This window comes from Streptomyces sp. NPDC101132, from assembly GCF_044759225.1.
GTDB lineage: Bacteria > Actinomycetota > Actinomycetes > Streptomycetales > Streptomycetaceae > Streptomyces.
Window position 1 is genome coordinate 393705 of record NZ_JBIVYX010000006.1, and the last position, 55808, is coordinate 449512.

General features: G+C 73.4%; 53 protein-coding genes, 1 tRNA gene and 1 pseudogene (2 of these 55 cut by a window edge). 25 read left to right on the forward strand and 30 right to left on the reverse strand.

Features of this window, described 5'->3' with window-relative positions:
* On the reverse strand, nucleotides 1-976 hold the 5' portion of the coding sequence (locus ACIQUR_RS17055; RefSeq protein ID WP_403664719.1) for a protein kinase. It extends 617 nt beyond the left edge of the window; only the first 976 of its 1593 coding nucleotides appear in the window; the start codon lies at nucleotides 974-976; its stop codon lies off the left edge, out of view.
* 216 nt (nucleotides 977-1192) lie between these two features.
* Here ACIQUR_RS17055 and ACIQUR_RS17060 point away from each other — a divergent pair, with 216 nt between their 5' ends.
* Complete coding sequence (locus ACIQUR_RS17060; RefSeq protein ID WP_403664721.1) at nucleotides 1193-2863, forward strand: protein kinase; 1671 nt, start codon at nucleotides 1193-1195, stop codon at nucleotides 2861-2863.
* A gap of 64 nt (nucleotides 2864-2927) precedes the next feature.
* Here the strand turns inward: ACIQUR_RS17060 and ACIQUR_RS17065 are convergent, their stop codons facing one another.
* Nucleotides 2928-3338, reverse strand: coding sequence for a hypothetical protein (locus tag ACIQUR_RS17065; RefSeq protein WP_403664723.1), 411 nt, complete (start codon nucleotides 3336-3338; stop codon nucleotides 2928-2930).
* 164 nt (nucleotides 3339-3502) lie between these two features.
* Between ACIQUR_RS17065 and ACIQUR_RS17070 the strand changes: the two genes are divergently transcribed.
* The 8 genes from ACIQUR_RS17070 to ACIQUR_RS17105 all read left to right on the forward strand — a co-directional run bounded on the left by ACIQUR_RS17070 (nucleotide 3503) and on the right by ACIQUR_RS17105 (nucleotide 12882).
* A complete protein-coding gene (locus tag ACIQUR_RS17070; protein WP_403664725.1) occupies nucleotides 3503-4153 on the forward strand; it encodes a PadR family transcriptional regulator in 651 nt (216 codons plus the stop codon).
* 25 nt (nucleotides 4154-4178) lie between these two features.
* A complete protein-coding gene (locus ACIQUR_RS17075) occupies nucleotides 4179-4916 on the forward strand; it encodes an ABC transporter ATP-binding protein (RefSeq protein WP_403664727.1) in 738 nt (245 codons plus the stop codon).
* A complete protein-coding gene (locus ACIQUR_RS17080) occupies nucleotides 4913-7753 on the forward strand; it encodes an FtsX-like permease family protein (RefSeq protein WP_403664729.1) in 2841 nt (946 codons plus the stop codon). Before ACIQUR_RS17075 ends, ACIQUR_RS17080 begins: the two co-directional genes overlap by 4 nt.
* Before the next feature lie 186 nt (nucleotides 7754-7939).
* Nucleotides 7940-8476, forward strand: coding sequence for a bacterial proteasome activator family protein (locus ACIQUR_RS17085; RefSeq protein ID WP_399943876.1), 537 nt, complete (start codon nucleotides 7940-7942; stop codon nucleotides 8474-8476).
* Between the two features lie 165 nt (nucleotides 8477-8641).
* The gene (locus ACIQUR_RS17090; protein WP_403664732.1) at nucleotides 8642-9496 is read left to right on the forward strand and encodes an NTP transferase domain-containing protein; all 855 of its coding nucleotides are present in this window, start codon (nucleotides 8642-8644) and stop codon (nucleotides 9494-9496) included.
* Nucleotides 9493-10812 (forward strand): molybdopterin molybdotransferase MoeA, encoded by a 1320-nt coding sequence (locus ACIQUR_RS17095; protein WP_403664734.1) that lies wholly within the window; start codon nucleotides 9493-9495, stop codon nucleotides 10810-10812. The genes ACIQUR_RS17090 and ACIQUR_RS17095 overlap by 4 nt, the downstream gene beginning before the upstream one ends.
* Nucleotides 10809-11894: a potassium channel family protein gene (locus ACIQUR_RS17100; RefSeq protein ID WP_403664736.1), complete on the forward strand. Its 1086-nt coding sequence runs from the start codon at nucleotides 10809-10811 to the stop codon at nucleotides 11892-11894. Before ACIQUR_RS17095 ends, ACIQUR_RS17100 begins: the two co-directional genes overlap by 4 nt.
* Nucleotides 11895-11904: 10 nt before the next feature.
* Entirely contained in the window at nucleotides 11905-12882 is a 978-nt protein-coding gene (locus ACIQUR_RS17105; protein WP_403664738.1) for an NAD(P)H-quinone oxidoreductase, read from the forward strand.
* A gap of 69 nt (nucleotides 12883-12951) precedes the next feature.
* On the opposite strand, the gene ACIQUR_RS17110 is transcribed toward ACIQUR_RS17105, so the two are convergent.
* Genes ACIQUR_RS17110 through pdhA form a run of 3 tightly spaced genes read right to left on the reverse strand, consistent with a single transcriptional unit; the run spans nucleotide 12952 to nucleotide 16438 of the window.
* The gene (locus ACIQUR_RS17110; protein ID WP_403664740.1) at nucleotides 12952-14298 is read right to left on the reverse strand and encodes a dihydrolipoamide acetyltransferase family protein; all 1347 of its coding nucleotides are present in this window, start codon (nucleotides 14296-14298) and stop codon (nucleotides 12952-12954) included.
* Nucleotides 14298-15311, reverse strand: a complete 1014-nt coding sequence (locus ACIQUR_RS17115) for an alpha-ketoacid dehydrogenase subunit beta (RefSeq protein ID WP_403664742.1) — start codon at nucleotides 15309-15311, stop codon at nucleotides 14298-14300. The genes ACIQUR_RS17110 and ACIQUR_RS17115 overlap by 1 nt, the downstream gene beginning before the upstream one ends.
* Nucleotides 15311-16438: a pyruvate dehydrogenase (acetyl-transferring) E1 component subunit alpha gene (pdhA, locus tag ACIQUR_RS17120; protein WP_399943893.1), complete on the reverse strand. Its 1128-nt coding sequence runs from the start codon at nucleotides 16436-16438 to the stop codon at nucleotides 15311-15313. Before pdhA ends, ACIQUR_RS17115 begins: the two co-directional genes overlap by 1 nt.
* A 204-nt stretch (nucleotides 16439-16642) precedes the next feature.
* On the opposite strand from pdhA, the gene ACIQUR_RS17125 reads away from it, so the two are divergent.
* Nucleotides 16643-17191: an Lrp/AsnC family transcriptional regulator gene (locus ACIQUR_RS17125; protein WP_403664744.1), complete on the forward strand. Its 549-nt coding sequence runs from the start codon at nucleotides 16643-16645 to the stop codon at nucleotides 17189-17191.
* Nucleotides 17192-17217: 26 nt separating this feature from the next.
* Here ACIQUR_RS17125 and ACIQUR_RS17130 read toward each other — a convergent pair whose 3' ends face one another.
* The 5 genes from ACIQUR_RS17130 to ACIQUR_RS17150 all read right to left on the reverse strand — a co-directional run bounded on the left by ACIQUR_RS17130 (nucleotide 17218) and on the right by ACIQUR_RS17150 (nucleotide 22387).
* A complete protein-coding gene (locus ACIQUR_RS17130) occupies nucleotides 17218-17880 on the reverse strand; it encodes a GPP34 family phosphoprotein (protein ID WP_403664746.1) in 663 nt (220 codons plus the stop codon).
* Between the two features lie 142 nt (nucleotides 17881-18022).
* Nucleotides 18023-18766: a LuxR C-terminal-related transcriptional regulator gene (locus ACIQUR_RS17135; RefSeq protein ID WP_403664748.1), complete on the reverse strand. Its 744-nt coding sequence runs from the start codon at nucleotides 18764-18766 to the stop codon at nucleotides 18023-18025.
* The gene (locus ACIQUR_RS17140) at nucleotides 18763-19947 is read right to left on the reverse strand and encodes an ATP-binding protein (protein ID WP_403664750.1); all 1185 of its coding nucleotides are present in this window, start codon (nucleotides 19945-19947) and stop codon (nucleotides 18763-18765) included. Before ACIQUR_RS17140 ends, ACIQUR_RS17135 begins: the two co-directional genes overlap by 4 nt.
* A gap of 239 nt (nucleotides 19948-20186) precedes the next feature.
* Nucleotides 20187-20786, reverse strand: a complete 600-nt coding sequence (locus ACIQUR_RS17145; protein ID WP_403664752.1) for a TetR/AcrR family transcriptional regulator — start codon at nucleotides 20784-20786, stop codon at nucleotides 20187-20189.
* On the reverse strand, nucleotides 20783-22387 hold the full coding sequence (locus ACIQUR_RS17150) for a 3-hydroxyacyl-CoA dehydrogenase (protein WP_403664754.1): 1605 nt from the start codon (nucleotides 22385-22387) through the stop codon (nucleotides 20783-20785). Before ACIQUR_RS17150 ends, ACIQUR_RS17145 begins: the two co-directional genes overlap by 4 nt.
* A 157-nt stretch (nucleotides 22388-22544) precedes the next feature.
* On the opposite strand from ACIQUR_RS17150, the gene paaN reads away from it, so the two are divergent.
* Nucleotides 22545-24227 carry a phenylacetic acid degradation protein PaaN gene (gene paaN / locus ACIQUR_RS17155; RefSeq protein ID WP_403664756.1) on the forward strand — a complete coding sequence of 561 codons (1683 nt, stop codon included), beginning with the start codon at nucleotides 22545-22547 and terminating at the stop codon, nucleotides 24225-24227.
* A 4-nt stretch (nucleotides 24228-24231) separates the two neighbouring features.
* Here paaN and ACIQUR_RS17160 read toward each other — a convergent pair whose 3' ends face one another.
* From ACIQUR_RS17160 to ACIQUR_RS17170, 3 genes are all read right to left on the reverse strand, one after another.
* Complete coding sequence (locus ACIQUR_RS17160; protein ID WP_403664758.1) at nucleotides 24232-24984, reverse strand: TrmH family RNA methyltransferase; 753 nt, start codon at nucleotides 24982-24984, stop codon at nucleotides 24232-24234.
* A gap of 837 nt (nucleotides 24985-25821) precedes the next feature.
* Nucleotides 25822-27135, reverse strand: coding sequence for an HTTM domain-containing protein (locus ACIQUR_RS17165; protein ID WP_403664760.1), 1314 nt, complete (start codon nucleotides 27133-27135; stop codon nucleotides 25822-25824).
* On the reverse strand, nucleotides 27132-28097 hold the full coding sequence (locus ACIQUR_RS17170; protein ID WP_403664762.1) for a DUF5819 family protein: 966 nt from the start codon (nucleotides 28095-28097) through the stop codon (nucleotides 27132-27134). Before ACIQUR_RS17170 ends, ACIQUR_RS17165 begins: the two co-directional genes overlap by 4 nt.
* Before the next feature lie 164 nt (nucleotides 28098-28261).
* Between ACIQUR_RS17170 and paaA the strand changes: the two genes are divergently transcribed.
* From paaA to ACIQUR_RS17200, 6 genes are all read left to right on the forward strand, one after another.
* Nucleotides 28262-29272, forward strand: a complete 1011-nt coding sequence (gene paaA / locus ACIQUR_RS17175; protein WP_403664764.1) for a 1,2-phenylacetyl-CoA epoxidase subunit PaaA — start codon at nucleotides 28262-28264, stop codon at nucleotides 29270-29272.
* Entirely contained in the window at nucleotides 29269-29553 is a 285-nt protein-coding gene (gene paaB / locus ACIQUR_RS17180; protein WP_365045891.1) for a 1,2-phenylacetyl-CoA epoxidase subunit PaaB, read from the forward strand. The genes paaA and paaB overlap by 4 nt, the downstream gene beginning before the upstream one ends.
* Nucleotides 29550-30287 carry a 1,2-phenylacetyl-CoA epoxidase subunit PaaC gene (gene paaC, locus ACIQUR_RS17185; protein WP_403664767.1) on the forward strand — a complete coding sequence of 246 codons (738 nt, stop codon included), beginning with the start codon at nucleotides 29550-29552 and terminating at the stop codon, nucleotides 30285-30287. The genes paaB and paaC overlap by 4 nt, the downstream gene beginning before the upstream one ends.
* On the forward strand, nucleotides 30284-30778 hold the full coding sequence (paaD, locus tag ACIQUR_RS17190) for a 1,2-phenylacetyl-CoA epoxidase subunit PaaD (RefSeq protein ID WP_403664769.1): 495 nt from the start codon (nucleotides 30284-30286) through the stop codon (nucleotides 30776-30778). The genes paaC and paaD overlap by 4 nt, the downstream gene beginning before the upstream one ends.
* Entirely contained in the window at nucleotides 30779-31864 is a 1086-nt protein-coding gene (locus ACIQUR_RS17195; protein WP_403664772.1) for a 2Fe-2S iron-sulfur cluster-binding protein, read from the forward strand.
* Between the two features lie 107 nt (nucleotides 31865-31971).
* Nucleotides 31972-33102, forward strand: a complete 1131-nt coding sequence (locus ACIQUR_RS17200) for an acyl-CoA dehydrogenase family protein (RefSeq protein WP_403664774.1) — start codon at nucleotides 31972-31974, stop codon at nucleotides 33100-33102.
* A 64-nt stretch (nucleotides 33103-33166) separates the two neighbouring features.
* On the opposite strand, the gene ACIQUR_RS17205 is transcribed toward ACIQUR_RS17200, so the two are convergent.
* The 6 genes from ACIQUR_RS17205 to ACIQUR_RS17230 form a co-directional block, all read right to left on the reverse strand.
* Nucleotides 33167-33508 carry a rhodanese-like domain-containing protein gene (locus tag ACIQUR_RS17205; protein ID WP_403664776.1) on the reverse strand — a complete coding sequence of 114 codons (342 nt, stop codon included), beginning with the start codon at nucleotides 33506-33508 and terminating at the stop codon, nucleotides 33167-33169.
* A gap of 33 nt (nucleotides 33509-33541) precedes the next feature.
* Nucleotides 33542-34339, reverse strand: coding sequence for a hypothetical protein (locus ACIQUR_RS17210; protein WP_403664778.1), 798 nt, complete (start codon nucleotides 34337-34339; stop codon nucleotides 33542-33544).
* 111 nt (nucleotides 34340-34450) lie between these two features.
* Nucleotides 34451-35842: a DUF2252 domain-containing protein gene (locus ACIQUR_RS17215; RefSeq protein ID WP_403664780.1), complete on the reverse strand. Its 1392-nt coding sequence runs from the start codon at nucleotides 35840-35842 to the stop codon at nucleotides 34451-34453.
* Nucleotides 35843-36060: 218 nt separating this feature from the next.
* Nucleotides 36061-36723 carry a response regulator gene (locus tag ACIQUR_RS17220; protein ID WP_403664782.1) on the reverse strand — a complete coding sequence of 221 codons (663 nt, stop codon included), beginning with the start codon at nucleotides 36721-36723 and terminating at the stop codon, nucleotides 36061-36063.
* Between the two features lie 9 nt (nucleotides 36724-36732).
* On the reverse strand, nucleotides 36733-38427 hold the full coding sequence (locus ACIQUR_RS17225) for a sensor histidine kinase (protein ID WP_403664784.1): 1695 nt from the start codon (nucleotides 38425-38427) through the stop codon (nucleotides 36733-36735).
* A 137-nt stretch (nucleotides 38428-38564) separates the two neighbouring features.
* Nucleotides 38565-38647: transfer RNA gene (locus ACIQUR_RS17230), tRNA-Leu, on the reverse strand.
* Between the two features lie 293 nt (nucleotides 38648-38940).
* Between ACIQUR_RS17230 and ACIQUR_RS17235 the strand changes: the two genes are divergently transcribed.
* From ACIQUR_RS17235 to pknB, 6 genes are all read left to right on the forward strand, one after another.
* Complete coding sequence (locus ACIQUR_RS17235; protein WP_403664786.1) at nucleotides 38941-39774, forward strand: FhaA domain-containing protein; 834 nt, start codon at nucleotides 38941-38943, stop codon at nucleotides 39772-39774.
* Nucleotides 39775-39784: 10 nt separating this feature from the next.
* Nucleotides 39785-40285: an FHA domain-containing protein gene (locus ACIQUR_RS17240; RefSeq protein ID WP_399943954.1), complete on the forward strand. Its 501-nt coding sequence runs from the start codon at nucleotides 39785-39787 to the stop codon at nucleotides 40283-40285.
* Between the two features lie 135 nt (nucleotides 40286-40420).
* The gene (locus tag ACIQUR_RS17245; RefSeq protein ID WP_403664789.1) at nucleotides 40421-41887 is read left to right on the forward strand and encodes a PP2C family protein-serine/threonine phosphatase; all 1467 of its coding nucleotides are present in this window, start codon (nucleotides 40421-40423) and stop codon (nucleotides 41885-41887) included.
* A gap of 31 nt (nucleotides 41888-41918) precedes the next feature.
* A complete protein-coding gene (locus ACIQUR_RS17250; protein WP_403664791.1) occupies nucleotides 41919-43343 on the forward strand; it encodes an FtsW/RodA/SpoVE family cell cycle protein in 1425 nt (474 codons plus the stop codon).
* Nucleotides 43340-44803 (forward strand): penicillin-binding transpeptidase domain-containing protein, encoded by a 1464-nt coding sequence (locus ACIQUR_RS17255; RefSeq protein WP_403664793.1) that lies wholly within the window; start codon nucleotides 43340-43342, stop codon nucleotides 44801-44803. Before ACIQUR_RS17250 ends, ACIQUR_RS17255 begins: the two co-directional genes overlap by 4 nt.
* Nucleotides 44804-45011: 208 nt before the next feature.
* On the forward strand, nucleotides 45012-47033 hold the full coding sequence (gene pknB / locus ACIQUR_RS17260) for a Stk1 family PASTA domain-containing Ser/Thr kinase (protein ID WP_403664795.1): 2022 nt from the start codon (nucleotides 45012-45014) through the stop codon (nucleotides 47031-47033).
* A gap of 102 nt (nucleotides 47034-47135) precedes the next feature.
* Here the strand turns inward: pknB and ACIQUR_RS17265 are convergent, their stop codons facing one another.
* The 6 genes and pseudogenes from ACIQUR_RS17265 to ACIQUR_RS17290 form a co-directional block, all read right to left on the reverse strand.
* Nucleotides 47136-47825 (reverse strand): class E sortase, encoded by a 690-nt coding sequence (locus tag ACIQUR_RS17265; RefSeq protein ID WP_403664797.1) that lies wholly within the window; start codon nucleotides 47823-47825, stop codon nucleotides 47136-47138.
* 10 nt (nucleotides 47826-47835) lie between these two features.
* Nucleotides 47836-48504, reverse strand: a pseudogene (locus tag ACIQUR_RS17270) (class E sortase); the annotation flags it as partial.
* A 98-nt stretch (nucleotides 48505-48602) separates the two neighbouring features.
* Nucleotides 48603-49241, reverse strand: a complete 639-nt coding sequence (locus ACIQUR_RS17275; protein WP_403664799.1) for an aminodeoxychorismate/anthranilate synthase component II — start codon at nucleotides 49239-49241, stop codon at nucleotides 48603-48605.
* Nucleotides 49238-49411 carry a hypothetical protein gene (locus tag ACIQUR_RS17280; protein WP_403664801.1) on the reverse strand — a complete coding sequence of 58 codons (174 nt, stop codon included), beginning with the start codon at nucleotides 49409-49411 and terminating at the stop codon, nucleotides 49238-49240. The genes ACIQUR_RS17275 and ACIQUR_RS17280 overlap by 4 nt, the downstream gene beginning before the upstream one ends.
* 32 nt (nucleotides 49412-49443) lie before the next feature.
* Nucleotides 49444-50151, reverse strand: a complete 708-nt coding sequence (locus tag ACIQUR_RS17285; RefSeq protein WP_403664803.1) for a class E sortase — start codon at nucleotides 50149-50151, stop codon at nucleotides 49444-49446.
* Nucleotides 50120-50872, reverse strand: coding sequence for a DUF881 domain-containing protein (locus ACIQUR_RS17290; RefSeq protein WP_403664805.1), 753 nt, complete (start codon nucleotides 50870-50872; stop codon nucleotides 50120-50122). The genes ACIQUR_RS17285 and ACIQUR_RS17290 overlap by 32 nt, the downstream gene beginning before the upstream one ends.
* A gap of 90 nt (nucleotides 50873-50962) precedes the next feature.
* On the opposite strand from ACIQUR_RS17290, the gene crgA reads away from it, so the two are divergent.
* Nucleotides 50963-51217, forward strand: a complete 255-nt coding sequence (gene crgA / locus ACIQUR_RS17295; protein ID WP_403664807.1) for a cell division protein CrgA — start codon at nucleotides 50963-50965, stop codon at nucleotides 51215-51217.
* 188 nt (nucleotides 51218-51405) lie between these two features.
* Here crgA and ACIQUR_RS17300 read toward each other — a convergent pair whose 3' ends face one another.
* Nucleotides 51406-52278, reverse strand: a complete 873-nt coding sequence (locus tag ACIQUR_RS17300; RefSeq protein WP_403664809.1) for a rhomboid family intramembrane serine protease — start codon at nucleotides 52276-52278, stop codon at nucleotides 51406-51408.
* A 32-nt stretch (nucleotides 52279-52310) separates the two neighbouring features.
* Nucleotides 52311-52838 (reverse strand): peptidylprolyl isomerase, encoded by a 528-nt coding sequence (locus ACIQUR_RS17305; protein WP_403664811.1) that lies wholly within the window; start codon nucleotides 52836-52838, stop codon nucleotides 52311-52313.
* Nucleotides 52839-53020: 182 nt separating this feature from the next.
* On the opposite strand from ACIQUR_RS17305, the gene ACIQUR_RS17310 reads away from it, so the two are divergent.
* On the forward strand, nucleotides 53021-53722 hold the full coding sequence (locus ACIQUR_RS17310; RefSeq protein ID WP_403664889.1) for a DUF5324 family protein: 702 nt from the start codon (nucleotides 53021-53023) through the stop codon (nucleotides 53720-53722).
* A 106-nt stretch (nucleotides 53723-53828) separates the two neighbouring features.
* Here ACIQUR_RS17310 and ACIQUR_RS17315 read toward each other — a convergent pair whose 3' ends face one another.
* The 3 genes from ACIQUR_RS17315 to ACIQUR_RS17325 form a co-directional block, all read right to left on the reverse strand.
* Nucleotides 53829-54341, reverse strand: a complete 513-nt coding sequence (locus ACIQUR_RS17315) for a LysM peptidoglycan-binding domain-containing protein (RefSeq protein ID WP_403664891.1) — start codon at nucleotides 54339-54341, stop codon at nucleotides 53829-53831.
* Between the two features lie 127 nt (nucleotides 54342-54468).
* On the reverse strand, nucleotides 54469-55365 hold the full coding sequence (locus ACIQUR_RS17320; RefSeq protein ID WP_403664813.1) for an EamA family transporter: 897 nt from the start codon (nucleotides 55363-55365) through the stop codon (nucleotides 54469-54471).
* 207 nt (nucleotides 55366-55572) lie between these two features.
* Nucleotides 55573-55808, reverse strand: partial view of a flavin reductase family protein gene (locus tag ACIQUR_RS17325; RefSeq protein ID WP_403664815.1) — the final stretch only. Its footprint extends 298 nt past the window's final position; only the last 236 of its 534 coding nucleotides appear in the window; the start codon falls outside the window, past its right edge; the stop codon is at nucleotides 55573-55575.

The following is a 55808-nucleotide window of genomic DNA, read 5'->3' on the forward strand; positions in this document are numbered from 1 at the left end:
TGCCGTGCGGCAGCGCCATGGTGACCGGGCCCGTGTTCCACGTACCCGTGCCCGGGCCCTGCTCCTGGAGCATCTGGAGCGCGTACTGGACCAGCCCGCGCATCTCCTCGGCGCTCTGGAAGCGGTCATCCGGGTCCTTGGCCAGCGCGCGCATCGCCAGGCCGTCCAGCTCCGGCGGCACGCCGGGGTGCTGCTGGGAGGGCGGCACCGGGGCGTCCTGCACGTGCTGGTAGACCACGGAGAGCGGCGTCTCACCGGTGAACGGGGGCCGCAGGGCCAGCAGTTCGTAGAGCAGGCAGCCGGTGGCGTACAGGTCGCTGCGGTGGTCCACCGCCTTGCCCAGGGCCTGCTCGGGCGAGAGGTACTGCGGGGTGCCCATGACCATGCCGGTCTGGGTCATCGTCGTCGAGGCGCCGTGCAGGGCGCGGGCGATGCCGAAGTCCATCACCTTCACCGCGCCGGTGTTGGTGATGATGACGTTCGCCGGCTTGATGTCGCGGTGCACGATGCCGTGCTGGTGCGAGTAGGCCAGGGCCTCCAGCACGCCGGAGACGATGATCAGGGCCTGGTCCGGGCCCGGCGCCTCGGCGCTGATGAGGAGGTCCCGGATCGTCCGGCCCTCCACCAGCTCCATCACGATGTAGGGGACGACGTTCCCGTTGACCCGGTCCTCGCCCGAGTCGTACACGGCCACGACGGCATGGTGGTTGAGGCCGGCGACCGACTGGGCCTCGCGCGTGAAGCGGGCCTTGGAGACCGGGTCCTCGGCGAGGTCCGCGCGCAGCAGCTTCACGGCGACCGTGCGGCCGAGCCGTACGTCCTCGGCGGCGAAGACCTCCGCCATGCCGCCGCGGCCCAGACGGTGGGTCAGCCGGTACCGGCCGTCACCGACCATGGCGCCCGACCCGATCTGGTCGCCGAACTGGTCGGGAACATCAGCCATCCCGGCGCCGTTGCCCTCGGGTTCGGGTGCCATCAGTCCTCGCCGTCATGATCCGGCCGCGTGTCAGCGGTGCGTCTTTTCCAGGGTGCTCCGATGAACGCTACAGCCTCCCCGCCCCTGAGCCGTCCGGGATTGCACCCCGTCCGCGTGTGGTCACGGAACGGGCACCCGGCTTGACTGGTCACCGCCCTCCGGCAGACTGTGGCCCGTCATACGGATCGCCAGGGACCGCCGAGGGGAAGCACAGTCATGAGCCAGGACGGCACACAGGGGCGTTACGCAGGCGGCTCCCTGGCCCGCGGCCGTTACCAGCTGAGGGACTTGCTGGGTGAGGGCGGCATGGCGTCCGTCTACCTCGCCTACGACGCGGCGCTCGACCGCCAGGTCGCGATCAAGACCATGCACACCGAGCTGGGTCGCGAACAGTCCTTCCGCGAGCGCTTCCGCCGCGAGGCCCAGGCTGTAGCGAAACTGTCGCACACCAACATCGTCTCGGTATTCGATACGGGCGAGGACTCCGTCTCCATCGGCGGCGAGGACGGCGCGCTGATGCCGTACATCGTCATGGAGTACGTGGAGGGCCAGCCGCTCGGCTCGGTGCTCCAGGCCGACGTCGCCCAGTACGGTGCGATGCCCGCGGACAAGGCGCTGAAGGTCACCGGCGACGTGCTCGCCGCCCTGGAGGCCAGCCACGAGCTGGGTCTGGTGCACCGCGACATCAAGCCCGGCAACGTGATGATCACCAAGCGCGGCGTGGTCAAGGTGATGGACTTCGGCATCGCCCGCGCGATGCAGTCCGGGGTCACCTCCATGACCCAGACCGGCATGGTCGTCGGCACCCCGCAGTACCTCTCGCCCGAGCAGGCCCTGGGGCGCGGCGTCGACGCCCGCTCCGACCTGTACTCGGTCGGCATCATGCTGTTCCAGCTGCTGACCGGCCGGCTGCCGTTCGACGCGGACTCGCCGCTGGCGATCGCGTACGCCCACGTGCAGGAGGAGCCGGTCGCGCCGTCCTCGGTGAACCGCTCGGTCACGCCGGCGATGGACGCGCTGGTGGCGCGGGCCCTGAAGAAGAACCCGAACGAGCGCTTCCCCACGGCCGCCGCCATGCGGGACGAGTGCCTGCGGGTGCTGTCGGCGGGCCGGACCGGCGCGCCGGTGATCGTCCAGGGCGGCCCGGTGAACAGCGGGGCCGGCGTCGGCTCCGCGGTCTTCCCGCCGGTGGACTCGGGCCTCCAGGCCCCGCCGCCGCAGTCGGTGCAGCAGCCGTACCAGCCGGGTGCGTACGCGCAGCCGGCGCCGCACGTCCAGACGCCGCCGCCGCACCTCGCGCAGCAGGGGGGCGGCTACGCGTACCCGCCCCAGCAGCAGGTGCACCAGCAGCCGGTGCACCACACGCCGGTGCCGCAGCAGTCCGCGACCCCGCCGCCGTACACGATCTCCCCGTCCGCCGCGCCCGCCCGCCAGGGCGGCGGCAAGAAGGGCTCCCCGGTGGCGATCGGCGCCGCCGTGGTGGCGCTGCTGGCGGTCGGCGGCCTGGTCACGGCCCTGATCGTGAACGGCGACGACGGCGGGGAGGGCGGGACGCCCGGCAAGAACGGCACCTCGGCGAGCGCCCCCGCGGTGGCCGGCCACAAGGGCCCGGACCGCACGCGCACCATCGAGGAGACGGAGTGCTCGGAGGCGGACGAGGCGTACAACGACCCGTCGAAGGTCCGCGCGCCCGACTTCCGCTACAAGGACATCCTGTCGGTGAAGAAGTGCCTCCAGGCGGCCGGCTGGAACCTGGACGAGAAGTCCAAGGACGAGAACGTCTACGGCGAGGGCGCGGTCGTGGACCAGTTCCCCTCCCCCGGTGACGACATCGACCCGAAGGACGCCACCTTCAGCCTCCGCGTCTCCACCGGCAACCCGGAGTAGACCCTCCCGGGAGCGCCCCGCGGGGACGCTCCCGCCTGTGCGGAAGCCTGCGGCGCGGCTGGTTTCAGTCGCGTCGCAGGCGCATGCCCATGAAGCCCAGGCCCAGGCCCATCAGGGTCAGGCCGGCGCCCAGCGGGAGGATGTGCTCGGCGAGGTCGGCGGCGCGGTCGCTGCCGTCGGCGCCGAGGGCGGAGACCATCCCCGCCTCGCTCGGCTCGGGGCGCGGCGGCTGCGGCTTCGGCGCCTCCGGGACCGGGCGCGCGGCGGGCAGCAGGGCCTCCGGGAGCGGCTCGTCCATCACCCGGCCCGGCCGGGCCCGGCCGGCTCCGGCGACGCTGCCGGCCAGTTCCCCGTCCGCGGGGGCGGCCACGGCCGGGGGGGCGGTGGCCGCGTACGCGAGGGGCTGGGGCGTCAGGGCACCGAGGGCGAGTGCGGCGCCGGCCGTCCACCTGAGCGCGCGACGGCGTTGAGTCACGGCGAGCCCCTCCCGTACCGAGCGACCGACTGTCCACTCAGGGTCACACGACCGGGCACTACCGGCATCTCAGGACATACCGCCCGTGGAACCTGAGGATCCTCCGTGAGATGTACATCTCACGTCGGTTGTGGGGGCCTGCATACTCGGTATACATACTGAGTATGTCGATTCGCCACGGCCTCCTCGCCCTGCTGGAGCAGGGTCCCCGGTACGGCTCCCAGCTCCGCACCGAGTTCGAGTCCCGCACCGGTTCCACCTGGCCGCTGAACGTCGGGCAGGTCTACACGACCCTCGCCCGCCTGGAGCGCGACGGGCTCGTCGCCCCCGGCGGCGAGGACGAGGCCGGGCACACCCTCTACGCCATCACCGACGCCGGGCGCACCGAGCTCCACGAGTGGTACGAGCGCCCCGTCGACCGCACCAGCCCGCCCCGCGACGAGCTGTCCATCAAGCTCGCCATGGCCATCGGCACCCCGGGCGTGGACATCCGCGCCGTCATCCAGGCCCAGCGCAGCGCCACGATCAAAGCGATGCAGGACTACACCCGCCTCAAGGCGCAGGCGCTGGCCGCCATCGAGTCCGGCCGTGCCCAGGAGCGCGACGACGTGGCCTGGCTGCTGGTGCTGGAACAGCTGATCTTCCAGACCGAGGCCGAGGCCCGGTGGCTGGACCACTCCGAGTCCCGGCTCGTACGGCTCTCCGTGACGGCCGACCGGAGGGCCACCGCCGTACCGGCCGCCCACAAGAACCAGACCGCGGCTCCGGCCGACACCCAGGCCGCGCCCACCACCGCACCGCGCCGCCGGCTCTGAACCGTCCCAGGGGGGAACCCTCTTCATGCCCGACCACCACCAGCCCGTGCTGCGCCTGATGCAGCTCACCCGCGTCCACGGCAGCGGCGCCACCGAGGTGCACGCCCTGCGCGGGGTCGACCTGGCCGTGTACCCCGGCGAACTCGTCGCCGTCATGGGCCCGTCCGGATCCGGCAAGTCCACGCTGCTCACCCTCGCGGGCGGCCTCGACACCCCGACCGGCGGCCGGGTGCTCGTCGAGGGCACCGACATCACCACCGCGAGCCGCCGGGAACTCGCCGCCCTGCGCCGCCGCAGCATCGGCTACGTCTTCCAGGACTACAACCTCATCCCCGCCCTCACCGCGGCCGAGAACGTCGCCCTCCCCCTCGAACTCGACGGCACCTCCGCCCGCAGGGCCCGGGCCGCCGCCCTCGCCGCCCTGGAGGAGATGAACCTCTCCCAGCTGGCCGACCGCTTCCCCGACGAGATGTCCGGCGGCCAGCAGCAGCGGGTGGCCATCGCCCGCGCCCTGGTCGGCGACCGCCGCCTCGTGCTGGCCGACGAGCCCACCGGCGCCCTCGACTCCGAGACCGGCGAGTCCGTGCTCGCCCTGCTCCGCTCCCGCTGCGACGCGGGCGCCGCCGGCATCCTCGTCACCCACGAACCCCGCTTCGCGGCCTGGGCGGACCGGGTGGTCTTCCTGCGCGACGGCTCCGTCGTGGACGAGACGCTGCGCTCCCGGCCGGACTCGCTGTTCACCGGGCAGGCGGGCGCCCTGTGAGGACCTGGTACCACTCCTGGGTCGCGGCGATACGGATCGCCCGCCGGGACGCCTGGCGCTCCAAGGGCCGCAGCTTCCTCGTCCTCGCGATGATCGCCCTGCCCATCCTGGGCGTGAGCGCCGCCGAGATCACCCTGCGCAGCGCCGACGTCTCCACGGAACAGCAGCTGGACCGCTCCCTCGGCCGCGCCGACGCCGTGCTGAGCGGCACCGGCATGGGCAACACGCCCATCCACCAGAAGCCGGACGGCAACGGTCTCGCGCCGGCCGACGGCGACGGCGACAAGCCCGTCCCGAGCGGCCCCACCGACGTCAAGGCGGCCATCCCGCCCGGCGCCGAGGTGCTCAAGGACACCTCCGGCACCGGCCGGTTCCGCACCCGCCACGGCCTCCTGAACGCCACCGTCCACGAGCTGGACGCCCGGCACCCGATGGCCGCGGGCCGGCAGACCGTCGTCCGCGGCCGCTTCCCCGCCCGGGCCGGCGAGGTCGCCGCCACCACGCGGTTCCTGGAGGACTCCGGGCTGTACGTGGGCTCCCGCCTCGTCCCGCGCGGCATGGAGGGGACCGAGTACCGCATCGTCGGCGCCTACGAACTCCCCTCAGAGCTCAAGGCGTACGAGGTGCTCGCCCCGCCCGGCACGCTGATCCCCCCGCTGGAGGCGGCCCTCAAGGCCCACGGCATGCCCGGCACCGACGCCACCAACACGTACTACGTGCGCGTCGGCGGCGAGGGTTTCACGTGGAACATGGTCAAGGCGGCCAACGCCAAGGGCGTGATCGTCGTCTCCCGGGCCGTCGCCCTCGACCCGCCCGCCGACGCCGACGTACCCCTCTACCAGCACGAGAACTCCGACTCGTACACCTCCGGCGGCAACGGCGTGGACAAGGCCGCACTGGCCGCGGGCGCCACCGTCGTGGTCCTGGCCATGCTGGAGATCTGCCTGCTGGCAGGACCCGCCTTCGCGGTGGGCGCCCGCCGCTCCCGCCGCCAGCTCGGCCTGGTCGGCGCCAACGGCGGCGACCGGCGCCACATCCGCGCCATCGTCCTCTCCGGCGGCCTGGTCATCGGCTTCGCCGCCGCCGTGACCGGCATCGTGCTGAGCATCGCCCTGACCCTCGCCCTCCGGCCGGTGCTGGAGAGCGCCCTGGGCGAGCGCTGGAGCGGTTTCCGGCTCCTGCCGCACGAACTCCTGGGCATCGCCCTGCTGGCCGTCGTGACCGGCCTGCTGGCCGCCGTGGTCCCCGCGGTCACCGCCTCCCGGCAGACCGTGCTGGCCTCGCTCACCGGCCGTCGCGGGGTCCGCCGCGCCAGCCGGGTGCTCCCGGTGGTCGGGCTGGTCGCCATCGCCATCGGCGCCCCCGTCGCCCTGTTCGGCTCCGTCCAGGACAGCAACGGCTACCTCTACGTGGCCGGCGGCAGCGCCCTCGCCGAGCTCGGCGTGGTCGCGCTGACCCCCGTACTGGTCGGCCTGTTCGGCCGCGCCGGACGCTGGCTGCCCCTCGCGCCCCGGCTCGCGCTGCGCGACGCGGTGCGCAACCGGGGCCGTACGGCGCCCGCGGTGGCCGCGGTGCTGGCCGCGGTCGCCGGTACCGTCGCCGTGGCCACGTACGCCCAGAGCAACGACGCGCAGGCCCGGCAGGAGTACGTCGCCCAGATGCCCGACCGCTCCGGCACGGTGACCATCAGCGAGGCGGGCGGCCACCGCCAGGTGCCCGCCGTGCGCGCGGCGCTGGAGAAGGAACTGCCGGTGGCGGTACGGGCGGACATCGACCGGGTCGTCGTCGGCCGGAAGGACTGCGAGCTGTGGTCGGACGCCCCGGGATGCGGTGAGGTGGAGCTGACCACGCCCGAGGAGAACGCGTGCCCGCTGCACGCGGTGCCCGACCCCACGACCTCCTTCTCGAAGGCCGAACGCCGCCGCCTCGCCAAGGACTGGCGCTGCCTCTCACCGGAGTCCTACGCCCCCCAGGAGTTCGTGGTCGCCGACGAGCGGCTGCTGACCACCCTCGCGATCCGGGACCCGGACGCCACCCGGGCCCTGCGGGAGGGCCGCGCGGTCGCCTTCGACCGGCGGCACGTCAAGGACGGCCGGATCACCCTGAAGCTGGTCGCCGACACGGCCAGGGCCAGGCAGACCCCGGAGGGCCAGGAGGTCCCGGGCGTCCGCAAGTCCTTCGCCGTCCACCTGTCGGCGGCCAACGCCTACGGACTGCGCGTGGTCATCCCGCCCGCGGCCGCGAAGGCCGCGGGGCTCCAGACCGCCGCGTACGGCTCGTACTTCACGCTGGACCGGCTGCCGACCAGTGAGGAGCGCCAGCGCTACGACGCCGCCGCCGACCGGATCGGCGCCTCGGCCGAGTTCCGCATCGAGGACGGCTACCAGAGCGAGAACGACATCGAGCTGATCGCGCTGGCCGTCTTCGCCGGACTCGTCACCATCGGCGCGGCGGGCATCGCCACGGGCCTCGCCCAGGCCGACGCCGAGGCCGACCTGAAGACGCTCGCCGCGGTCGGCGCGGCCCCGCGGATCCGCCGCTCCCTGAGCGGCTTCCAGTGCGGCCTGGTCGCCCTCATGGGCGTGGGCCTCGGGTCGGCGGCCGGTGTGCTGCCGGGCGTCGGACTGCGGCTGGCGGAGCGGCGCGAGTTCCTGGCGCGGTACGAACAGTCCCTCTCGGACGGCTGGAGCACCTCCCAGGGCGTGCCGCACGTGCCCGTCGTCATCCCGTGGGACACCCTCGGCGCCCTGGTGGTGCTGATCCCGCTAGGCGCGGCGCTGCTCGCCGCGCTGGTCACGCGCTCGTCCGGGGCGCTGGCCCGCCGCGCGGCCGGATAGCCCGGCGGACGGCCCGCCGGACGACGGGGCGGGCGGTCCGGTGGTACGGCCGGCCACGGGGGGCCGGCCGTACGGCGCGCAGGGCCGCGGGCGGCCGCCCGCGGATCTCGTGCCCCCGCACAGGGTGGATCACTCCTGTGCGGGGGCACACCGTGTGGAGACGAACGTGTGCGAGAGAATGGCGGCATGGAGATGCCGAGGAGCGAACGGTCGCAGGACAGCCCCCCGCAGGTTCTGATCGTGGGCCAGGACGGGATGGCGGTCGGCGGCGCCGATGACGAGTCGCGCGAGGTGCCGGTGACGGAAATGGTCGAACAGCCCGCCAAGGTCATGCGCATCGGCAGCATGATCAAGCAGCTTCTGGAAGAAGTCCGCGCTGCTCCTCTCGACGAGGCCAGCCGGGTCCGGCTCAAGGACATCCACGCCAGCTCGGTGAAGGAGCTGGAGGACGGGCTCGCTCCCGAGCTCGTCGAGGAACTGGAGCGGCTCTCCCTGCCCTTCACCGACGAGGCCATCCCCTCCGAGGCGGAACTCCGCATCGCGCAGGCCCAGTTGGTCGGCTGGCTGGAAGGCCTCTTCCACGGCATCCAGACCGCCCTCTTCGCCCAGCAGATGGCCGCCCGCGCCCAGCTGGAGCAGATGCGCCGCGCCCTCCCGCCCGGCGCCTCGCACGACGACGAGGACGGCCAGCACGGCCCGGTGCGCTCGGGCCCGTACCTGTAGGACCGCAGGGGTCCGCACGCCGCGGACCCGGCCGGCCCCGCGGCGCCTTCCGTGACGGCCCCGTCCGCCACCGCCCCCACGGGCGGTGCAGGACGGGGCCGTCACGCGTAAACGCCGGGTAAGTGCGGGACGGCGTACGCGACATGGGCCGCGCATACTCGGGTCATGACGTACGACGCGATCGTGTTGGCGGGAGGCGCGGCACGGCGGCTCGGCGGGGCCGACAAGCCGGGGCTGAGCGTGGGCGGCCGCCCGCTGCTCGACCGGGTGCTGGACGCCTGTGCCGGCGCCGGGACGACCGTGGTCGTCGGCGGCCGCCGGGCCACCGCCCGGCCGGTCACCTGGGCCCTGGAGGAGCCGCCCGGCGCCGGACCGCTGGCCGCCCTGCACGCAGGGCTCCGGCACACCGGCGCCGACCTGGTCCTCGTGCTCTCCGCGGACCTGCCCTTCCTGGACGCGGCGACCGTACGCGCCCTGCTCGCCGGCCCCGGCGCCGAGGGCACCCTGCTGCGCGACCCCGACGGCCGCGACCAGCCCCTGGTGGCCGCCTACCGGGCCGAACCGCTGCGCCGCGAGCTGGCCCTGCTGGCCACCGAGCACGGCAGCCTCACCGGCCTGCCGCTGCGGGCGCTCACCGCCGAACTCGACCTGGCCCGCGTCGAGGGCAGCGGCGCCGCCTCCTTCGACTGCGACACCTGGGAGGACCTGGCGGCCGCCCGCGCCCGCATCAGGGAGCATGGGACCGTGCTGGACGAATGGATCACCGCAGTCAAGAACGAGCTGGGCCTGGACGTCCCGGTCGACGTCACCGAGCTGCTCGACCTCGCCCGTGACGCCGCGCACGGCGTGGCCCGGCCCGCCGCCCCGCTGACCACCTTCCTGGTGGGGTACGCGGCCGCGCTGGCCGCCACCGACGGCGCCGACCCGGAGGCAGCGCTCTCGGAGGCCTGCCGCAAGGCCGCCGCGCTCGCCGGCCGCTGGGCGGCCGAGACGGGCCCCTCCGGGCAGGGAAGCGGATGACGGCCGCCCCCGTGACACCGGAGGAGCGGGCCGTCGAGGAGGCGCTGGCGCTGGTGAACGACCGCCGCACGGAGCCCGCCGCGGCGGCCCCGGGACACCGCGGCACCGACTGGGCGCAGGCCCGCGCCACCGCCGCCGCCGCGGGCCGGACCGGGCGCGCCCGCACCCGTGCGGTGCCGCTGGCCGACGCCCTCGGCGAGGTGCTGGGCGGCCCCCTGGAGGCGCTGACCGACCTGCCCTCCTTCGACACCTCGGCCATGGACGGCTGGGCGGTCGCCGGACCGGGGCCCTGGCGGGTCCGGGAGGGCGGCGGGGTGCTGGCGGGCGCCGCCCGGCCGGAGCCGCTGGCCGACGGCGAGGCGGTGCGGATCGCCACGGGTGCCCGGATCCCCGGCGACACCACCGCGGTGATCCGCAGCGAGCACGCCCGGCACGACGCCGCCACGGGGCAGCTGCACGCCGAGCGCGAGGTGGTGCCGGGCCAGGACATCCGGCCGCGGGGCCAGGAGTGCCGCTCGGGCGACCTGCTGCTGGCCGCCGGGACGCCCGTGACGCCCGCCGTGCTGGGCCTGGCCGCCGCCGCCGGGTACGACGAGCTGGTCACGGTGGCGCGGCCGCGCGTCGAGGTGCTGGTGCTCGGGGACGAGCTGCTGGCCGCGGGGCGGCCGCGGGACGGGCTGATCCGGGACGCGCTGGGGCCGATGCTGGGGCCGTGGCTGCGGGCCCTCGGCGCCGAGGTGACGGGGACGCGGCGGCTCGGCGACGATGCCGGGGCGCTGTACCGGGCGGTGACGGACTCCCCGGCCGACCTGGTGGTCACCACCGGGGGCACGGCCTCGGGGCCGGTGGACCACGTGCACCCGGTGCTGCGGCGGGCCGGGGCGGAGCTGCTGGTCGACGGGGTCTCCGTACGGCCCGGGCATCCGATGCTGCTGGCCCGGCTCGGTCCCGGGAAGCACCTGGTGGGGCTGCCCGGCAATCCGCTGGCCGCCGTGTCGGGTCTGCTGACGCTGGCCGAGCCGCTGCTGCGGGCCCTGGCGGGGCACGGGGCGCGGGAGGCGTACGCGGTGCCGGTGCGCGACGCCGTACCGGGCCACCCGCACGACACCCGGCTGGTGCCGGTGGTGCTGGACGGGGAGCGGGCCGTGCCGCTGCGGTTCCACGGGCCCGCGATGCTGCGCGGGATCGCGGCGGCGGACGCGCTGGCCGTCGTACCCCCGGACGGGGCGGAGGCGGGGCGCGAGCTGGAGGTCCTGGACCTGCCGTGGGCGGGCGGGTACCCGTCCGCCGGACTGCCCGGGAGGGACGACCGGTGAAGCAGCAGGGGCAGGACCCGATCGCGCGTCAGGCGGGCGAGCGGCTCGTCGACCACCGGGTGATAATGCCGCGGAGGATCGTCGAGAAGCCGTTGAGGCAGGTGGGCAAGCGCCTGCTGATGGCCTTCGGCGTGCTGCTGCTGACGGTGCTGATCGTCTGGATCGACCGCGCCGGGTACCACGACAACTCCGACGAGACCGTCGACCTGCTCGACGCCATCTACTACGCGACCGTCACCCTCTCCACCACGGGGTACGGCGACATCGTCCCGTACAGCGACTCGGCGCGGCTGGCCAACATCCTGCTGATCACGCCGCTGCGCGTGCTGTTCCTGATCATCCTGGTCGGCACCACCCTGGAGGTCCTCACCGAGCGGACCCGGGAGGAGTGGCGACTGAACCGCTGGAGGGCCCAGTTGCGCGAGCACACCGTCGTCGTCGGATTCGGTACGAAGGGACGCTCGGCGCTCCAGACACTCCTGGCGACCGGACTGCGCAAGGAGCGGGTGGTCATCGTCGACCCCAGCTCGAAGGTGATCGAGACGGCGAGCGCGGAGGGCTTCACCGGCGTCGTCGGCGACGCCACGCGCAGCGATGTGCTGCTCCGCGCCGAGGTGCAGAAGGCCCGTCAGATCGTGGTGGCCACGCAGCGGGACGACACGGCGGTGCTGGTCACCCTGACGGCCCGGCAGCTGAACCGCGGCGCGAAGATCGTGGCCGCGGTGCGCGAGGAGGAGAACGCCCCGCTGCTGAAGCAGTCGGGCGCGGACGCGGTCATCACCAGCGCGAGCGCGGCGGGCCGGCTGCTGGGGCTGTCGGTGCTCAGCCCGAGCGCGGGCGCGGTGATGGAGGACCTGATCCAGCAGGGCAGCGGCCTGGACCTGCTCGAGCGACCGGTGACCAAGTCCGAGGCGGGCCGGAGCGTACGGGAGACCGACGACCTGGTGGTGAGCGTGCTGCGGGGCCACCGGCTGCTGCCGTACGACGACCCGCACGCGAGCCCCCTCCAGCTGACCGACCGGCTGATCGTCATCGTGCGTGCGGCCCCGCCGGCCGAAGTCCTGGGCCCCCGGGGCGAGTAGCCTCGCGGGCATGCATGCGATCACGATCCCCCAGCCCGGCGGCCCCGAGGCCCTGGTGTGGGCCGACGTACCCGATCCGGTGCCCGGCGAGGGCGAGGTCCTCGTGGAGGTCGCGGCCAGTGCCGTGAACCGGGCCGATCTGCTCCAGCGGCAGGGCTTCTACAACCCGCCGCCCGGAGCGTCCCCCTACCCCGGCCTCGAATGCTCCGGCCGGATCACGGCGCTGGGGCCCGGGGTGACCGGGTGGGCCGTCGGCGACGAGGTGTGCGCGCTGCTGAGCGGCGGCGGGTACGCGGAGCGGGTGGCGGTGCCGGCCGGGCAGCTGCTGCCGGTGCCGGAGGGTGTGGACCTGGTGACGGCCGCCGCGCTGCCGGAGGTGGCCTGCACGGTCTGGTCGAACCTGTTCATGGTGGCCCACGTGCGGCCGGGCGAGACGGTGCTGGTGCACGGCGGGGCGAGCGGGATCGGCACGATGGCGATCCAGCTGGCGAAGGCCGTGGGGGCCCGGGTGGCCGTGACGGCGGGCGGCAAGGAGAAGCTGGCCCGTTGCGCGGAGCTGGGCGCGGACATCCTGGTCGACTACCGGGAGCAGGACTTCGTCGAGGAGCTGAAGGCCGCGACGGGGGGTGCCGGGGCGGACGTGATCCTGGACATCATCGGGGCGAAGTACCTGGCGCGGAACGTGGACGCCCTCGCCGTGAACGGGCGGATGGTGGTCATCGGTCTGCAGGGCGGCGTGAAGGCGGAGCTCAACCTGGGGGCGCTGCTGGCGAAGCGGGCTGCGGTGGCGGGTACGACGCTGCGGGCGCGCCCGCTGGAGGAGAAGGCGGCGATCGTCGCCGCGGTCCGCGAACACGTGTGGCCCCTGGTGGAGGCGGGCCGCGTCCGCCCCGTGGTCCACGCGACGTTCCCCCTCGCCGAGGCCTCCGCGGCCCACGCGGCCCTGGAGTCGGGCACCTCCGTGGGCAAGCTCCTCCTGACCCGCTGACCCCCGCGGGGTCACGGCGGCCCCGTACCGCGTCCCTGCGGCGGGAGCGGTACGGGGCAGGGCCGGGGACTACAGGGAGCGCAGCAGGACCGTCGGGGACTCCACGCAGTCGGCGACGTACCGCAGGAAGCCGCCCGCGGTGCCGCCGTCGCAGACCCGGTGGTCGAACGTCAGCGACAGCTGGACGACCTGACGGACGGCCAGCTCACCGCCGTGCACCCACGGCTTCGGCACGATCCGCCCCACCCCCAGCATCGCGGCCTCCGGGTGGTTGATGATCGGCGTGGAGCCGTCCACCCCGAACACCCCGTAGTTGTTCAGCGTGAAGGTGCCGCCCGTGAGGTCCGCCGGCGCCAGCTTCCCGCCGCGCGCCAGCTCCGTCAGGCGGGCGAACTCCGCCGACAGACCCTCGGCGGTCATCCGGTCCGCGCCCTTGACCACCGGGACCACCAGACCGCGCTCGGTCTGGGCGGCGAAGCCCAGGTGGACCGAGGGCAGCCGGACGATCTCGTTCGAGGCGAGGTCGACGGTGGAGTTGAGCTCCGGGAAGCGGGCCAGCGCGGCCGTGCAGATACGGGCCAGCAGGGCCAGTACGGAGATCTTCGGCCCGCCGGCGGCGTTCATCGCGGCCCGCGCGGCCATCAGCTCCGTGGCGTCCGCGTCCACCCAGCAGGTGGCGTCCGGGATCTCGCGGCGGCTGCGGGACAGCTTGTCCGCCACCGCACCGCGCAGTCCCTTGAGCGGGATGCGCTCCCCGGCCGCGGTCACCGGGGCCGGCGCGACGGCGGGAGCCGCCGGAGCCGGCGCGGCGGCCGCGCGCAGCGCCGCCTCCACGTCGGACCGCAGGATCAGGCCCTCGGGCCCGCTGCCGGCGAGGCCGCGCAGGTCGATGCCGTTGTCCTTGGCGAGCTTGCGGACCAGCGGGGAGATCACCGGTACGGGTCCGGCGGCGACCGCGACGGCAGCCGGAGCCGCCGGAGCCGCCGCAGCGGGAGCGGCCGGCACGGGAGCCGCAGCGGGAGCGGCCGGCACGGGAGCCGCGGCGGACCCCGCCGGCCGCACCCGGCGCCGCCGGGCCGGACGGGAGTGGTCCGTGCCGTAGCCGACCAGCACGTTCCCGGAGCCGGAGGCGGCCTCCGGCTCCGCGCCGGCGCCCTCCGGCAGCGTGGCCGTGCCCACGGCGACCGTCAGCAGCGGTGCCCCGACGGGGAGTTCGGTTCCCTCCTCGCCGAAGCGGGCGGTCACCACGCCCCCGTAGGGGCACGGCACCTCGACCATGGCCTTGGCCGTCTCGACCTCGACCACCGGCTGGTCGATGGCGACGACGTCGCCCACCTGCACCAGCCAGCGCACGATCTCGGCCTCGGTGAGCCCCTCACCGAGGTCCGGCAGCTTGAACTCCAGTACCTGAGGCATCAGTTCTCCCACTGGAGACGGGCCACGGCGTCCAGGATCCGGTCGACGCCCGGCAGGTGGTGCTTCTCCAGCATCGGCGGCGGGTACGGGATGTCGAAGCCCGCGACCCGCAGCACCGGGGCCTCCAGGTGGTGGAAGCAGCGCTCCGTGATGCGGGCGGCGATCTCGCCGCCGGGACCGCCGAAGCCGGTGGACTCGTGGACCACGACCGCGCGGCCGGTGCGGCGTACCGACGCGGCCACCGTCTCCTCGTCGAAGGGCACCAGCGAGCGGAGGTCGACGACCTCCAGGTCCCAGCCCTCCTCCTTGGCGGCCTCGGCCGCCTCCAGGCAGGCGGGCAGGGAGGGCCCGTACGTGATCAGCGTGGCGCTCGTGCCGCGGCGGCGGACCACCGCGCGCCCGATCGGCTCGACCGCGGCCGGGGCCTCCGGCGACCAGTCGGACTTGGACCAGTAGAGCCGCTTCGGCTCCAGGAAGATCACCGGGTCGTCGCTGGCGATCGACGCGCGCAGCAGGCCGTACGCGTCCTCGACGGTCGCCGGGGTCACCACGTGCAGGCCGGGCGTGGCCATGTAGTACGCCTCGGAGGAGTCGCAGTGGTGCTCCACGCCGCCGATGCCGCCGCCGTACGGCACGCGGATCGTGATCGGCAGCGGCATCGCGCCGCGCGTGCGGTTCCGCATCTTCGCGACGTGGCTGAAGAGCTGCTCGAAGGCGGGGTAGGCGAAGGCGTCGAACTGCATCTCCACCACGGGCCGCAGCCCGTACATCGCCATGCCCACGGCCGTGCCGAGGATGCCCGCCTCGGCGAGCGGGGTGTCCGTGACCCGGTCCTCGCCGAACTCCTTCGCCAGCCCGTCGGTGATCCGGAAGACGCCGCCGAGCGTGCCGACGTCCTCGCCCATGATGTGGACGGTCGGGTCGTCGGCCAGCGAGTCGCGCAGCGCGCGGGTGAGGGCCTGCGCCATCGTCGCGGGCTTGCGCCCGGTGGCGGGCTGGGTGGCGGTGGTCATCACTCGCCCTCCGCTTCCAGTTCGGCACGGAGCATGGCCGCCTGCTCGCGCAGCTGGCTCGTCTGCTCCGCGTAGACGTGCGTGAAGAGGTCCATCGGGTCCAGCACCGGGTCGGCGTTCATCCGCTCGCGCAGGGCGGCGGCCATCGTCTCGGCCTCGTCCTTCGCCGCGCGCCTGAGGTCCTCGTCGAGGATGCCCCGGGCGGTCAGCTCGCGCTCCAGGAGCAGGATCGGGTCGTGTCCGCGCCAGGCCTCGACCTCGGCGTCACCGCGGTAGCGGGTGGCGTCGTCGGCGTTGGTGTGCGCCTCCATCCGGTACGTGACCGCCTCGATCAGGGTCGGGCCGCCGCCGGCCCGCGCCTTGCGCACCGCCTCGGCCAGCACCTCGTGGACGGCGGCCACGTCGTTCCCGTCGACCAGCCGGCCCGGCATCCCGTACCCGACGGCCTTGTGGGCCAGGGAGGGGGCGGCCGTCTGCTTGGCGAGCGGGACGGAGATGGCGAAACCGTTGTTCTGGACCAGGAAGACCACCGGCGCCTGCCAGACGGCGGCGAAGTTCAGGGCCTCGTGGAAGTCGCCCTCGCTGGTGCCGCCGTCGCCGACCATCGCCAGCGCCACCACGTCGTCGCCCTTGAGGCGGGCGGCGTGGGCCAGGCCCACGGCGTGCGGCAGCTGGGTGGCGAGCGGGGTGCTCAGGGGGGCGATCCGGTGCTCGTGGGGGTCGTAACCCGTGTGCCAGTCGCCGCGCAGCAGCGTCAGCGCCTGGACGGGGTCCAGACCGCGCGCCACGGCCGCCAGGGTGTCGCGGTAGCTGGGGAACAGCCAGTCGCGCTCTTCCAGCACCATCGCCGCGGCGATCTCGCACGCCTCCTGGCCGACGGTGGAGGGGTACACGGCGAGCCGGCCCTGCTTGGTGAGGGCGGTGGCCTGGGCGTTGTAGCGCCGGCCGCGCACCAGCTCGGCGTAGGCCCGGCGCATCAGCTCCGGGTCGAGACGGTCCGCCGCCGGGGTGCCGAGCACGCGGTACGGCTCGGCGTCCGGCAGCAGCGGCGCCGCGTCGGTACGGGGCCTCCAGGCGGGCGGCGGGGTGGGGCGGTAGTCCGCACCGGGCAGCTCTTGCACCGTCATGGCGCGAGCACCTCCTCGTGGGAAGCGGGCTGGGTCCTTCCCGGCGGTGGCCGGGACGCGGGCAGCCCCGGGTGTGAGGTGCCTCACCTACCGATTGTTCGGTCGTGGGCGCATTTTGGCTACAGGCCGCATGAGGCTGTGGACAAAAGGACATCCAGACCCTGGGATGTACGCAGGACGTCCAGGACAGGGAGGCCGAAGGCGATGGCGGATGAACAAATGGCCGAGGCGGCGGCGGACGGACCCGACGCCCCCCTCGCCGTGCCGGGCCCCGCGGCCCCGGCTGCCGCGGCGCCGCCCCGCCCGCTGGACGCCATCGACCGTGCGATCCTCCAGATCCTCAAGACCGACGGCCGCGCCTCGATACGCTCCGTCGCCGAGCGCGTGCACGTGTCCCGCGCCAACGCGTACGCCCGGATCAACCGCCTGATCGACGACGGCGTGATCCGTGGGTTTTCGGCCAGGATCAACCACGAGCGGGCCGGCCACGGCGCCTCGGCGTACATCACCCTGCGGATCGTGCAGAACTCCTGGCGGACCGTCCGGGAGCAGCTGGAGGCGCTGCCGGGTGCCGCGCACATCGCACTGGTCAGCGGGGACTTCGACGTCCTGCTGCTGGTCCACACGCCGGACAACCGGACGCTGCGGGAGCTGGTGCTGACCCGGCTGCAGGCCATCCCGGAGGTGCTGTCGACGCGGACGCTGCTGGTCTTCGAGGAGACCGACCTCGACGCGTCGACGGAGGCGCCCTGAGCCGCTCCCCCTCCGGGGGAAACGGCCTAGCCGGCGGCGGTGACGACCGTGATCACGGTGACCGCCGCCATCGCGGCCTGCATGTCACGGAGGGCGGAGCGGACGCTCTCGGCTGCCCACTGCCCCGTGGCGACCTCCTCCATCCGCGACGCGATCGGCCGGGCGGGGCCCTCGGGGAAGGCGAGACGGTGCAGCTTGGCCGCATGGAGCAGCGCGATGAGTCCGGCGGTCCGGGTGTCCGGCTCGGCGCCGGCCAGCACCACGCCCCGCAGCCGGCCCCGCAGTTCTCGTTCCACCGCGCCGTCGGCCTCGGGGTAGCGACGGATCGGGAACATTCCGAGCGCCATGCGCCTCTCCTCCACCACCACACCGCGCGCGCACAGGCGTTCGAGGGTGGCGGACACGGCCTTGGCCTGGTCCTTCGTCAGCCAGTCCGTCACCCGGCGCCTGCCCCGGGCTCCCAGCCAGCTCGCGATCAGCGCCGTCCTGCCGTCGAGCAGCGGGTCCCCGGTCGGGGTCGCATCCACCAGTTCCAGGTGCTTGCCCCGGACCGCGACCCTGCCGGCCAGCACCAGTTCGAGCAGGATCCCACCCGCCACCGCCCAGCCTGCGGCCTGTCGCTGCTTCGCCGATCCGGACTCGTCGTCCAGGGAGAGCAGCATGATCTCCTCCGCCAGCGTGACCGCCATGGTCAGTACCCCCGTGCATCCACCTGATCACTGTCTTGCCTGGTCAGACGCCTCGCGCCCCCAGGAGGTTCCTGCGCGGCCCCAGCCGCCTGATGTCCGTCCCGAACCCTCCGGCCACCCGGCTCGATCCGCGGGACACGGCTCAGGGCGTGGCCGGGGGCCCCGGGGCCGGGGGCGGGGTGCACCAGCCGTCCTCGCGCACCCGCGCCGCGAGGTCGATCTTGGTGTAGGCGGGCCGCCCGGCCCGCTGGTACTTCTCCTTCACCTGGTCCAGGTAGTACTTGGCCGTGTTCGGGCTGATCCGGGCCCTGCGCGCGGTGGCCTTCAGGGTCAGCCCCGAGGCGTAGTCCAGCAGCACCTGGAGCTCCCGCGGGGCCAGCCGGGGGCGGTCGGGAGCGCTGTCGTGGGCCCAGGCGAAGGCCAGCTCCGGCGAGTGCGCCGTGCCGCCGGCGGCGACCGTGCCGACCGCCTCCGCCAGCACCTCCAGCGAGTGGTCCTTGGTGAGGTAGCCGTCGGCCCCGGCGGCCACCGTCGCGACGATCCGCGCCCGGTCGGCCACCGTGCTGATCACCAGCACCCGGCACCCCGCGGCGCGCAGCCGCCGGACGTTGTCCTCCGGCACCGAACCGTCCCGCAGCACCAGGTCGAGCAGGACCACCTCGGCCGCCGCCCCGCCGGCCGCCAGCAGGTCGTCCACGGTGGCCTCGGCGGCCAGCAGCCGCAGCAGCGGGGCCGCGGGGGCGGTACCCGGGCCGGCGTCGTCCGTACGGGCCGGTACGTCCGCCCGCCCCAGCCACGAGGCCAGCCCGTCCCGCAGCATCCGGTCGTCGTCCACCACCGCGACCCGGACGACCCGCCGCCCGCCCGCGGGGGCACCGGCGCTCACGCCGGCCACCGGAGCTCGACCCGGGTGCCCTCGTCCGGGGCGCTGTCCACCTCGGCCCGGCCCCCGATCCCGGCCAGCCGCTGGTGGACCGACCGGCGCAGCCCCGTACCGCCGCCCGGCGGCCGCCCGGGGTCGAAGCCGGCCCCCCGGTCCACCACCGTGACCACCGCGCCCCGGCCGGTCCCCGCGGCGGTCAGCCAGGCGCGGCCGGTGCCGGCGTGGCACAGGACGTTGTTCAGGGCCTCGGACACCGCCGCGGCCAGGGCCACCGCCACCGGCCGGGGCACCCCGGGCAGCGCGGCGTACTGGGCGGTGATCCGCAGCCCCAGGCACTCGGCGCCCCGTACCGCCTCCTCCAGCGCCGCGCCCAGCGGCACCTCGGCGAAGGGCTCCGTACGGCCGTGCTCCGCGCAGCCGGCGCCCGGGCAGCCGTCCCCCGCGCAGCCCGGCTCGTCCTCGCGCTGGATCAGCCGCCGCAGGTACGCCGCCTCCCGGCCGCACCGCTCGCGGACCTCCGGCGCGTTCGCGTCCACCCGGCCCGCGGCGATCGTGGTCAGGGTGGCCAGCACCGTGTCGTGCAGGGCGCGGTGGTGGGCCATCCGCTCCGCCTGCCGGGCGCGCCGGGCCTCGGCCCGTACCGCCTGCTCGGTGGCCCGGTCCAGCAGGGTGCCCTGCCGGGTCAGGTACCACCAGAAGACCCGCGCCATCACGGCCGAGGAGACCACCGAGCTGAGATGGCCGAAGAGCGCCCCGGTGGCCTGCCCCTGGGCCGCCACGAGCGGCGCGGCCAGCAGCACCGCGACCGCGCCGGCCACCGACCGCAGCCCCAGACCGGCGCCCGCGGCGGCAGCGGCGGACCCGCCGAGCAGCACCAGCCAGGGGTTGGCCAGCACCGCCCCCAGCCCGAGCGCGTACGAGGTCCCCACGGGCAGCACGAACCCGGTGACCAGCACGTCCGCCCACACCCACCCGGGCGCGAACCAGCCGCGCCGGTAGGCCGTCCCGTACAGCAGGGCACTGGTGGCGAGGGCGGTGCCGAGCAGGACCCAGCAGGCCGCACCGGCCACGGTGCCCCGCACCACGGCTCCCAGCGCGACGACGAGGTGGCTGAGCCGGTAGAGACCGGTCGCCAGCAGGACGAACCGCTGCGCGCGCTGGAGCCCCGAGCCGCCGACCCTCACCACAGCCTCCGCCGTGAACACACCCCCCAGAAAGGGCGGGTACCCGTGGGCCAGTGGATCTCGCTAGGTTCACAACCGTCAAGAACGTCCCCAGACAGACCTTTTCAGTCGTTTCCAGTCAACGGGGGACGTCGGGCCACCCGCAGTTCCAGGGGGTTCTGTGGGGTCACCGGCCGAAGGGTCTCGGGGGAGCCCCGTGCCCTCCCCTCCGGATCTCCCCCGATTCCGGAGGGAAGGGCCTAGCCGGTGGTGCGGAGGCCGTCGAAGGCGAGTCCTGCGACGGCCTCCGCGACGCGTTCCGCGTCCACGCCCGCGCTGGTCTCCGGGTGCGGGCGGTACCACTCGACCAGCGAGTTGACCATGCCGAAGAGCAGCCGGGTCGCGAGCCTGATGTCCACGTCGGCCCGCAGGTCGCCCTCGGCCTGGGCGGCCTTGAGCAGGTCGGCGACCTGGTGGTCGAACTCGCGGCGCCGCTCCAGCGCCCACCGCTCGGTCCGGGTGTTGCCCCGGACGCGCAGCAGCAGGGTCACGTACGGGAGCTCCGCGACCAGCACCTCGACGGTGCGGCGCGTGACGTACTCGACCCGCTCGATGGCCCGCCCGCGGGTGGCGCCGGGCTCGTCGAGGATGCCGAAGAGCCCGTCGAGCGCCCGGCTGACGGCCCGGCGCAGCAGCTCCTCCTTGCCCGCGACGTGGTGGTAGATCGAGGACTTGGAGATGCCGGCCGCCTTGGAGAGGTGCTCCATGGAGGTGCCGTCGTAGCCGCGCTCGTTGAAGACCCGCACCGCCACCGAGAGCAGCGTCTCGGGGGTGTACGTGTCCCTCCTGGCGGTGGTCACGGGGCGCTCACCCCGTCCGCGTCGTCGGGGGCCGCCGCCTCGGCCGCCGCGTCGCCGGGACCGGCGGCGTCCGCGGCCGCGTCCCCGGACCCGGCGGCGTCCTCGGGCCCGGCCGCGTACGACTTGCGGAACAGGGCGAGCGAGGGCGCGTACCGGCCGCCGGGACAGCGTCCGTCGAGGTTCTCCAGCAGCTCGTACGCCCAGTCCTGGCCCACCCGCTCGTGCCACTGCCCGGGGCCCAGCGGGTAGTTCACGCCGAGCCGCATGGCGGTGTCGATGTCCTCCTCGCTCGCCGCGCCCTTGGCCACGGCGTCGGCGGCCAGGTCGATCAGCATCGCGACGGTGCGGGCCACGATCATGCCCGGCACGTCGCCGATCACGCTGACCTGCTTGCCGAGCCGCTGGAAGAGGCCGACCGCCTCGGCCAGGGTCTCGGGGGAGGTGTCCTCGGAGGCCGCCAGGGCGATCCGGGTCGCGCCGCGGTAGTCGAGCGCGAGGTCGAAGTAGACGACGTCGGCGAACTCGACCGAGGTCTTGCCGTCGGTCAGGACCAGCTGGCCCTCGCCGGGCAGCTGGATGTACGGGCCGCCGGCCTCGACGGCCTCGACGGTGATCCCGGCCTCCTCGATGAGGTCGACCAGCCCGGCGGCCGGACCGAGGTCGCCCACGACGGTGACGTACTCCGGGGCCTCCTCGGGGCCCGCGGTGTGCGGGGCGGGGACGGCGGCGTCGCCTCCCTCGTACGCGAACCAGCCCTGTCCGGACTTGCGGCCGAGCCGGCCCGACTGGACCAGGCGGCGCTGCGCGAGGGAGGGCAGGAACTTGGGGCTGCGGAAGAAGGACTCCCAGACGGAGCGGGTGACCGCCTCGTTCACGTCCTGGCCGATCAGGTCGGTCAGCTCGAACGGGCCCATCCTGAAGCCGCCGCTCTCGCGGAGCACGGCGTCGATGGTGGCCGGGTCGGCGCCCTGCTCCTCGTACACCGCGAAGGCCTCGGCGTAGAAGGGGCGGGCGATCCGGTTGACGATGAAGCCGGGGGTGTCGGCACAGCGGACCGGGGTCTTCCCCCAGGCCAGGGCGGTGCCGAAGGCGCGCTCGGCGGCCTCGGGGTCGGTCGCGTACCCGCTGACCACCTCCACGAGCGGGAGGAGCGGGGCCGGGTTGAAGAAGTGGAGCCCGACCAGGCGGCCCGCGTGCTTGAGGGGGGCCGCGAGTTCGGTGACGGAGAGGGAGGAGGTGTTGGTGGCGAGCAGGCAGTCGGGGGCGACCACCGCCTCCAGGGCGGTGAAGAGCCGCTGCTTGGCCGCCACGTCCTCCAGGATCGCCTCGACGACCAGGGCGCAGTCGGCCAGCTCGGACAGCTCGCGCGCGGCGCCGATCCGGCCGGTCGCCGCGTCGGCGGCGGCCCGGTCCAGGCGGCCCTTGGCGACCAGCCGCTCGACGCGGCCGGTGACGGCCGTGACGGCGGCGTCGGCCCGCTCGGGCACGGCGTCGTGGAGCAGCACGGGGTGGCCCGCGAGGAGGGCGACCTGGGCGATGCCCTGGCCCATCGTGCCGGTGCCGACGACCGCCACCGTGCGGGACCGCTCGATTCCTGTCATGACCCCGATCCTCCCGCATGCGTTGTCCACAACCCGACCCCGGGCCCTCTTGTCCCGACCGATCGTTCGGTTACTCTACTTCCAGTCTGCTCTTCTCCACCCGCCTCTGCGCGATCTCCACCCGATCCAGCCCGGCTCAACGAGGAGTTGGTCCCTGATGTCCGCCGCGCTCTCCGTCTCCACGCTCTCCGAGAAGCACCGGCCCACCCTCGACCAGGCGCTGGAGGCCATCCGCAGCCGCGCGTACTGGTCCCCGCACCCCGAGCACCCCAAGGCGTACGGCGAGACCGCGCCGGCCGACGGCCAGGCCGCCTTCGAGGCCCTCCGCGGCACCCGCTTCGACCTGGGGCAGCCCGGCACCGACGACTGGACGGGCAGCGAGGTCTCCCCGTACGGCATCGAGCTGGGCGTCGAGTACCCGCACGTCGACCCGGACGTGCTGCTGCCCGCCATGAAGGCGGGGATGGCCGCCTGGCGCGACGCCGGCCCCGAGGCCCGTGCGCTGGTCTGCATCGAGATCCTGGCGCGCATCGGCGCCCGCACCCACGAGTTCGCGCACGCGGTGATGCACACCAGCGGGCAGGCGTTCATGATGGCGTTCCAGGCGGGCGGCCCGCACGCGCAGGACCGCGGCCTGGAGGCCGTGGCGTACGCGTACGCGGAGCAGGTCCGGGTGCCCGGCCAGGCCGACTGGTCCAAGCCCCAGGGCAAGCGCGACCCGCTGAAGCTGGACAAGCGCTTCGTCGCCGCCCCGCGCGGCATCGCGCTGATGATCGGCTGCAACACCTTCCCGACGTGGAACGGCTACCCCGGCCTGTTCGCCTCCCTGGCCACCGGCAACCCGGTGCTGGTCAAGCCGCACCCGCGCGCCGTGCTGCCGCTCGCGCTCACGGTGCAGGTGGCCCGCGAAGTCCTGGCCGAGGCCGGCTTCGACCCGAACCTGGTGGCGCTGGCCGTCGAGCGTCCGGGCGAGGGCATCGCCAAGGACCTCGCGACCCGCCCCGAGATCAAGATCATCGACTACACGGGCTCGACCTCCTTCGGCGACTGGCTGGAGGCCAACGCCCGCCAGGCGCAGGTCTACACGGAGAAGGCCGGCGTCAACACCGTCGTCATCGACTCGACCGACGACTACAAGGGCATGCTGTCCAACCTGGCCTTCTCGCTGTCCCTGTACAGCGGCCAGATGTGCACCACCCCGCAGAACCTCCTGATCCCGCGCGAGGGCATCGCCACCGACGCGGGCCACAAGTCGTACGACGAGGTCGTCACCGACCTCGCCGGCGCGGTGAGCGGCCTGCTGGGCGACGACGCCCGGGCCAACGCCCTGCTGGGCGCCCTGGTCAACCCGGACGTGAAGGCCCGCCTGGAGGCGGCGGCCGGGCTCGGCGAGGTCGCGCTGGCCTCCCGCGAGGTGGCCAACCCCGAGTTCCCGGACGCGGTGGTCCGTACGCCGGTCATGGTCAAGCTCGACGCGGCCAAGCCGGACGACTCCGCCGCGTACATGTCCGAGTGCTTCGGCCCGGTCTCCTTCGCGGTGGCCGTCGACTCCACGGCGGACGCGCTGGAGCTGCTGCGGCGCACGGTCCGCGAGCAGGGCGCGATGACGGTCGGCGCGTACACCACCGACGAGGCCACCGAGCGCGCCCTCGAAGAGGTCTGCCTGGACGAGTCCGCGCAGCTCTCGCTGAACCTCACCGGCGGGGTGTACGTCAACCAGACGGCCGCGTTCTCCGACTTCCACGGCTCGGGCGGCAACCCGGCGGCCAACGCCGCGCTGTGCGACGGCGCCTTCGTCGCCAACCGCTTCCGCGTGGTGGAGGTCCGCCGCCAGGCCTAGGCCTTCACGGCCGTTCCACCGGGGCCGGCCCGCCCCAGTGGAACAGGGCCATGGCCACGCTGGTGGCCAGGTTGTAGCTGGAGACCTGCGGGCGCATCGGCAGGGACACCAGGTGGTCGGCACGCTCGCGCAGCTCGGGCGAGATGCCGTGCCGCTCGGAGCCGAAGGCCAGCAGGGCGTTGTCCGGGAGGGTGAGGGCGCGGATGTCCTCGCCCTCCGGGTCCAGCGCGTAGAGGGGGCCGGGCGGCAGCGTGCCGACCGTCAGCCGCTCCACGGCGGTGGCGTAGTGCAGGCCGGCCCCGGCCCGTACGACGTTCGGGTGCCACGGGTCCAGGTCCCCGGTGGTCACCACGCCGGTGGCCCCGAAGCCGGCGGCCAGCCGGACGACGGCGCCCACGTTGCCGAGGTTGCGCGGGTTGTCGAGCACGACGACCGGCGCGGGCCGCGCGGAGTCGGCGAGGGCGGCCAGGTGGGCCTCCCGGGCGGGACGCACGGCGAGGGCGGCCACGCCCGTGGGGTGCACCCGCAGCAGCAGCTCGTGCAGCACCTGGGTGGGCACCTCGCGCAGCAGCCGGTCGAGGTCCGGCACGACGTCGGGCGCCAGCCCCTGGGCCAGCCGCAGCACCGCGGCCTTGTCGTCACTGAGCGCGATCCGCACGTCGGCGCCGAACCGCAGCGCGTGCTTGACCGCGTGGAACCCGTCGAGCAGCACCCCGCCGTCCGCGGCCCCCCGCCACTCGACCACGGCCTCAGCCACCGGCGCCCCGTCCCCCACGTGCACCCCGGCCCCTTCCCCCGGGCGCGCTCCGGCCCCATCCCCCGGGCGCGCTCCGGCCCCGCCACTCCGGCGCTCCCCGGCCCCATCGCCCGGGCGCGCTCCGGTCCCGTCCCCCGCACGGTCCCCGGTGCCGTCCCGGTGGTCCTCGTCGCCGACCGGGGCGTCCTGCCCTCCCGGGCCCGGCACCCCGGCGCCGTCCGGCCGTACCGCCCCGCTGCGCTCGCTCATACACCCACCCTATGCAGCGCGGGCCCCAGGCCCGGCGCCGCACGCCCCGCCTCCCCCCACCGCCCCCGAACGCAGTACCGCGGGCCGCTGCGCGGGCACCCCCACCCCGCCCTTCTCCCGTTCACCGGGACCAGCCCCGGCCCCCGCGCCTCAAACGCCGGCGAGGCTGGTTTCCGCGGCCCGAACTTCATCCCCCACCGGCACCTCCCAGGCCACAGGCATCGACCACCCCCAGCACCTCGCACGCCGCACACCGCACCGCACCGCACCGCACCGCACCGGCACATCCCACGCCCCAGGCACAGCCCGCACATCCCAGCCCCTCCGGCGTTTGAGGAGCTGGGGGTCCCCCCAGCGGTAGCTGGGGGAGGGTACGGGGGCGGAGCCCCCGCAAGGGGTCCGGGCGGAGCCCTGGGGGCACCTCCCAGCGGTAGCTGGGGGAGGAACGGTGGAAGGGCGGGTAGGGGACCTGGCCCCGCAGGGCAACGCACCCCACCCGGCACGGCACCGGCACGGACCCGGCACGGAGGCACCCCGGCAACGATCCCGGAGCGGGAGCGGAACCGGCACCGGAAACCCCGGAGCGGCTCAGCGCACCGCCCCCGGCGCAGGGGCAGCCTCCCCACCCCCCACCTGCCCCGGCACGCCCCCGGCACCGCCAGCCCCCGGCACGGGAGCCGGCACGGCACCCGCCACAGGACCGGGCACGGAGCCCGGCACAGGACCCGGCACCGCACCCGGCACGGGACCCGGCACCGCAGCCGCCGCCCCGACCCCCCGCCCCCACAGCCGGCCGCCCAGGCCACCCACCCACACCAGAAGAGCCGTCGGCAGGAACACCGCATCGGCGGCGATCATCGCCAGCGAGAAGAACGGCAGGCCCAGCACCACCGCGATCCCCGCGTGCTCCAGCATCATCACCGCCAGCAGCACGTTCTTCACCCGGCGGTTGAACAGCGTGAACGGGAACGCGACCTGCACCGCCACCGTCCCGTAGGACAGCAGCAGCACGACCACCCCGCTCGCCCCCAGCAGCTCCGACAGCCCGGGCCACGGCGAGAAGTAGTCCAGGTTCAGCGGGTAGTACAGGGCGGTCCCGTCCTGCCACCGCGAGCCCTGGATCTTGTACCAGCCGGCGGTCGCGTAGATCAGGCACACCTCGGCCATGATCACCAGCATCCCGGCGTTGTGGATGACGTTCGCCACCACGTCCAGCAGCGCCCGCCCCTCCCCCCGCGGGTCGTACCGCTCGGCGAGCCACCACACGCCCTGCGCCGTCCACAGCACGGCGAACACGCCGAGCCAGCCGAAGCCCAGCTTCCCGGTCCCACCGGCGGCCACCAGCACGGCCCCCAGCAGCACCCACAGAACCGGCCCCGCACCAGCACCAGCACCACCGGAGCCCGCACCACCCGCCCGCCCCCGCCGCGTGTCCAGCGACCACACCTGCGCGCACCGCGTCAGCACCAGGTAGATCGCCATCAGGTGGATGACGTTGTCACCGCCGTCGCCCATGAACACGCTGCGGTTCTGCAGGGACAGCACCCCGACCAGGAACAGCGCCGACGCCGCCCGGGTGTGCCACCCCAGCAGCAGCATCACGGAGGCGGCCACGGCGAGCGCGTACACGGTCTCGAACCACACCGCCCCGTCCGACCACAGCAGCACGGTGAAGGCGTCGTTGCCCGCCACCAGACGCTCCGCGAGGTCGAAGCTCCAGGGCCCCTCGGGCCCGTACAGCTCGCGCCGGTTCGGGAACTCCCGCAGCAGGAAGAGCAGCCAGGTCGCGGAGAAGCCGATCCGGATGACCGCGCTCTGGTACGGGCCCAGGGCGCGTGCGGTGACCTTCCCGAGGGCCCGGGCGGCGGCAGCGGTCAGGCGGTCGGCGGCAGGGGCGCTCACGGTGCGGTCTCCTCGCGCTGGGCTCCGGCCGCGGTGGCGGGGAGGTCGGCCGCGGTCACGTTCCACCAGGGCAGTTCCCGGTAGTAGACCTGGGTGTCGGTCTTCTCGTCGCTGTACGGGGGCGCGGCGACCGCCCGCGTCGCGGAGCGCAGCTGGACCCGCTCGACGACGCCGGCCGGCCGGCGCTCGTGCAGCCGCTGCATGGCGATCCGGCGCAGGTAGGCCTCGGCGAGGCGGCCGCGCTCGCCGTTGGCGCGGTTCTGGTCGTCGTGCGAGCCGGTGAAGAAGTCCCAGGCCCGCCGCAGTTCGTTCTGGTGGACGTGGCTGGGCAGGGGGTTGTGGCGTATCTCCGCGCCGTCCTCGGCGGACAGGTCGCGCCAGCCCGTGGTGACCCGCTCGCCGCTCGGGGTGCGCAGCTCGGCGCGGACCTGGACGGCGATGTTCTGCTGGAGGGGGTTGGGTGCGAACAGCTTCCAGTTCTGCTCGAACTCGGGGTAGATCCACTCGTCGACGGTCCCCGCGTGCTTCCTGCTGACCGTGTTGGTCGGTGCGACGTGCAGGAAGACCATCGCCAGGTGCCAGCCGGCGGTCACCACGACCGCGCCCAGGGCCAGCGCGGCCAGCGCCCGGTACGGCAGGGACAGCCCGGCGATCCCGGGCGCGCGTACGGCCCCGGGCCCCGGCACGGCGTCCGGCCCGCCCGGCACGCCACCCGCAGCCGCAGCGGCGTCACCCGGCGCGTCAGCGACAGCCGCACCGGCGTCACCCCGCACGTCACCGGCAGCCCCGTCGGCCTCACCCGGCTCAGGACCCCCGTCCGGCACCTCGGCCCCCGGTGCCTCCGCCCCCGGAGCCCCGGCGGCCGTCACGGCGGCCGGTACGGCGGCCGGTACGGCGGCCGTCACGGCGGGACCGGACTCCCCCGCCGGGGCACCGCGGTCCCCGCCCTCGTTCGCATCCATCCCGCCCCGCTCCTCGGCCGTCCACAGGGGTCAGCGACACCGGTGCGCGGCAGTCCGCGGCAGCGACGTCGTCCACAGAGGTTGACACCCTACGGGCCGCCGTCTCACCATTGAAGAGGATGAACCGAACGATCGGTCGGTCGGGACCCGGACAGGGGGCCAGCATGGTGGCAGTGACGCAGGACGCGGCGGCGGGACAGGTGCCCGACCCGGCGCTGGTCGCCGCGTTCGAGGCGGCCGTGGCGGCCGACGAGCGCGTCGAGCCCCGCGACTGGATGCCGGACGAGTACCGCGCCTCGCTGGTCCGCCAGATGGCCCAGCACGCGCACTCGGAGATCATCGGCATGCAGCCGGAGGCGAACTGGATCACCCGCGCGCCCTCGCTGCGCCGCAAGGCGATCCTGATGGCCAAGGTGCAGGACGAGGCGGGCCACGGGCTGTACCTCTACAGCGCGGCGGAGACCCTCGGCACCAGCCGCGACGAGCTGCTCGACAAGCTCCACGCCGGCAAGCAGAAGTACTCCTCGATCTTCAACTACCCCACCCTCACCTGGGCCGACGTCGGCGCGATCGGCTGGCTGGTGGACGGCGCCGCGATCACCAACCAGGTCCCGATCTGCCGCTGCTCCTACGGCCCGTACGCCCGCGCGATGGTCCGGATCTGCAAGGAGGAGTCCTTCCACCAGCGGCAGGGCTTCGAGCTGCTGCTCGCGCTGTCGAAGGGCACCCCGGAACAGCACGCGATGGCCCAGGACGCGGTGGACCGCTGGTGGTGGCCGTCGCTGATGATGTTCGGCCCGCCGGACGACGAGTCGGTGCACAGCGCCCAGGCCATGGCCTGGAAGATCAAGCGCCACTCGAACGACGAGCTGCGCCAGCGCTTCGTCGACATCGCCGTCCCGCAGGCCGAGGCGCTGGGGCTGACGCTCCCGGACCCGGACCTGAAGTGGAACGAGGAGCGCGGGCACCACGACTTCGGCGCCATCGACTGGGCCGAGTTCTGGAACGTCCTCAAGGGCAACGGCCCGTGCAACGAACAGCGCATCACCCAGCGCCGCAGGGCGCACGAGGAAGGTGCCTGGGTGCGCGAGGCCGCCGCGGCCTACGCCGCCAAGCACACGCACGACACCACCGGCACGCACACGCACGACCAGCAGCAGGAGGCACGGGCATGACGCAGAACTGGCCGCTGTGGGAGGTGTTCGTGCGCTCGCGCCGCGGGCTCTCGCACACCCACGCCGGGAGCCTGCACGCCCCGGACGCCGAGATGGCGCTGCGGAACGCCCGCGACCTGTACACGCGGCGCAACGAGGGCGTCTCCATCTGGGTGGTGCCGTCCGCGGCCGTCACCGCGTCCTCGCCGGACGAGCGGGACCCGTTCTTCGCGCCGTCCGCCGACAAGCCGTACCGCCACCCGACGTTCTACGAGGTCCCGGACGGGGTGAAGAACCTGTGACCGGCACCCCCGGGACCGGCACCGCCGTCCCCACGACCGCCGCCCTCGCCCTCGGCGACGACGCCCTCGTCCTGGCCCAGCGGCTGGGCGAGTGGGCCGGCCACGCCCCGGTCCTGGAGGAGGAGGTGGCCCTGGCGAACATCGCGCTCGACCTGCTCGGCCAGGCCCGCGTGCTGCTCTCCATGGCCGGTGACGAGGACGAGCTGGCGTACCTGCGCGAGGAGCGGGAGTTCACCAACCTCCAGCTCGTCGAGCAGCCCAACGGCGACTTCGCCCACACCATCGCCCGCCAGCTGTACTTCTCCACGTACCAGCACCTGCTGTACGCGGCGCTGGCGGCCGGGGACGGCGCGTTCGCCCCGCTCGCGGCCAAGGCCGTGAAGGAGACCGAGTACCACCGCGACCACGCCACCCAGTGGACGCTGCGGCTGGGCGACGGCACCGACGAGAGCCGGGCCCGGATCCGCACGGCCCTGGACGCCCTGTGGCGGTTCACGGGCGAGATGTTCCAGCCGGTCGACGGCCTCGACGTGGACTGGGCGGCCCTGGAGGCCGCCTGGCTCGCCGCGGTCGGCGCGGTGCTGGAGCGGGCCACGCTCGAACTGCCCGAGGGGCCGCGCACGGGCGCGTGGACGGCCGGCGCGGGCCGCCAGGGCCTGCACACCGAGCCGTTCGGCCGGATGCTCGCCGAGATGCAGCACCTGCACCGCAGCCACCCGGGGGCGACGTGGTGACCACGCCCACCCGCCTGGAGGAGGAGCTGGCCGCGCTGGCCGGCTCCGTCCCCGACCCCGAACTGCCCGTCCTCACGCTCGCCGAGCTGGGCGTGCTGCGCGGCGTGCGGGTGCTGGAGAGCGGCGCGGCGGAGGTCGACCTCACCCCCACGTACACCGGCTGCCCGGCCGTCGAGGCCATGTCGGCCGACATCGAGCGGGTGCTGCGGGACCACGGCATCCCCGAGGTCTCGGTGCGCACGGTGCTGGCTCCGGCCTGGTCCACGGACGACATCAGCGCCGAAGGCCGCCGCAAGCTCGCCGAGTTCGGCATCGCCCCGCCCCGGCCGCACTCGGCCGAGGGTCCGGTCCCGCTGACCCTGTCGGTGCGCTGCCCGCACTGCGGCTCCACGGACACCGAGCTGCTGAGCCGCTTCTCGTCCACCGCGTGCAAGGCCCTGCGGCGCTGCGTCTCGTGCCGCGAACCGTTCGACCACTTCAAGGAGCTGTAGATGGCCGCATCCCGCCACGGCGCGTTCCACCCGCTGAAGGTGGCGGCGGTCGAGCGGCTCACCGACGACTCGGTGGCGCTGACGCTGGAGGTGCCGGAGGAGCTGCGCGAGCAGTACCGCCACGCGCCCGGCCAGCACCTGACGATGCGCCGGACCGCGCAGGACGGCACCGAGGTGCGCCGTACGTACTCGATCTGCTCGCCCGCGCCCCGGGGCGAGGGCCCGGCACGGCTGACGGTCGGCGTGCGCCTGGTGGAGGGCGGCGAGTTCTCCACGTACGCGCACAAGGAGATCGCCGCGGGCGACGTGCTGGACGTGATGACCCCGGCCGGCCGCTTCGTCCTGGAGCCGGCCGCCGGGCACTACGCCGCGGTGGTCGGCGGCAGCGGGATCACCCCGGTCCTGTCGATCGCGGCCACGCTGCTGGCGGAGCGGGCGGACGCCCGGTTCTGCCTGGTGCGCAGCGACCGCACGGCGGCGTCGACGATGTTCCTGGACGAGGTGGCGGACCTCAAGGACCGCTACCCCGACCGCTTCCAGCTGGTGACGGTCCTCTCGCGCGAGGAACACGAGGCGGGCCTGGGCTCCGGGCGCCTCGACCAGGAGCGGCTGACCGGGCTGCTGCCCGCGCTGCTGCCGGTGGACGAGGTGGCGGGCTGGTTCCTGTGCGGGCCCTTCGGGCTGGTGCAGGGCGCCGAGCGGGCGCTCCGCGCGCTCGGGGTGGACCGGTCCCGGATCCACGAGGAGATCTTCCACGTCGCGGACGCGGAGGGCCCGAAGCCGCCGGTGGCCCGGACGGGCGCGCCCTCGCACAGCCGGGTGACGGCGAAGCTGGACGGCCGCTCCGGCACCTGGCCGGTCCAGGAGGGCGAGACGCTGCTGGACGCGGTGCTGCGCAACCGCGCGGACGCGCCGTACGCGTGCAAGGGCGGCGTGTGCGGCACCTGCCGGGCCTTCGTGGTGAAGGGCGAGGTGCGGATGGACCGCAACTTCGCACTGGAGGAGGAGGAGACGGAGGCGGGCTTCGTCCTCGCCTGCCAGTCCCACCCGGCCACCGACGAGGTGGAGCTCGACTTCGACCGCTGACGCGGCCGCTCCGGGCACTCGCCGGGCTGTGCTTTTCCAGGAACGTGTTCTATCTTGACGCACCGTCAGATGGAGCACGTTCCGGTGTGCGCGCGGGAGGACTGGCAGTGGACTTCACCTTCACCGAGGAGCAGCAGGCCGCCGTCGAGGCGGCCCGGGCCGTCTTCGCCGACGTCGCGCCCGACAGTGTGCCGAGCCCCGCGCTCTCACCGGGCGCGGTGGCCGACGACTTCGACCGGGTGCTGTGGGCCAGGCTGGCGCAGTCGGACCTGCTCGGCCTGGTGCTGGCGCCAGAACACGGCGGGGCCGGACTCGACGCCATCGCGCTCTGCCTGGTGCTGCGCGAGTCCGCGAAGGTGCTCGCGCGGGTGCCGCTGCTGGAGCACTGCGCGACCGCCATGGTGCTCGGGGAGCACGGCGGTCCCGAGCTGACCGGACTGCTGCCCCGGGCCGGCAGCGGGGAGCTGGTGCTCACCGTGGCCGCGAACGGCCGGACCGGCCACGACCCCGCCGAACTGGCCGTCACCGCCCGCCGCGACGGCGCCGACTGGCTGCTGGACGGCGTCCAGACCGCGGTGCCCTGGGCGCACGGCGCCGACTTCATCGCCGTCCCCGCGCACTCCGGCGAGGGGGACCCCCTGATCGCACTGGTCCCCCGGGTCACCGAGGGCCTGTCCCTGGCCGACCAGTTCTCCACCAGCGGCGAGCGCATGGCGGAACTGACCCTCGACGGCGTACGGGTCCCCGCCACGCACCTCGTCGAGACGCCCGGCGCCTGGGACCGGCTGCGCCACCTGCTGGCCACCGGCACCTGCGCGCTCGCCCTGGGCCTCGGCGAGGGCGTGCTGGGCATGACCAGCGCCTACACCAGCAAGCGGGAGCAGTTCGGGCACCCGGTGGCGACCTTCCAGGCCGTCGCCGTCCAGGCCGCCGACCGCTACATCGACCTGCGCGCCATGGAGGTCACCCTCTGGCAGGCCGCCTGGCGGCTGGACAGCGGCTCGGGCGGCCCGCTGCCCACGGCCGGCGACGTCGCGGTGGCCAAGATCTGGGCCTCGGAGGGCGTACGCCGCGTCGTCCAGACCGCCCAGCACCTGCACGGCGGCTTCGGCGCCGACACCGACTACCCGCTCCACCGCTACCACGCCTGGGCCAAGCAGCTGGAACTCTCCCTCGGCCCGGCGGCGGCCCACGAGGAGGCACTGGGCGACCTGCTGGCCGCCCACCCCCTCGGCTGAGCCGCCGGGGCCTCAGGCCCTCACGACGTCACGACGTCACGACGGCGACGGCACGACCGGGTCGTCAGAGGACGAACGCGGGGGCGCCGGTGTCCGTGGTCATGGGACGGCCGGCGCCGTCCCAGGCGAGCATGCCGCCGTCAACGTTCACCGCGTCGATCTCGTGCTGGAGCAGGTACTGGGTGACCTGCGCCGAGCGGCCGCCGACACGGCACATCACGTGGACCCGGCGGCCGTCCTCGACGGCCTCGGTCAGCTCGCCGAAGCGCGCGACGAAGCCGCTCATCGGGATGTGCAGCGCGCCCTCCACGTGGCCGGCCGCCCACTCGTCGTCCTCACGGACGTCCAGGACGAAGCCTCCGGCGGGCACCTCGGCGGCAGCCACCGAGGGGAGACCGAAATTCATAGCGCCTTCTCTCGTTGCGGGTCTTCCCCGAACCTAACCGACGAGACCGGCCAGCTCGGACTCGCGCTCCGCGACCTGGGCCAGCAACTGCTCGGCGATCTCCTCCAGCAGCCGGTCCGGGTCGTCCGGCGCCATCCGCAGCATGGCTCCGATGGCGCTCTCCTCCAGCTCCGCGGCCACGGCCGTGAGCAGCTCCTTGCGCTGCGCCAGCCACTCCAGCCGCGCGTACAGCTCCTCGGCCTCGGTCGGCCGGGCGCCCTCGGGCTCCGGGCCGGCCGCCCACTCCTCGGCGAGCTCCCGCAGCAGCGCCGCGTCGCCGCGCCCGTAGGCCGCGTTGACCCGGGCGATGAACGCGTCCCTGCGCGCCCGCTCCGACTCGTCCTGCGCCAGGTCCGGATGGGCCTGCCGGACCAGCTCGCGGTAGAGCTTGCGGACCTCCTCGGTGGGCCGCACGCGCTCCGGCGGCCGCACCGGCCGCTCCGTGAGCATGGCACCGGCGTCGTCGTCGATGCCGTCCGAGCCCAGCCAGTCGTGGAACAGCTCCTCCACGCCCGGCATCGGCATCACCAGGGCCCGTGCCTCCTGCGCCCGGCGCAGGTCCTCGGGGTCCCCGGTGCGCGCCGCCCGGGCCTCCGCGATCAGCGCGTCGAGTTCGTCGAGCCGCGTGTACATCGGGCCGAGCTTCTGGTGGTGCAGCCGGGAGAAGTTCTCGACCTCCACCCGGAACGTCTCCACCGCGATCTCGAACTCGATCAGCGCCTGCTCGGCGGCGCGCACGGCCCGCTCCAGCCGCGCCTCGGGCCGCTCGTCTTCCGGAATCTCCTGGCTCACCCGCTCAGCCTATGCCCCGCCGGACGCGGCAGGGGCGGCGAGGATCACACCGTCCCGATCCGGAGGCCCTGGTCCCGGGCCCGCGGAGCCCGCGCCCCCGGGCCGGCCGGCTCACACCCCCTCCTCGGCCGCGATCCGGCCCGCCCGCACCGCGGCGACCAGATCGGCGTGGTCCGCCTCGGTGCGGTCCGCGTAGGCCACCGAGAAGGCGCCGACCGCCTCGTCCAGCTCGTCGTTCTTCCCGCAGTACCCGGCGATCAGCCGCGGGTCCGCGCTGTGCGCGTGCGCCCGCGCCAGCAGTGCCCCGGTCATCCGCCCGTAGTCGTCGAGCTGGTCGGGCGTGAGCGCGGCCGGGTCGACGCTGCCCTTGCGGTTGCGGAACTGGCGGACCTGGAACGGCCGGCCCTCGACCGTGGTCCAGCCGAGCAGGATGTCGCTCACCACCTGCATCCGCTTCTGCCCGGACACCACCCGGCGCCCCTCGTGCTCCTCCTGCGGCACCGGGAAGCCGACCGCCCGCAGGTGCGGTATCAGCACCGAGGGCCTGGCCTCCTTGACCTGGAGCACCAGCGGCTCCCCGCGGTGGTCCAGCAGCAGCACCACGTACGACCGCGTGCCCACGCTGCCGGTGCCCACCACCCGGAAGGCCACGTCGTGGATGGCGTACCGGGCCAGCAGCGGCAGCCGGTCCCCCTGGAGCGTCGTCAGGTACTCGCCCAGCGCCGCGGCCACCGCGGCCGCCTCCGCGTCCCCCACCCGCCGCAGCACCGGCAGGGCGTCCACGAAGCGGCGCCCGCCGTCGGGCGTCGGCTCGGTGGCCTTCGCCGCGAACCGGGCACTGGTGTTGTTCCTGGCCTTCTCCGAGACCCGCTCCAGCGTGCCCAGCAGGTCCCGGGCGTCGGTGTGCGAGACCAGCTCCTCGTCGGCGATCGCGTTCCACGCGTCCAGCACCGGGAGCTTCGCCAGCAGCCGCATCGTGCGGCGGTACGCGCCCACCGCGTCCCGCGCCGCCGCGAGGCACACGTCCTCCCCGGCGCCGGACACCCGCCCGGCCAGCACCAGCGAGGTGGCGAGCCGCTTCAGGTCCCACTCCCAGGGGCCGAACACCGTCTCGTCGAAGTCGTTGAGGTCGATCACCAGCCGCCCGCGGGCGTCGCCGTACAGGCCGAAGTTGGCCGCGTGCGCGTCACCGCAGATCTGCGTCCCGATCCCGGTGACCGGCGAGCCCTCCAGGTCGTGGGCCATCAGCCCGGCGGCGCCCCGCAGGAAGGCGAAGGGAGAGGCCGCCATCCGCCCCACCCGTATCGGCGTCAGCTCGGGCACCCGGCCCTGGTTGGACTCCTCCACGGCCCGCACCGCGTCCGGCCGGCCCTCGACCGGCACCAGCCGTGCGTGCGCCGACCGCGGCACCCGCACGCGCAGCGCCTTGCCCTCGTCCCGCGGCGACTCCTGCGCCTCCCGCGGACGGAACCCCGCCACCACCGGAATCCGCTGATCCGTCATCGCTGCCCCCGCTCACCCGCCGCGCCCCGCGCCGGCACCAACATCAATAGCGACAGACCGTACAGCCGCCCGAGAACCCCCGTCTCCCCCTGTGGACGGCCCGCCCGCTGTGGAAAACCCGGTCACCCACAGGGGCACCCGCAAGCACCGCAAGCCCCCGGCCACCTGAGGCCCCAAGCACCCGAAGCCCCCAAGCACCTCAAGCCCCCCGGCGCCCCCTACAGCCCCGCGTCCCGCGCCAGCAGCGCCGCCTGCACCCGGTTCTCGCAGTCCAGCTTCGCCAGGATCCGGCTCACGTACGTCTTCACGGTCGCCTCGCTCATGTGCAGCCGCCGCCCCGCCTCCGCGTTCGACAACCCCTCGCCCAGCAGCGCCAGCACCCCGCGCTCCCGCTCGCTCAGCTCCGCGACCCGCCGCCGCGCCTCCCCGACCCGCGCCGCGGCCCGCCCCGAGGCCTGACCGGCCGCCAGCTGGTCCACCACGTGCCGGGTGGCACCCGGCGAGAGGTACGCGTCCCCCGCGGCGGCCGCCCGCACCGCGCCGATCAGCTCCGCCGGCGCCGAGTCCTTGAGCAGGAATCCCGCCCCGCCCTCGCCCAGCGCCCGCAGCACGTTGTCCTTCTCCCCGAAGGTCGTGAGGATCAGCGAGCGCGCCGACGGCACCGCCCGCCGCAGCTCGCCCAGCGCCGTCAGCCCGTCCATCACCGGCATCTGGATGTCGAGCAGCACCACGTCCGGCTGGTGGGAGCGCGCCAGCTCCACCGCCTCGCGCCCGTTCGCCGCCTCGGCGACCACCTCGATGGCCGGGTCCGAGGTGAGGATCATCCTGATCCCGGCCCGGATCAGCGGCTCGTCATCGGCGATCACGATCCGGATGGTCACTCCTGCTCCCTACCGCTTGGCGTTGTACGACGTCTTCTCGACGAGCCTGCCGTCCCTGAAGCAGAACCGGAACACCGGTTCCTCGGCCAGGCCGCCGGACTCCTCGGAGGACAGCAGGACCAGGCACTCGGTTCCCGCGGGCCGGGGCGGCCCCGAGGACTCCAGGCCGTGGGTCAGCATGCTGTCACCGGAGGGCAGCGCGGACCGCACCTCCCGCTCGGACTGGCCGACCCGCACGGAGTCGTACTGGGCACGGTCGATCATCGCCTCGTTCACCGAGCCGATCATCACGAAGGCCAGCCCGCCCAGCGCGAGCAGCAGCAGCACGAGCGCCCCGACCGCGATCCCGCAGCCCAGCACGAACCCGCCCCGCCCCGTCGACCGGCTCATCAGCTCCCGGTCCACCGCGCTCCAGTCCACCGGCACCCCGTCGGCCCGGAAGGGCACCGGCCGCGCCTGCTGCCCGAAGTCGTCGGCCGCGTCCAGCGGCGGGAGCGTCGGAGCCCCGGCCTGCTCGGGCCCGTAGGGCAGTACCCCCGCGACCCGGAAGCCGCCGTCCGCCGCGGCCCCCGCGTGCACCATTCCGCCGACCAGCCGGGCCCGCTCGCGCAGCCCGGTCAGTCCCTGCCCGCCGCTGACCACCTCACCGGTCCCGGTCCCCGGTGCCGGCCCGTTGGCGACCTCGACGACCAGGGAGTCGTCCTCGTACCGCAGCTCGACGGTGATCGGCGCCCCCGGCGCGTGCTTGTACGCGTTGGTCAGCGCCTCCTGCACGATCCGGTACGCCGCGTGGTCGCTGGCCGCGGCCAGCGGCCGGGCCGTACCGGCCGTGCGCAGCCGTACGTCGGTCCCGGCGGCCCGCGCGGCCTCCACCACGCCCTCGATCCCGGCCACCCCGCGCCCGGGCTGGGCCTCGTCGGGACCGGCGGGCGCCTCGACGCCGTCCCGCAGGATCCCGACCACCGACCGCAGTTCGTGCATGGCGGTGACCGAGGCCTGCCGCAGCACCCCCACCGCCTCGCGCTGCCGGTCCGTCAGGGCCGGGTCCACCTCCAGCGCACCGGTGTGCACGGAGATCAGCGCCAGCTGGTGCCCGAGGCTGTCGTGCATGTCCTGGGCGATCCGCTGCCGCTCCCGCAGCCGCGCCTGCCCGGCCACCATCTCCCGCTCGCGCAGCAGCTGGGCGTTGCGCTCCTGCATCGCGTGCAGCAGGGTCCGGCGCTGGTTCCAGTACCGGCTCGCGAGACCCGGTACGACGGTCGTCGCCACGTACATCAGCGTGGAGAAGAAGATGAGCGGCAGCGGCCGCAGCTGCGGGCCCTCGGCGGCCAGGCCGACCGCGAGGCTCAGCACGAAGGCGAGGGTGAAGGCGCCCAGCGCCCGCCCGACCCCGACGATCCGCCGGCCCGCGGTCCAGCCCGCCAGGATCGTCAGCGGGGCCATCCCCACCGCCCAGCCGGCCAGTGCCGACGAGACGACCAGCACACCCGCGGGCAGCCTGCGCCGCAGCAACGAGAGCAACGCCACACCGGCGCCGACGGCCGCCGCCTGGGCGTTGGAGCCCTCGACGATGTCCTGGACCCCGGCCGCCATCAGCCCGAACACCCCGGCGAGCACGCACTCGCCGGCGATCCGGCGCCGCGGCCACGGGTCCGGCCCCTTCAGCCAGGTCCAGCCGTCCCTCAGCAGCGAAGTCACATCCACGCCCCGACCCTAGGCACCGGCCGCCGCCGGCCGCCGCTCTCTTTCGTCGCGCGCCGCCCGACGAAAGTCGTCCCAACACCGCGCCGCCGACACGAAGAAGCCCCCCGGACCGTGAGGTCCGAGGGGCTTCCACTCGGTGGGCGAGGGGGGATTTGAACCCCCACGTCCCGAAGGACACTGGCACCTGAAGCCAGCGCGTCTGCCGTTCCGCCACTCGCCCGAGTAGCTACCTTGGGGCCTTCCCTTTCGGGCCGTTCCCTTGGCGACACCGGAACATTAGCACGTCGGAGGGGGTGGATTCACATCGCTTTCCCCGGCCCCCCGATCCGGCCCCCCGGGTCCTCCCCTCCGCGGTCCTCGCCGGGTACGGGACACTGTCCCCAGGGCGCCTCTACGATCCCTTGTGAGTACCAACACTCGCCGGTGGAGCGGAGAAGGGGAACCAGCCGATTTCCCTACGCGTGGATACGATCAGTAAGCAGTACAGGGCGACAACGACGGAGGAGGTGCCCCATGGGAGTCCTGAAGCGGTTTGAGCAGCGGCTCGAAGGTCTGGTGAACGGCACCTTCGCCAAGGTCTTCAAGTCGGAGGTCCAGCCGGTCGAGATCGCGGGCGCGCTGCAGCGCGAGTGCGACAACAACGCGACCATCTGGAACCGCGAGCGGACCGTCGTCCCCAACGACTTCATCGTGGAGCTGAGCGCCGGCGACTACGAGCGCCTGAGCCCGTACTCCGGGCAGCTCGGCGACGAGCTCGCGGGCCTGGTCCGCGACTACGCCAAGCAGCAGCGCTACAGCTTCATGGGCCCGATCAAGGTCCACCTGGAGAAGGCCGACGACCTGGACACCGGCCTGTACCGGGTCCGCAGCCGCACGCTCGCCTCCAGCACCTCGCAGTCGCAGCCGGACCGCGGCCAGGCGGGCCCGCCCCAGGGCGGGTACGGCTACCCGCCCGCCGGCGGCGCCCCCGCGGGCGCCCCGCCCATGCCCAGCTCGCCGCCTCCGGGCGGGATGCCGCGGCGCCCGGGACCGGCCGCCGGTCCCGCGCCCGCGACCGGCGGCGGCCAGACCCGCCGCTGGATCGAGATCAACGGCACCCGCCATCAGATCTCCCGCCCGACGCTGGTGCTGGGCCGCAGCACCGAAGCCGACGTGCGGATCGACGACCCCGGCGTATCCCGCCGGCACTGTGAGATCCGGACCGGAACGCCCTCGACGATCCAGGATCTCGGGTCCACCAACGGCATCGTGGTGGACGGGCAGCACACCACCCGCGCTACGCTCCGCGACGGCTCGCGGATCGTCGTGGGCAGCACCACCATCATTTACCGGCAAGCCGAAGGGTGAAGCGGGGGCAATGTCAGAGCTGACCCTGACGGTCATGCGGTTGGGTTTCCTGGCCGTTCTGTGGCTGTTCGTCATCGTGGCCGTGCAGGTCATCCGCAGCGACCTGTTCGGTACGCGGGTCACCCAGCGCGGCTCCCGCCGCGGCGCGGACACGAGGCCGCCGCAGCAGCAGGGCGGCCGCCAGGCGCAGCCCCCGCAGCAGCGCCAGCGCCGTAACGCCCCCACCAAGCTGGTGGTCTCCGAGGGCACGCTGACCGGCACCACGGTCGCGCTCCAGGGCCAGACCATCACCCTGGGCCGCGCCCACGACTCGACGATCGTGCTGGACGACGACTACGCGTCGAGCCGGCATGCCAGGATCTACCCCGACCGCGACGGCAACTGGATCGTCGAGGACCTCGGGTCGACCAACGGCACGTATCTCGACCGGGCCCGGCTCACCGTCGCGACACCCATTCCGCTGGGCGCCCCGATCCGCATCGGCAAGACCGTCATCGAGCTGCGGAAGTAGTACGAGAATGAGCGAGCGGAGCGAGCGAGCCGCGGCGGTCCCGACAGCGGACCCGAGCGCGCTCCCGACCGGAGGGTGGGCAGTGTGGCTCGAGACCGGTTGTACCCGGACGGCTTGTCGACAGGGCAGGTGCGCATGAGTCTGTCCCTGCGGTTCGCCGCCGGATCGCACAAGGGCATGATCCGGGAAGGCAACGAGGACTCCGGTTACGCCGGCCCGCGCCTGCTCGCGGTCGCCGACGGCATGGGCGGCCAGGCCGCCGGCGAGGTCGCCAGCTCCGAGGTGATCTCCTCGCTCGTGCAGCTCGACGACGACGTCCCGGGCTCCGACATCCTCACCGCGCTCGGCACCGCCGTGCAGCGCGCCAACGACCAGCTCCGCGTGATGGTCGAGGAGGATCCGCAGCTGGAGGGCATGGGCACCACGCTCACCGCCCTGCTGTGGACCGGCCAGCGGCTCGGTCTCGTGCACGTCGGCGACAGCCGCGCGTACCTGCTGCGCGACGGCGTCCTGACGCAGATCACGCAGGACCACACCTGGGTCCAGCGGCTGGTCGACGAGGGCCGGATCACCGAGGAAGAGGCCACCACCCACCCGCAGCGCTCCCTGCTGATGCGCGCGCTGGGCAGCGGCGAGCACGTCGAGCCCGACCTCTCGATCCGCGAGGTCCGCGTCGGCGACCGCTACCTCATCTGCTCCGACGGCCTGTCCGGCGTCGTCTCCCACCAGACGCTGGAGGAGACCCTCGCCGGCTACCACGGCCCCCAGGAGACCGTGCACGAGCTGATCCAGCTCGCGCTGCGCGGCGGCGGCCCGGACAACATCACGTGCATCGTCGCGGACGTCCTGGACAACGACAACGGTGACACCCTGGCCGGCCGGCTCGACGAGAACCCGGTCGTCGTCGGCGCGGTCGCCGAGACGCAGCACCAGCTCTTCGACGGCGGCGCGATGCAGACGCCGGCCGGCCGGGCCGCGGGGCTCGGCCGCCAGGCTCCCCCGCCGCCGGGCAGCTTCGGCCCGCCCGGGTCGGGCCCGGCGCCGTCCTACGGGGCGCCGCCGGAGGCGTACGGCTCGTACGGCGAGTTCGGCGACCCCGACGACTACGTGGACGAGTTCAAGCCCCGCACCGGGCGGAAGTGGCTCAAGAGGTCCTTCTTCCTGCTGCTCGCGCTGGGTGTGATCGGCGGCGGCCTCTACGGCGGCTGGCGCTGGACGCAGACGCAGTACTACGTGGGGGTCAAGGACGACCACGTGGCGCTGTACCGCGGGATCAGCCAGGACCTGGCCTGGATCAAGCTCTCGAAGGTCGACAAGGACCACCCCGAGATCGAACTCAAGTACCTGCCGGAGTTCCAGCGCAAGCAGGTCCAGGCCACGATCAGCGAGGGCGGCCGCGACAGCGCCGTCGACAAGATCGAGAAGCTGGCCGTCCAGGCCTCCGCGTGCCGGAAGGCGGAGGAGCGAGCCAAGTCCGAGGCCTCCGCCAAGCCGAAGACCGGCGACACGGGCACGCAGGCCCAGAAGCAGCCGACGCCGTCACCGGGTCCCAGCCTCAGCGAGGAAGAGCAGAAGCTGGTCGGCCAGTGCGGCAAGCAGTAGCAGCAAGCGGGCGCAGGGGGCCTGCCACACCATGAGCGTTGTCACCAACACGACCACCATCGGGGCCATCGAGCTGCCGAGCCGGCGCAACACCGAGCTCGTGCTGCTCGGCTTCGCCGTGGTCATCCCGATCTTCGCCTACGCCAACGTGGGCCTGGCCATCGACGGCAAGCTGCCCCCGGGCATGTTGCTGTACGGTCTCGGCCTCGGCCTGCTCGCAGGCATCGGGCACATTGTCGTGCGCCGGTATGCCAAGTACGCGGACCCGCTGCTCCTCCCGCTGGCAACGCTTCTCAACGGACTGGGTCTGGTCCTGATCTGGCGCCTGGACAAGTCGGAGCGGCTGCAGAACCTGCAGAAGCGGCAGTGGGGCGACTTCGCCCCGGCGGCCCCCAACCAGCTCTTCTACACAGCGGTCGGCATCACTTTGCTCGTGGTTGTGCTGCTGGTCCTCAAAGATCACCGCACGCTCCAGCGGTTCACCTACATCTCGATGGCCGTGGCCCTCGTACTCCTGATCCTCCCGGTCATCCCCGGCCTCGGAGCGGACGTCTTCGGCGCCAAGATCTGGATCTCGGTGGGCGGCTTCTCCATCCAGCCCGGTGAGTTCGCAAAGATTGTCCTGGCCGTCTTCTTCGCCGGCTACCTGATGGTGAAGCGCGACGCGCTGGCGCTGGCCAGCCGGCGCTTCATGGGGCTCTACCTGCCGCGCGGCCGCGACCTCGGCCCGATCCTGATGATCTGGGCGATGAGCCTGCTCATCCTGATCTTCGAGAACGACCTCGGTACGTCGCTGCTGTTCTTCGGCATGTTCGTGATCATGCTGTACGTCGCGACCGAACGGACGAGCTGGATCGTCATCGGCCTGCTCATGTCCGTCGGCGGCGCCGTCGTGGTCGCGTCGTTCTCGGGTCACGTCGAGGCTCGTGTCAACGCCTTCCTCGACCCCTTCAGCTGCTACGCCACCTCCGACGCCTGCAACCAGGTCGGCCAAGCCATCATGTCCTTCGGCTCCGGTGGCGTTCTCGGCGCCGGCTGGGGACAGGGCCAATCGGACCTGATCCTCTTCGCGGCGAATTCCGACTTCATCTTCACCACCGTCGGCGAGGAGCTCGGACTGGCCGGCGTGATGGCCTTCCTGATGCTGTACGGGCTGATCATCGAGCGGGGTGCGCGGACGGCGCTGGCCTCACGCGACCCCTTCGGAAAGCTGTTCTCGATCGGCCTGACGGGCGCCTTCGCGATCCAGGTGTTCGTTGTGGTCGGCGGTGTCATGGGACTGATCCCGCTGACCGGTATGACCATGCCGTTCCTGGCCTCGGGCGGTTCCTCGGTCATCGCCAACTGGGCCCTCATCGGCATCCTGATCCGGATCAGCGACACCGCGCGCCGTCCGGCCCCGGCTCCGGCCGCCTCCCCCGACTCCGAGCTGACCCAGGTGGTGCGGCCCTCGTGAACAAGCCCCTGCGCCGCATCGCGATCTTCTGCGGTCTGCTCGTCCTCGCCCTGCTGCTGCGCGCCAACTGGCTGCAGTACGTCAAGGCCGAGGACCTGGCGACCCGCAAGGAGAACCGCCGGGTCCAGATCGCCCAGTACGCCTCGGAGCGCGGCAACATCATCGTCGGCGACAAGGCGATCACCGGCTCCGCGGTCACCGACGGCAGCGACTACAAGTACAAGCGCACCTACATCGACGGCCCCATGTGGGCGCCCGTCACCGGCTTCGCCTCCCAGGCCTTCGGCTCGACGCAGCTGGAGGCCCTGGAGGACGGCATCCTCACGGGCAACGACGACCGGCTCTTCTTCGACCGGACGATCGGCATGTTCACCGGGGAGAAGAAGCAGGGCGGCAACGTCGTCACCACCCTCAACCGCGCCGCCCAGGTGGCCGCGTACAAGGGCCTGGGCGACAACAAGGGCGCGGTCGCGGCCATCGACCCGCGGACCGGCGCGATCCTGGCGCTGGTCAGCACCCCCTCGTACGACCCCTCCAGCTTCGCGGGCAACTCGAAGAAGGACGAGAAGGCCTGGGTGGCGCTGAAGGACAGCCCGGACAAGGCGCTGGTCAACCGCGCGCTGCGGGAGACCTACCCGCCCGGCTCGACCTTCAAGGTGGTGACCGCCGCGGCGGCCCTGGAGCACGGTGTCGTCAGCGACATCAACGCCCCGACGGACACCCCCGAGCCGTACATCCTGCCCGGCACCCGCACGCCGATGGTCAACCACGCCTCCGGCTGCGAGAAGGCCAGCCTGAACGACGCCCTGAAGGTCTCCTGCAACTCCGTCTTCGCGAACATGGGCGACAAGGTCACCCGCGACAAGATGGTGGAGACCGCGGAGAAGTTCGGCTTCAACAACGGCAAGATCGACACCCCGGTCCGCGCCTACGCGAGCGTCTACGACAAGACGATGAGCCGCGACGGCAACGCGCAGTCCTCGATCGGCCAGTTCAACACCGCCGCGACCCCGCTGCAGATGGCGATGGTGGCCGCCGCCGTGGCCAACGACGGCAAGCTGATGAAGCCGTACATGGTCGACCAGCTGACCGCCCCGGGCCTGGACGTGCTGGAGCAGACCGAGCCTGAGGAGATGAGCCGTCCCCTCTCGGCCGAGAACGCCCAGAAGGTCCAGGAGATGATGGTCAACGTCGTCGAGAACGGCACCGGCCGCAACGCGGCCATCGACGGTGTGACGGTCGGCGGCAAGACGGGTACCGCGCAGCACGGCGAGAAGAACAAGAAGCGCCCGTACGCCTGGTTCATCTCGTACGCCAAGACCGACAAGGGCTCCCCGGTCGCGGTGGCCGTCGTGGTCGAGGACGCCGGCGCGGTCTCCCGCGAGGACATCTCCGGTGGCGGTCTGGCGGCGCCGATCGCCAAGGCGGTCATGCAGGCGGTGCTGAAGAGCCAGGGCTGAGCCCGGCGGGGGCCCCGGACCGGGGCCCCTGCGCCTGGAGTGACGTAAATCACCCACCGGTGCGGCCCGGTGGGTCGGTACCGGTCCTGTATCAGCCTGCGGTCACGGACCTCGGACTCAGCCGCGCCCGGTAGCCTTTGCGCGAACAGCACACCGCCGGACCACACACGGGTGCGGTCGGGACTGACGGAGAGGGCTGGTAGTAGCTATGGAAGAGCCGCGTCGCCTCGGCGGCCGGTACGAGCTGGGCTCGGTGCTCGGCCGTGGTGGCATGGCCGAGGTGTATCTCGCGCATGACACCCGGCTCGGCCGCACCGTGGCCGTGAAGACGCTGCGGGCCGACCTCGCCCGTGACCCGTCCTTCCAGGCCCGGTTCCGCCGGGAGGCCCAGTCCGCCGCCTCGCTCAACCACCCGGCGATCGTCGCGGTCTACGACACCGGCGAGGACTACGTCGACAACATCTCCATCCCGTACATCGTGATGGAGTACGTCGACGGATCCACCCTGCGCGAGCTGCTGCACTCCGGCCGCAAGCTGCTGCCCGAGCGCACCCTGGAGATGACCGTCGGCATCCTCCAGGCCCTGGAGTACAGCCACCGCGCCGGCATCGTCCACCGCGACATCAAGCCCGCGAACGTCATGCTGACGCGCACGGGCCAGGTCAAGGTCATGGACTTCGGCATCGCGCGCGCCATGGGCGACTCCGGCATGACCATGACGCAGACGGCCGCCGTGATCGGCACCGCCCAGTACCTCTCCCCTGAGCAGGCCAAGGGCGAGCAGGTCGACGCGCGGTCCGACCTCTACTCCACCGGCTGCCTGCTGTACGAGCTGCTGACGGTGCGGCCCCCGTTCGTCGGCGACTCCCCGGTGGCCGTCGCGTACCAGCACGTGCGGGAAGAGCCCCAGCCGCCGAGCAACTTCGACCCCGAGATCACGCCCGAGATGGACGCCATCGTCCTGCGGGCCCTGGTCAAGGACCCCGACTACCGCTACCAGTCCGCGGACGAGATGCGGGCCGACATCGAGGCCTGCCTCGACGGCCAGCCGGTCGCGGCGACCGCCGCCATGGGCGCGGTCGGGTACGGCGGGTACGAGAACAACGGCTACGGCTACCCCGACCAGCCCACCACGGCGCTGCGCGCGACCGACGCGGGCCAGACGTCGATGATGCCGCCCATGCCCCCCGGCGACGGCGGCTACGACCCGCACGGGTACGACGACCGCGGTCCGGCCCGGCGCCGCCAGAAGAAGAGCAACGCGTCCACGATCCTGCTGGTCGTGGCCGCGATCCTGGTGCTGGTCGGTGCGATCCTGATCGGCCGGTCGCTGTTCAGCAAGACCGGCGGCGACGGCGTCAGCGCCCCGCAGCTGGTCGGCCTGAACCTGGCCGACGCCCAGAACAGGGCGGACAACGCCGGCCTGAAGGTGGTCAAGGACAAGGAAGAGCCCTGCAAGGACCAGGGCAAGGGCCTCGTCTGCAGCCAGGACCCGGTCAAGGGCACCAGCGTGGAGAAGGGCTCCACCATCCGCGTGGTGATCTCCACCGGCGCCCCGAAGGTCCTGGTCCCGGACGTGACCGGCATCTCGTTCAACGAGGCCGAGAAGCAGCTGCTCGACAAGGGCTTCACGGTCGACCGGAAGAACGAGGAGTCGGACCGCAAGCCCGGCACCGTGATCAGCCAGGACCCCAAGGGCGACTCCTCCGTCGAGACGGGCACCAAGATCACCCTGACGGTGGCCAAGGAGGCCGAGAAGGCGATCGTCCCGGACCTGCTGGGCAAGACCCCCTCCGAGGCCCGCAAGGCCCTGGAGGAGGCCGACCTGAAGCTCGGCACGAAGGAAGAGGTCGACTCGACCGCGACGCCGAACACGATCGTCCAGCAGAGCCTGGAGGCCGGCTCGGAGGTCCAGCCCGGGTCGACGGTGAACGTCCAGGTCGCCAAGGCGGCGGCGAAGACCTCGGTGCCGCAGCTGTTCGGCAAGACCGTCGCCGAGGCGCGGGTGATCCTCCAGCAGAACAACCTGACCTTCGGCACCGTCCTGTCCGGTCCCTCGGACGAGAACGCGCGCATCCTGACGTCGGAGCCGGGCGCCGGCCAGCCGGTCGACGGGGGCACCGCGATCAACGTCACCACGATGGGCTCGGACGGCCGGCAGCAGGGCGGGAACAACAACGGCGGGAACAACGGCGGAGGCCTCTTCGGCGGCCTCTCCAGCGGCCGCTGAGGCCCTTTCCGCGGCACTCCTGGAACTCCCCGTCGGCCCGGCCGGCGGGGAGTTCCGCTTTCCCCCGCGCAGTACCGGTCCCCGCCGGCTCCGCGGGTGGCCTCAGCCGAGTTCCACGGGCGGGGTGCGGTCCGCGTCCACCTTCTGCGTCCGCTGGAGCTCGCCCCAGACGACGTAGCGGTACTTCGACGTGTAGACCGGCGTGCAGGTCGTCAGGGTGATGTAGCGGCCGGGGACGACCTTGCCGGACTGGCGGGGCACGGGCGCCAGCACCTCGGTGTTGTACTTCGAGGTCTGCTGGAGCGCCGCGTAGACCCGGTACACGTACCAGGTGTCCCGGGTCTCGAAGACGATCGCGTCGCCCGTGCGCAGCTTGTGGATGTTGTGGAACTTGGCGCCGTGCCCGTCCCGGTGGGCGGCCAGCGTGAAGTTGCCCTGCTTGTCCCACGGGAGCGCCGACTTCACCGGCTCCGTGTAGTACCCGGCGACGCCGTCGTTGAGCACCTCGGGCGAGGTGCCGCGCTTGACCAGCACCTCCCCGTCGTCCATGGCGGGTACGTGCAGGAAGCCGATGCCGTCACGGGTGTCGAGGGCGCCGGGGCCGGCCGCGGGCGCCGCCGACCGCCACACCTCGCGGACCTGGTCGCCGCGCTCGGCGGCGGAGCGGTCGGCCAGCACGTTGGTCCACCACAGCGAGTACGCGACGAAGAGCCCGAGCACCAGTCCGGCGGTGATCAGCAGTTCGCCGAGCAGGCTCAGGGCGCCGGCGATGCGGCTGCGGCCTCGTGACAACGTCTTTCCCCTACGCGAGTGCGGGCGGCGCGCCCTTGCTGCGGGGCCGCTCGTCGACCATCCTGCCCCAGACGATCATGCGGTACGTGCTGGTGAACTCGGGGGTGCAGGTCGTCAGGGTGATGTAGCGGCCGGGTGCGGTGAAGCCGGAGCCCTCGGGGACCGGCGCGATCACGGACACGTTGGTCGGCGGGGTCTGCGGGAGGATGCTCGTCATCTCGTACGTGTAGTACGCGTCCCGGGTCTCGACCACGATCGGGTCGCCCGGGGTGAGCCGGTTGATGTACCGGAAGGGCTCGCCGTGGGTGTTGCGGTGGCCGGCGACCGCGAAGTTGCCGCGCTCGTCGCCGGGCATCGCGGTCTTCAGCTGGCCCTCCGCGTAGTGGCCGACCATGCCGCGGTCGAGGACCCGCTGCTTGCTGATGCCCTCGGCGATGGGGACCTTCACGTCCAGCTTCGGGATGTACATGATCGCGAAGCCCTCGCCGGGCTCGAAGGCGGTGGGTCCGGGGGCCGGCGGCGCCGCCGCCCAGTTCCGCTCCAGGTGCCGGGTGGCGCCGTCGGTCTCCCGGCCGGCCAGCACGTTCGTGTACCAGAGCTGGTAGGTGACGAAGAGCAGCATGAGGACGCCGAGGGTGATGAAGAGTTCCCCGGCCACGCGGCTCGCGATCACCAGGGGGCCGCCGCGGCGCCTGCGGCGCTCGCGCTTGGCGGCCTCCTGTGCTGCCCTGCGCCGCGCGGCCCGGCCCCCGGTGGGCGCGGGCGGCGCGACGGCGGTCACGCGAGGGCCTTGCCCACCACCGGGGCGAGCCCAGCGGACCGCTCGACGGCGCCCTGGTCGCCGCAGTCGGTGAGCCAGTTGGCGAGCATCCGGTGGCCGTACTCGGTGAGCACGGACTCGGGGTGGAACTGCACGCCCTCGACCAGGTGCTCGCGGTGCCGCAGGCCCATGACGATCCCGTCCTCGGTGCGGGCGGTGACCTCCAGGACGTCCGGGAGGGTCATCGGCTCGGCCGCGAGCGAGTGGTAGCGGGTGGCCGTGAAGGGCGAGGGCAGGCCGCGGAAGACGCCCTTGCCCTCGTGGGTGACCGGGGAGGTCTTGCCGTGCAGCAGCTCGGGCGCCCGGCCGACCACACCGCCGTACGCGACGGCCATGGACTGCATGCCGAGGCAGACGCCGAAGACCGGGACGCCCGTGCCGGCGCAGTGCCGGACCATGTCCACGCAGACGCCGGCCTCCTCGGGGGTGCCGGGGCCGGGGGAGAGGAGGACGCCGTCGAAGCCGTCCTGGGCGTGGGCCGGCTCGACCTCGTCGTTGCGCAGCACCTCGCACTCGGCGCCCAGCTGGTACAGGTACTGGACCAGGTTGAAAACAAAGCTGTCGTAGTTGTCCACGACCAGAATGCGCGCGCTCACCGGGTCCCCGATCCCTCGTCGACGGTCACATCGTTGAACGGAAGGAGGGGCTCGGCCCAGGGGAAGACGTACTGGAAAAGCACGAAGACCACCGCGAGGACCAGGGCCAGGGAAATCAGCGCGCGAACCCACGCGTTTCCCGGCAGATGGCGCCAGATCCAGCCGTACATGCCGTCCCTTCCGTTCCGTGTACCGCACCAGATTACGGGCTGAGGTGTCCCGTGGAACGGGTCTCGGTGAGTTCGGCCCAGACGATGAGACGGTGGCTGTGCCCCCACTCCGGGTCGCAGGTGGTGAGGGTGAGGTAGCGGCCGGGGGCGGTGAAGCCCGACTTCGCGGGGACCGGGTCGAGGACGGCGACGTCGGTGGGCAGGGTCCGCAGGGGCCGGTTCACGATGCGGTACGTGTACCAGGTGCGGGCGTCCTTGATCAGCACCCGGTCGCCGGGGCGCAGCAGCGGGAAGTCCTTGAAGGGGTCCCCGTACGTGCGCCGGTGGCCGGCGACGGCGAAGTTGCCGGTGCCGCCGAGGGGGGCGCTGGACGCGTAGTGGCCGAGGCCCCGCTTGAGGACGCCGGGGGCGGTGCCCTCCAGGAGGGGCTTGCGCCAGTCGGCGCCGAGGCGGGGGACGTACATCTCGGCGAAGGCGGTGCCCTCGGCGTACCGCTCCTCCGCCGGCGTCCCCGGGGTGCCGGCGGCGGGTGCGGCCGACTGCCAGCGGGCGCGCAGCCGATCCATCTCGCCGTCCATGGCGCGGTCGGCCTTGACCCCGGTCCAGAAGAGCACGTACGCGACGAAGAGGACGATCAGCGTGCCGGTGGTCAGGCAGAGTTCGCTGAACGTCCGGACGGTCAGCCGGAGCACGGCCCGGCCGTCCCACCTACTGCTGCGGTTGCTCCACGGGCTTCGCATAGTGGAGGTCCACTGTGCCCGAATAGCCGGGCAGAGTCAGCGCCTTGTGGTCCTCCACTTTCCAGCCCAGGCCGTACGCGTTGACATAGAGCTGGTAGTTCTGGATGGCCGGCGAGGCGGCGAGGGCCCGGCGCAGCTGCGCGGGGTCGCCGACGGCGGTGACCTTGTAGGGGGGCGAGTACACCCGGCCCTGCAGGATCAGGGTGTTGCCCACGCAGCGCACGGCGCTGGTGGAGATCAGGCGCTGGTCCATGACCCGGATGCCGCGGGCGCCGCCCTGCCAGAGCGCGTTCACCACGGCCTGGAGGTCCTGCTGGTGGATCACCAGGTCGTTGGGCTGGGGCTCGGGGACGTTGGGGATGCGGGCGGTGGCGCCGGGCGGGGCGTCGTTGAGGGTGACGGTGACGGCGCGGCCGGTGATGGGGTCGGTGCCGGCGGCCTTCTCCAGTGCCTTGAGCTTGGCGTCCTCGGCGCGGGTGCTGCCGTCGTCGCGTTCCGCGAGGGCGTCGACCTCCTTGCGGATGACGCCGGTGCGGTCCTCGAGGTCCGCGTTGTCCTGGCTGCGGTCGTGGATCAGGTCGGAGAGTTTCAGCAGCGAGGTGTCGGTGCGGATGTCCGTACCCTTGGACGTGTTGAAGCTGGTCACGAAGATGAGACCGGCGAGCGCGAACACGCCGGCCGTGAGCAGCCGGACCGGCCTGCGGTCGTCGGAATTGCTCAACGTACCCTTCTCCTTCAGCGCCCCTGACCCACTACGCTAACGGACGCCCGGGGGAGGCTCGTCCCCAGCGCATCGACAGGAGAGACCCTCGTGCCGAAGTCACGTATCCGCAAGAAGGCCGACTACACGCCGCCGCCGGCGAAGCAGGCGCAGACCATCAAGCTGGGCAACCGCGGCTGGGTGGCTCCGGTGATGCTGGCCATGTTCCTGATCGGCCTGGCTTGGATCGTCGTCTTCTACGTGACCGATACCCGGCTGCCCGTCGAGGCGCTGGGCAATTGGAACATCGTGGTCGGTTTCGGCTTCATCGCCGCGGGTTTCGGCGTATCCACCCAGTGGAAGTAAGTCAAGCTCTCCGCAGAGTTATCCACAGCGCTATCCACACCTGAGGAAAAGGCAGAAGATCTGTGGATAACCTGGACCCAGGTTGACGCCGGTGTGATTGATCCGGCCGCCGACCTGGGTCTTCTCGGTTCCAGGGGCTCTTTCCACATCGTGCACAAGATCCGCCACGGACTGTGGACAACCTCCGCTCAGGTGAGCGCGGACGTCCTCAGGAGCACAGCGACGAGGACACCCGCGAGGACCAGCCCGCAGGTCCCCCACTGGACGAGCGCACGGCGCTCGCGGGGTGCGTAGACCATGCCCGCGCCCATCACGGCGCCGGCCACCAGGCCGCCGATGTGGGCCTGCCAGGAGATGCCGCCCCAGCCGAAGGTCATGATCAGGTTGATCGCCAGCAGCGCGATCACCGGCCGCATGTCGTAGCGCAGCCGCCGCATCAGCACGGCGGTCGCGCCGAACAGGCCGAAGATGGCGCCGGAGGCGCCGATGGTCAGGGAGAACGGCGGCTCCAGCAGGTAGACCAGCGCGCTGCCGGCCAGACCCGAGAGCACGTAGAGGGTCAGGTACCTGGCCCGGCCCAGCGCCTGCTCCAGGGGCCCGCCCAGCCACCAGAGGCTGAGCATGTTGAAGCCGATGTGCCAGATCTCCTCGTGCAGGAACATCGAGGTCAGCAGGCGGTACCACTGGCCGTCCACGACGCCCTGGAGATCGGTGTTCCAGTAGTAGCCGCCGATCAGCCCCAGCTCACGGAGGACCGGGTTTCCGAAGCCCGCGCCGCCCACCGCGTGGACGGCGACGAAGAAGGCGACGTTGATGCCGACGAGCACCTTCGTGACCAGGTGCGGGTCGCCGGCGACGGTCCCGCCGACCACCGTGCGCGGCTGGTTCGCGGCCGGGCTGTGGCCCGTACCGGAGCCGGTGCGCACGCACTCGGGGCACTGGAAGCCCACCGAGGCGTCGACCATGCAGTCCGGGCAGATCGGGCGCTCGCAGCGGGTGCAGCGGACGCCGGTCTCGCGGTCCGGGTGGCGGTAGCAGCCCGGCAGGTGCTCGGTTTCCATCGGTCCCCCTCGTGGTGGGCTCGGCCCGTGCGTCAGCGCTTCTCGACGACGACCGACTGGAGCACGACGTCCTCCAGCGGGCGCTCGGTGCGCGGATTGGTCGGCGTACCCGCGATGGCGTCGACCACCTTGCGGCTCGCGTCGTCGACGACCTCGCCGAAGATGCTGTGCTTGCGGGTCAGCCAGGCGGTCGGGGCGACCGTGATGAAGAACTGGGAGCCGTTGGTGCCCGGGCCCGCGTTCGCCATGGCCAGCAGGTAGGGCTTGGTGAAGTTCAGGTCGGGGTGGAACTCGTCCGCGAAGGTGTAGCCGGGGCCGCCGGTGCCGTTGCCCAGCGGGTCGCCGCCCTGGATCATGAAGCCGCTGATCACCCGGTGGAAGACCGTGCCGTCGTAGAGCGGGTCGGTGGTCTTCGCCCCGGTTTCCGGGTTGACCCACTCGCGCTCGCCCGTGGCGAGTTCGACGAAGTTGCGGACCGTCTTCGGCGCGAAATCCGGAAGAAGGAGGATTTCGATGTCTCCGTGACTGGTCTTCAGGGTGGCGTACAGCTTCTCGGCCACGAATCTGCCTTCCATAGTCCTCACTGACGTCCTCCGATCCTCGCACGGCCGGGGTGAGAGGGGACAAACCGTCGGCGGGACACCCGGATGCCCTTGCGCGCGTGCCGGCCAGCGTTATGACAGGCATGATCCGACAAAGGGTGGAAAGGTGAGCTGTGTCCGCCACCGAGGAGGAGGAACACGTGACCCGCATGGACAGCGTGCGCGCCGCCGGGACTTCGGCGAAGGAAAGCGTGCGGCACGCCGCGGAAGTGGTGGCGCCGTACGCCGAGACCGCCAGGGACGCGGCGACGCAGTACGCGCACGAGGCGCGCGTACGCGTGGCGCCGAAGGTCGCGAGCGCCGCACACCAGGCGCGCGCCCAGTACGACGTACACCTCGCACCGCGTGTGCACCAGGCCCGGGAGGCGCTGCCGCCCCAGGTCGACCAGGCAGCCACGAAGGCGGTGATGAACACCCGCAGGGCGGCCCGGCAGGCCGTCGACTACACCGCTCCGCGCATCGAGAGCGCGGTCGAGGCGACCCGCCCGGTGGCCGTGGAGGCGGCGGCCCGCTCGACCGCGGCGCTGTACGCCCTCAAGGGGCAGGTGACGCCGGACGAGATCCGGAGGATGGTGCGGCAGCACGAGCGGCGGCACAAGGCCGCCCGGATCCTCAAGGGCGTGGCGGTCGTCGGCGTGGTGGCCGGCGTCGCCTTCGCGGTCTGGAAGTGGTGGGACCAGCAGTCAAACCCGGACTGGCTGGTCGAGCCGCCGGCCGCCACCGAGGTCCCCGACCGCGGCGGCCTGGGCTCGCTGGACGGCAGCGCGTCGTCCAACGGCGCCTACGACCCCGAGGTCGAGGCCAAGCAGGCCGAGGCGGACCGGGAGCGCGGGGACCTCTGAGTCCCGCACCCCGACCGGCCGGCGCTCTGGCCCGGCAGAACCCGGGGCCCGGATCCGATGGAGGATCCGGGCCCCGGCTCCGTGTGGCCGTCGGGCGTGCCCGCTCTCAGTGGGGGAGGGTGAGGACCATGCCGGGGTGGATCATGTCGGGGCTGCTGCCGATGACGCCCCGGTTCATGGCGTAGAGCTCCCGCCACCGCGCCTCGTTGCCGAGCTGGGTGCGGGCGATGGCCGCGAGCGAGTCGCCGGGCTTCACGGTGTACGTGCGCTTCACGGCGGCCGGCGGCGGCTGGGCGGCGGGTGTGGTGGTCATGGCGGTGTCGGCCGCCGGTGTCATGGCGGTGTCCGGTGCCGCGCCCATCGCGGTGTCCGGTGCCGCGGTCCCGGGCATCGGGGCCATCGGCTTCGGGCCCGTGGCGATGTCGGGCGTCGGGGCGGCCGTGGGCGGGGAGGCGGCCTGTTTGGCGGTCCCCGCGTCGGCGTACCTGGCCGTGGTGCCGGCCGGTCCTGCGGTCCGGCCGTCCACGGCCGCCCGCTGCTCCTGGACCTGTTCCTTCACCGTGTCGGCGGGGTGGTGCGCCCGCTTCTTGTCGGATTTCAGGAAGTCGAAGATTCCCATGTCGGTCACGCCTCCGGGCGACGGGTCTTCCCCCACCTCCAAGGATCCCACCGCAGGGGCCGGGCGACCCGGTCCGGGGGCCGTCCGGGCGACCCGGTCAGGAGGCGACCCGGTGAGGACCGGGTCCTCAGCCGGAGGTCCGCTCGGGCGCCGGCACGGCCGGCGGTACGGCCGCCGCCCCGTCCCCGGCGGGCGGCTCGGCGCCCTCCTCCAGGGAGACCGCCACTCCGGCGGCCAGCACCAGGGCCATGCCGGCCAGCTGCCAGATCCCGAGGGCCTGGGCCAGTACCGCGAACCCGATCAGGGCGGCCACGGCGGGCTCCAGGCTGAACAGGATGCCGAAGGTACGGGAGCTCAGCCGGCGCAGCGCCGCCATCTCCAGCAGGTACGGGACGATCGGGAACAGCACCGCGACGCCCGCCACCGCGAGCAGCACCAGCCACCGGTCGCCACCCGCGTCGGCCAGCCCGCGCACCGCCTCCCCCAGCCCGAAGGGCGCCACCACCAGGGCGCCGACGGTGATCGAGGCGGCGAGGCCCTGGAAGCCCTCGAAGGTGCTGCCCACCGCCTTGGTCAGCACGATGTACAGCGCCCAGCAGACCGCCGCACCGGCCGCGAAGGCCAGGCCCAGCGGGTCCAGTCCGGCCGCGCCGTCCAGCGCGTGGTCCTCGGTCAGGGTGATCAGGGCGACGCCCCCGCCGGCGGCCAGCGCCCACAGCACGTCCCGCACGCGGCGCGAGCCGATCAGGGCCACCGTGAGCGGCCCGAGGTAGTCGATGGTGGCGGCGATGCCGAGCGGGATCCGGTCGATGGCGGCGGCGAAGAACAGGGTCATCCCGCCGGACACGGCGCCCAGCACCAGGACCGAGCCGAGCTGCCGCGGGGTCTTGCCGCGCAGCACCGGCCGGGCGACGGCGAGCAGCAGCAGGGCGGCGCAGATCAGCCGCAGCGCGGTCGTCCCGCGCACCCCTACGTGGTCGAACAGCGGCTTGGAGGCGGCCAGTCCCAGCTGGAGCACCGTCATCGAAGCCACCGCATAAGCGGTCACCGGTATGCGCGGCCCGCGTCCCGCACCCATGGCGCCCCTCCCCCGTCGACCGCTCCACCCTCACCCAGGAGCACCGGCCGTGTCCCGGGCATTCCCGGTACGGGCCGAGAGCGGCCGCCTTTTGGCCGGGACCGGGCGGGGACCGGCGTCCCCCGCCCCCGGTACGGCATCCCAGCCCACGGGTCAGGCCCCGGGGCGGGGGACGGGGCGGGCGTGCGCGAAGCCGCGCTGGTGCCACAGCAGCCCGCCGGCCGGGGTCAGGCCGAGCCCGTCCCCCTCGACCGCGACCACCCGGCCGACGAGGATCGTGTGGTCACCGCCGTCCAGGGTCTCGTGGCGCTCGCACACCAGGCGCAGCGCGGAGTCGGCCAGGCCGGGGGCCGTGGCCTCGCCCGCGGCCAGCCGGACGCCGTCGAAGC

Excerpts from the sequence above, each read along its gene's own strand:
- ACIQUR_RS17060 (WP_403664721.1), top strand. The coding sequence starts at position 1,193 with ATGAGCCAGGACGGCACACAGGGGCGTTACGCAGGCGGCTCCCTGGCC.
- ACIQUR_RS17070 (WP_403664725.1), top strand. The coding sequence starts at position 3,503 with ATGTCGATTCGCCACGGCCTCCTCGCCCTGCTGGAGCAGGGTCCCCGG.
- ACIQUR_RS17075 (WP_403664727.1), top strand. The coding sequence starts at position 4,179 with ATGCCCGACCACCACCAGCCCGTGCTGCGCCTGATGCAGCTCACCCGC.
- ACIQUR_RS17085 (WP_399943876.1), top strand. The coding sequence starts at position 7,940 with ATGGAGATGCCGAGGAGCGAACGGTCGCAGGACAGCCCCCCGCAGGTT.
- ACIQUR_RS17090 (WP_403664732.1), top strand. The coding sequence starts at position 8,642 with ATGACGTACGACGCGATCGTGTTGGCGGGAGGCGCGGCACGGCGGCTC.
- ACIQUR_RS17095 (WP_403664734.1), top strand. The coding sequence starts at position 9,493 with ATGACGGCCGCCCCCGTGACACCGGAGGAGCGGGCCGTCGAGGAGGCG.
- ACIQUR_RS17105 (WP_403664738.1), top strand. The coding sequence starts at position 11,905 with ATGCATGCGATCACGATCCCCCAGCCCGGCGGCCCCGAGGCCCTGGTG.
- ACIQUR_RS17110 (WP_403664740.1), bottom strand. The coding sequence starts at position 14,298 with ATGCCTCAGGTACTGGAGTTCAAGCTGCCGGACCTCGGTGAGGGGCTC.
- ACIQUR_RS17115 (WP_403664742.1), bottom strand. The coding sequence starts at position 15,311 with ATGACCACCGCCACCCAGCCCGCCACCGGGCGCAAGCCCGCGACGATG.
- pdhA (WP_399943893.1), bottom strand. The coding sequence starts at position 16,438 with ATGACGGTGCAAGAGCTGCCCGGTGCGGACTACCGCCCCACCCCGCCG.
- ACIQUR_RS17125 (WP_403664744.1), top strand. The coding sequence starts at position 16,643 with ATGGCGGATGAACAAATGGCCGAGGCGGCGGCGGACGGACCCGACGCC.
- ACIQUR_RS17130 (WP_403664746.1), bottom strand. The coding sequence starts at position 17,880 with ATGGCGGTCACGCTGGCGGAGGAGATCATGCTGCTCTCCCTGGACGAC.
- ACIQUR_RS17150 (WP_403664754.1), bottom strand. The coding sequence starts at position 22,387 with ATGACAGGAATCGAGCGGTCCCGCACGGTGGCGGTCGTCGGCACCGGC.
- paaN (WP_403664756.1), top strand. The coding sequence starts at position 22,545 with ATGTCCGCCGCGCTCTCCGTCTCCACGCTCTCCGAGAAGCACCGGCCC.
- ACIQUR_RS17170 (WP_403664762.1), bottom strand. The coding sequence starts at position 28,097 with ATGGATGCGAACGAGGGCGGGGACCGCGGTGCCCCGGCGGGGGAGTCC.
- paaA (WP_403664764.1), top strand. The coding sequence starts at position 28,262 with ATGGTGGCAGTGACGCAGGACGCGGCGGCGGGACAGGTGCCCGACCCG.
- paaB (WP_365045891.1), top strand. The coding sequence starts at position 29,269 with ATGACGCAGAACTGGCCGCTGTGGGAGGTGTTCGTGCGCTCGCGCCGC.
- ACIQUR_RS17195 (WP_403664772.1), top strand. The coding sequence starts at position 30,779 with ATGGCCGCATCCCGCCACGGCGCGTTCCACCCGCTGAAGGTGGCGGCG.
- ACIQUR_RS17205 (WP_403664776.1), bottom strand. The coding sequence starts at position 33,508 with ATGAATTTCGGTCTCCCCTCGGTGGCTGCCGCCGAGGTGCCCGCCGGA.
- ACIQUR_RS17215 (WP_403664780.1), bottom strand. The coding sequence starts at position 35,842 with ATGACGGATCAGCGGATTCCGGTGGTGGCGGGGTTCCGTCCGCGGGAG.
- ACIQUR_RS17235 (WP_403664786.1), top strand. The coding sequence starts at position 38,941 with ATGGGAGTCCTGAAGCGGTTTGAGCAGCGGCTCGAAGGTCTGGTGAAC.
- ACIQUR_RS17240 (WP_399943954.1), top strand. The coding sequence starts at position 39,785 with ATGTCAGAGCTGACCCTGACGGTCATGCGGTTGGGTTTCCTGGCCGTT.
- ACIQUR_RS17245 (WP_403664789.1), top strand. The coding sequence starts at position 40,421 with ATGAGTCTGTCCCTGCGGTTCGCCGCCGGATCGCACAAGGGCATGATC.
- ACIQUR_RS17250 (WP_403664791.1), top strand. The coding sequence starts at position 41,919 with ATGAGCGTTGTCACCAACACGACCACCATCGGGGCCATCGAGCTGCCG.
- pknB (WP_403664795.1), top strand. The coding sequence starts at position 45,012 with ATGGAAGAGCCGCGTCGCCTCGGCGGCCGGTACGAGCTGGGCTCGGTG.
- ACIQUR_RS17280 (WP_403664801.1), bottom strand. The coding sequence starts at position 49,411 with ATGTACGGCTGGATCTGGCGCCATCTGCCGGGAAACGCGTGGGTTCGC.
- ACIQUR_RS17285 (WP_403664803.1), bottom strand. The coding sequence starts at position 50,151 with ATGCGAAGCCCGTGGAGCAACCGCAGCAGTAGGTGGGACGGCCGGGCC.
- ACIQUR_RS17300 (WP_403664809.1), bottom strand. The coding sequence starts at position 52,278 with ATGGAAACCGAGCACCTGCCGGGCTGCTACCGCCACCCGGACCGCGAG.
- ACIQUR_RS17315 (WP_403664891.1), bottom strand. The coding sequence starts at position 54,341 with ATGGGAATCTTCGACTTCCTGAAATCCGACAAGAAGCGGGCGCACCAC.
- ACIQUR_RS17320 (WP_403664813.1), bottom strand. The coding sequence starts at position 55,365 with ATGACGGTGCTCCAGCTGGGACTGGCCGCCTCCAAGCCGCTGTTCGAC.